The 53,669-nt window shown below is 67.8% G+C and carries 62 protein-coding genes (1 of these 62 running past the window's edge); 20 read left to right on the top strand and 42 right to left on the bottom strand.

Annotated elements, in window-relative coordinates; all coding sequences use genetic code 11:
• The 7 genes from ptsN to AX750_RS10685 all read right to left on the bottom strand — a co-directional run.
• Positions 1–268, bottom strand: partial view of a PTS IIA-like nitrogen regulatory protein PtsN gene (ptsN, locus tag AX750_RS10715; protein ID WP_066721717.1) — the 5' portion only. Its footprint begins 194 nt before the window's first position; 268 of the gene's 462 nt are visible here — the first part of the coding sequence; it begins with the start codon at positions 266–268; its stop codon lies beyond the left edge, outside the window.
• Positions 269–351: 83 nt separating this feature from the next.
• Positions 352–939: a ribosome-associated translation inhibitor RaiA gene (gene raiA, locus AX750_RS10710; RefSeq protein ID WP_066721651.1), complete on the bottom strand. Its 588-nt coding sequence runs from the start codon at positions 937–939 to the stop codon at positions 352–354.
• Positions 940–1,058: 119 nt separating this feature from the next.
• Positions 1,059–2,585: an RNA polymerase factor sigma-54 gene (gene rpoN, locus AX750_RS10705; RefSeq protein WP_066721653.1), complete on the bottom strand. Its 1,527-nt coding sequence runs from the start codon at positions 2,583–2,585 to the stop codon at positions 1,059–1,061.
• Between the two features lie 221 nt (positions 2,586–2,806).
• Entirely contained in the window at positions 2,807–3,658 is an 852-nt protein-coding gene (lptB, locus tag AX750_RS10700) for an LPS export ABC transporter ATP-binding protein (RefSeq protein WP_066721655.1), read from the bottom strand.
• 95 nt (positions 3,659–3,753) lie between these two features.
• Positions 3,754–4,428 carry an LptA/OstA family protein gene (locus tag AX750_RS10695; protein ID WP_066721657.1) on the bottom strand — a complete coding sequence of 225 codons (675 nt, stop codon included), beginning with the start codon at positions 4,426–4,428 and terminating at the stop codon, positions 3,754–3,756.
• Between the two features lie 2 nt (positions 4,429–4,430).
• Positions 4,431–5,207: an LPS export ABC transporter periplasmic protein LptC gene (gene lptC / locus AX750_RS10690; RefSeq protein ID WP_197426640.1), complete on the bottom strand. Its 777-nt coding sequence runs from the start codon at positions 5,205–5,207 to the stop codon at positions 4,431–4,433.
• 114 nt (positions 5,208–5,321) lie between these two features.
• A complete protein-coding gene (locus tag AX750_RS10685; protein ID WP_066721659.1) occupies positions 5,322–5,936 on the bottom strand; it encodes a ribonuclease D in 615 nt (204 codons plus the stop codon).
• Positions 5,937–6,144: 208 nt separating this feature from the next.
• Between AX750_RS10685 and AX750_RS10680 the strand changes: the two genes are divergently transcribed.
• From AX750_RS10680 to AX750_RS10670, 3 genes are read left to right on the top strand one after another with little or no spacing between them, the layout of a single operon-like run.
• On the top strand, positions 6,145–6,624 hold the full coding sequence (locus AX750_RS10680; protein ID WP_066721660.1) for a DUF805 domain-containing protein: 480 nt from the start codon (positions 6,145–6,147) through the stop codon (positions 6,622–6,624).
• Positions 6,567–7,769 (top strand): succinyl-diaminopimelate desuccinylase, encoded by a 1,203-nt coding sequence (gene dapE / locus AX750_RS10675; protein WP_066721662.1) that lies wholly within the window; start codon positions 6,567–6,569, stop codon positions 7,767–7,769. The genes AX750_RS10680 and dapE overlap by 58 nt, the downstream gene beginning before the upstream one ends.
• A 55-nt stretch (positions 7,770–7,824) precedes the next feature.
• The gene (locus AX750_RS10670; RefSeq protein ID WP_066721664.1) at positions 7,825–8,415 is read left to right on the top strand and encodes a hypothetical protein; all 591 of its coding nucleotides are present in this window, start codon (positions 7,825–7,827) and stop codon (positions 8,413–8,415) included.
• Between the two features lie 20 nt (positions 8,416–8,435).
• On the opposite strand, the gene truA is transcribed toward AX750_RS10670, so the two are convergent.
• The 3 genes from truA to def all read right to left on the bottom strand — a co-directional run bounded on the left by truA (position 8,436) and on the right by def (position 10,845).
• Positions 8,436–9,173, bottom strand: a complete 738-nt coding sequence (truA, locus tag AX750_RS10665; RefSeq protein ID WP_066721666.1) for a tRNA pseudouridine(38-40) synthase TruA — start codon at positions 9,171–9,173, stop codon at positions 8,436–8,438.
• Positions 9,173–10,102, bottom strand: a complete 930-nt coding sequence (gene fmt / locus AX750_RS10660) for a methionyl-tRNA formyltransferase (protein WP_066721667.1) — start codon at positions 10,100–10,102, stop codon at positions 9,173–9,175. Before fmt ends, truA begins: the two co-directional genes overlap by 1 nt.
• 155 nt (positions 10,103–10,257) lie before the next feature.
• The gene (def, locus tag AX750_RS10655; protein ID WP_066721669.1) at positions 10,258–10,845 is read right to left on the bottom strand and encodes a peptide deformylase; all 588 of its coding nucleotides are present in this window, start codon (positions 10,843–10,845) and stop codon (positions 10,258–10,260) included.
• Between the two features lie 120 nt (positions 10,846–10,965).
• Here def and rmuC point away from each other — a divergent pair, with 120 nt between their 5' ends.
• Positions 10,966–12,150, top strand: a complete 1,185-nt coding sequence (gene rmuC / locus AX750_RS10650; RefSeq protein WP_066721671.1) for a DNA recombination protein RmuC — start codon at positions 10,966–10,968, stop codon at positions 12,148–12,150.
• A 12-nt stretch (positions 12,151–12,162) separates the two neighbouring features.
• Here rmuC and AX750_RS10645 read toward each other — a convergent pair whose 3' ends face one another.
• From AX750_RS10645 to AX750_RS10630, 4 genes are all read right to left on the bottom strand, one after another.
• Positions 12,163–12,672 (bottom strand): OsmC family protein, encoded by a 510-nt coding sequence (locus tag AX750_RS10645; protein ID WP_066721673.1) that lies wholly within the window; start codon positions 12,670–12,672, stop codon positions 12,163–12,165.
• 95 nt (positions 12,673–12,767) lie between these two features.
• Positions 12,768–13,550, bottom strand: a complete 783-nt coding sequence (locus AX750_RS10640) for an ABC transporter ATP-binding protein (protein WP_066721675.1) — start codon at positions 13,548–13,550, stop codon at positions 12,768–12,770.
• 11 nt (positions 13,551–13,561) lie between these two features.
• Positions 13,562–14,395 (bottom strand): ABC transporter permease, encoded by an 834-nt coding sequence (locus tag AX750_RS10635; protein ID WP_082737554.1) that lies wholly within the window; start codon positions 14,393–14,395, stop codon positions 13,562–13,564.
• A gap of 16 nt (positions 14,396–14,411) precedes the next feature.
• Positions 14,412–15,377 (bottom strand): aliphatic sulfonate ABC transporter substrate-binding protein, encoded by a 966-nt coding sequence (locus AX750_RS10630; RefSeq protein ID WP_066721677.1) that lies wholly within the window; start codon positions 15,375–15,377, stop codon positions 14,412–14,414.
• A 348-nt stretch (positions 15,378–15,725) separates the two neighbouring features.
• Between AX750_RS10630 and AX750_RS10625 the strand changes: the two genes are divergently transcribed.
• From AX750_RS10625 to AX750_RS10615, 3 genes are all read left to right on the top strand, one after another.
• Positions 15,726–18,470: a [protein-PII] uridylyltransferase gene (locus tag AX750_RS10625; protein ID WP_066721721.1), complete on the top strand. Its 2,745-nt coding sequence runs from the start codon at positions 15,726–15,728 to the stop codon at positions 18,468–18,470.
• A gap of 89 nt (positions 18,471–18,559) precedes the next feature.
• Positions 18,560–19,165 carry a nucleotide exchange factor GrpE gene (gene grpE, locus AX750_RS10620; RefSeq protein WP_066721679.1) on the top strand — a complete coding sequence of 202 codons (606 nt, stop codon included), beginning with the start codon at positions 18,560–18,562 and terminating at the stop codon, positions 19,163–19,165.
• A gap of 3 nt (positions 19,166–19,168) precedes the next feature.
• The gene (locus AX750_RS10615) at positions 19,169–19,792 is read left to right on the top strand and encodes a trimeric intracellular cation channel family protein (RefSeq protein ID WP_066721681.1); all 624 of its coding nucleotides are present in this window, start codon (positions 19,169–19,171) and stop codon (positions 19,790–19,792) included.
• Positions 19,793–19,800: 8 nt separating this feature from the next.
• Here the strand turns inward: AX750_RS10615 and AX750_RS10610 are convergent, their stop codons facing one another.
• The 6 genes from AX750_RS10610 to AX750_RS10585 all read right to left on the bottom strand — a co-directional run bounded on the left by AX750_RS10610 (position 19,801) and on the right by AX750_RS10585 (position 24,745).
• Positions 19,801–20,424: an alpha-ketoglutarate-dependent dioxygenase AlkB gene (locus tag AX750_RS10610; protein ID WP_066721683.1), complete on the bottom strand. Its 624-nt coding sequence runs from the start codon at positions 20,422–20,424 to the stop codon at positions 19,801–19,803.
• Positions 20,425–20,436: 12 nt separating this feature from the next.
• Positions 20,437–21,243 carry a 4-hydroxy-tetrahydrodipicolinate reductase gene (dapB, locus tag AX750_RS10605; RefSeq protein ID WP_066721723.1) on the bottom strand — a complete coding sequence of 269 codons (807 nt, stop codon included), beginning with the start codon at positions 21,241–21,243 and terminating at the stop codon, positions 20,437–20,439.
• 165 nt (positions 21,244–21,408) lie between these two features.
• Positions 21,409–22,407 carry a TIM44-like domain-containing protein gene (locus AX750_RS10600; RefSeq protein WP_066721685.1) on the bottom strand — a complete coding sequence of 333 codons (999 nt, stop codon included), beginning with the start codon at positions 22,405–22,407 and terminating at the stop codon, positions 21,409–21,411.
• A 149-nt stretch (positions 22,408–22,556) separates the two neighbouring features.
• Positions 22,557–22,886, bottom strand: a complete 330-nt coding sequence (locus tag AX750_RS25970; protein WP_156446565.1) for a hypothetical protein — start codon at positions 22,884–22,886, stop codon at positions 22,557–22,559.
• 385 nt (positions 22,887–23,271) lie between these two features.
• Complete coding sequence (locus AX750_RS10590; protein ID WP_066721689.1) at positions 23,272–24,516, bottom strand: amidase; 1,245 nt, start codon at positions 24,514–24,516, stop codon at positions 23,272–23,274.
• A gap of 1 nt (position 24,517) precedes the next feature.
• Complete coding sequence (locus AX750_RS10585) at positions 24,518–24,745, bottom strand: DUF2798 domain-containing protein (protein ID WP_066721691.1); 228 nt, start codon at positions 24,743–24,745, stop codon at positions 24,518–24,520.
• Positions 24,746–24,919: 174 nt separating this feature from the next.
• Here AX750_RS10585 and AX750_RS10580 point away from each other — a divergent pair, with 174 nt between their 5' ends.
• Positions 24,920–25,324 carry a DUF2306 domain-containing protein gene (locus tag AX750_RS10580; RefSeq protein ID WP_066721693.1) on the top strand — a complete coding sequence of 135 codons (405 nt, stop codon included), beginning with the start codon at positions 24,920–24,922 and terminating at the stop codon, positions 25,322–25,324.
• 98 nt (positions 25,325–25,422) lie between these two features.
• Positions 25,423–26,559, top strand: coding sequence for an extensin family protein (locus AX750_RS10575; protein ID WP_066721695.1), 1,137 nt, complete (start codon positions 25,423–25,425; stop codon positions 26,557–26,559).
• Positions 26,560–26,566: 7 nt separating this feature from the next.
• On the opposite strand, the gene mepA is transcribed toward AX750_RS10575, so the two are convergent.
• Positions 26,567–27,514, bottom strand: coding sequence for a penicillin-insensitive murein endopeptidase (gene mepA, locus AX750_RS10570; RefSeq protein ID WP_066721697.1), 948 nt, complete (start codon positions 27,512–27,514; stop codon positions 26,567–26,569).
• 140 nt (positions 27,515–27,654) lie between these two features.
• Between mepA and AX750_RS10565 the strand changes: the two genes are divergently transcribed.
• Together AX750_RS10565 and AX750_RS25490 are read left to right on the top strand one after the other, a co-directional pair.
• Complete coding sequence (locus AX750_RS10565) at positions 27,655–28,641, top strand: tripartite tricarboxylate transporter substrate binding protein (protein WP_066721699.1); 987 nt, start codon at positions 27,655–27,657, stop codon at positions 28,639–28,641.
• Between the two features lie 101 nt (positions 28,642–28,742).
• On the top strand, positions 28,743–28,916 hold the full coding sequence (locus AX750_RS25490; RefSeq protein WP_082733039.1) for a DUF3309 family protein: 174 nt from the start codon (positions 28,743–28,745) through the stop codon (positions 28,914–28,916).
• A 20-nt stretch (positions 28,917–28,936) separates the two neighbouring features.
• Here the strand turns inward: AX750_RS25490 and AX750_RS10560 are convergent, their stop codons facing one another.
• From AX750_RS10560 to AX750_RS10525, 8 genes are all read right to left on the bottom strand, one after another.
• Positions 28,937–29,887, bottom strand: a complete 951-nt coding sequence (locus AX750_RS10560; RefSeq protein WP_066721701.1) for an ornithine cyclodeaminase family protein — start codon at positions 29,885–29,887, stop codon at positions 28,937–28,939.
• On the bottom strand, positions 29,887–30,225 hold the full coding sequence (locus AX750_RS10555; RefSeq protein WP_066721703.1) for a LapA family protein: 339 nt from the start codon (positions 30,223–30,225) through the stop codon (positions 29,887–29,889). The genes AX750_RS10560 and AX750_RS10555 overlap by 1 nt, the downstream gene beginning before the upstream one ends.
• A gap of 145 nt (positions 30,226–30,370) precedes the next feature.
• Positions 30,371–30,655 (bottom strand): integration host factor subunit beta, encoded by a 285-nt coding sequence (ihfB, locus tag AX750_RS10550; RefSeq protein WP_066721705.1) that lies wholly within the window; start codon positions 30,653–30,655, stop codon positions 30,371–30,373.
• A 28-nt stretch (positions 30,656–30,683) separates the two neighbouring features.
• Positions 30,684–31,652, bottom strand: a complete 969-nt coding sequence (sppA, locus tag AX750_RS10545; RefSeq protein WP_066721707.1) for a signal peptide peptidase SppA — start codon at positions 31,650–31,652, stop codon at positions 30,684–30,686.
• Positions 31,653–31,783: 131 nt separating this feature from the next.
• Positions 31,784–33,073: an Hsp70 family protein gene (locus AX750_RS10540; RefSeq protein WP_066721709.1), complete on the bottom strand. Its 1,290-nt coding sequence runs from the start codon at positions 33,071–33,073 to the stop codon at positions 31,784–31,786.
• 88 nt (positions 33,074–33,161) lie between these two features.
• Positions 33,162–34,865 (bottom strand): 30S ribosomal protein S1, encoded by a 1,704-nt coding sequence (gene rpsA / locus AX750_RS10535; RefSeq protein WP_066721713.1) that lies wholly within the window; start codon positions 34,863–34,865, stop codon positions 33,162–33,164.
• A gap of 314 nt (positions 34,866–35,179) precedes the next feature.
• Positions 35,180–35,578 (bottom strand): type II toxin-antitoxin system VapC family toxin, encoded by a 399-nt coding sequence (locus tag AX750_RS10530; protein WP_066719682.1) that lies wholly within the window; start codon positions 35,576–35,578, stop codon positions 35,180–35,182.
• Between the two features lie 2 nt (positions 35,579–35,580).
• Positions 35,581–35,814, bottom strand: coding sequence for an AbrB/MazE/SpoVT family DNA-binding domain-containing protein (locus AX750_RS10525; protein ID WP_066719679.1), 234 nt, complete (start codon positions 35,812–35,814; stop codon positions 35,581–35,583).
• 90 nt (positions 35,815–35,904) lie between these two features.
• Here AX750_RS10525 and AX750_RS10520 point away from each other — a divergent pair, with 90 nt between their 5' ends.
• Positions 35,905–36,570, top strand: a complete 666-nt coding sequence (locus AX750_RS10520; protein WP_066719672.1) for a sulfite oxidase-like oxidoreductase — start codon at positions 35,905–35,907, stop codon at positions 36,568–36,570.
• A gap of 21 nt (positions 36,571–36,591) precedes the next feature.
• Here AX750_RS10520 and AX750_RS10515 read toward each other — a convergent pair whose 3' ends face one another.
• Complete coding sequence (locus AX750_RS10515) at positions 36,592–38,430, bottom strand: methyl-accepting chemotaxis protein (RefSeq protein ID WP_066719670.1); 1,839 nt, start codon at positions 38,428–38,430, stop codon at positions 36,592–36,594.
• Positions 38,431–38,640: 210 nt separating this feature from the next.
• Between AX750_RS10515 and AX750_RS10510 the strand changes: the two genes are divergently transcribed.
• Positions 38,641–39,198 carry a LemA family protein gene (locus AX750_RS10510; protein WP_066719668.1) on the top strand — a complete coding sequence of 186 codons (558 nt, stop codon included), beginning with the start codon at positions 38,641–38,643 and terminating at the stop codon, positions 39,196–39,198.
• Positions 39,199–39,232: 34 nt separating this feature from the next.
• Positions 39,233–40,330, top strand: a complete 1,098-nt coding sequence (locus AX750_RS10505; RefSeq protein WP_066719666.1) for a M48 family metallopeptidase — start codon at positions 39,233–39,235, stop codon at positions 40,328–40,330.
• Positions 40,331–40,340: 10 nt separating this feature from the next.
• Here AX750_RS10505 and AX750_RS10500 read toward each other — a convergent pair whose 3' ends face one another.
• Positions 40,341–40,949 (bottom strand): 2-hydroxychromene-2-carboxylate isomerase, encoded by a 609-nt coding sequence (locus AX750_RS10500; protein WP_066719664.1) that lies wholly within the window; start codon positions 40,947–40,949, stop codon positions 40,341–40,343.
• A gap of 252 nt (positions 40,950–41,201) precedes the next feature.
• On the opposite strand from AX750_RS10500, the gene AX750_RS10495 reads away from it, so the two are divergent.
• Positions 41,202–42,434 (top strand): argininosuccinate synthase, encoded by a 1,233-nt coding sequence (locus AX750_RS10495; RefSeq protein WP_197426584.1) that lies wholly within the window; start codon positions 41,202–41,204, stop codon positions 42,432–42,434.
• Positions 42,435–42,476: 42 nt separating this feature from the next.
• Here AX750_RS10495 and AX750_RS10490 read toward each other — a convergent pair whose 3' ends face one another.
• The gene (locus AX750_RS10490) at positions 42,477–42,875 is read right to left on the bottom strand and encodes a helix-turn-helix domain-containing protein (protein WP_066719661.1); all 399 of its coding nucleotides are present in this window, start codon (positions 42,873–42,875) and stop codon (positions 42,477–42,479) included.
• A gap of 103 nt (positions 42,876–42,978) precedes the next feature.
• Here AX750_RS10490 and AX750_RS10485 point away from each other — a divergent pair, with 103 nt between their 5' ends.
• A complete protein-coding gene (locus tag AX750_RS10485; protein WP_066719658.1) occupies positions 42,979–43,845 on the top strand; it encodes an SDR family oxidoreductase in 867 nt (288 codons plus the stop codon).
• Between the two features lie 70 nt (positions 43,846–43,915).
• Positions 43,916–44,269, top strand: coding sequence for a hypothetical protein (locus tag AX750_RS10480; protein ID WP_156446505.1), 354 nt, complete (start codon positions 43,916–43,918; stop codon positions 44,267–44,269).
• An 18-nt stretch (positions 44,270–44,287) separates the two neighbouring features.
• Here the strand turns inward: AX750_RS10480 and AX750_RS10475 are convergent, their stop codons facing one another.
• The 7 genes from AX750_RS10475 to fabA all read right to left on the bottom strand — a co-directional run bounded on the left by AX750_RS10475 (position 44,288) and on the right by fabA (position 48,346).
• Positions 44,288–44,539, bottom strand: coding sequence for a DUF2188 domain-containing protein (locus AX750_RS10475; RefSeq protein ID WP_066719652.1), 252 nt, complete (start codon positions 44,537–44,539; stop codon positions 44,288–44,290).
• 53 nt (positions 44,540–44,592) lie between these two features.
• Positions 44,593–45,420 carry an enoyl-ACP reductase FabI gene (gene fabI, locus AX750_RS10470; protein ID WP_066719647.1) on the bottom strand — a complete coding sequence of 276 codons (828 nt, stop codon included), beginning with the start codon at positions 45,418–45,420 and terminating at the stop codon, positions 44,593–44,595.
• 21 nt (positions 45,421–45,441) lie between these two features.
• On the bottom strand, positions 45,442–45,849 hold the full coding sequence (locus tag AX750_RS10465; protein ID WP_066719645.1) for a type II toxin-antitoxin system VapC family toxin: 408 nt from the start codon (positions 45,847–45,849) through the stop codon (positions 45,442–45,444).
• Between the two features lies 1 nt (position 45,850).
• Positions 45,851–46,090 (bottom strand): type II toxin-antitoxin system VapB family antitoxin, encoded by a 240-nt coding sequence (locus AX750_RS10460; protein ID WP_066719643.1) that lies wholly within the window; start codon positions 46,088–46,090, stop codon positions 45,851–45,853.
• A 54-nt stretch (positions 46,091–46,144) separates the two neighbouring features.
• Entirely contained in the window at positions 46,145–46,417 is a 273-nt protein-coding gene (locus AX750_RS10455; protein WP_066719640.1) for a DUF3303 family protein, read from the bottom strand.
• An 11-nt stretch (positions 46,418–46,428) separates the two neighbouring features.
• Positions 46,429–47,655: a beta-ketoacyl-ACP synthase I gene (gene fabB / locus AX750_RS10450; RefSeq protein ID WP_066719638.1), complete on the bottom strand. Its 1,227-nt coding sequence runs from the start codon at positions 47,653–47,655 to the stop codon at positions 46,429–46,431.
• A gap of 178 nt (positions 47,656–47,833) precedes the next feature.
• Positions 47,834–48,346 carry a 3-hydroxyacyl-[acyl-carrier-protein] dehydratase FabA gene (gene fabA / locus AX750_RS10445; protein ID WP_066719636.1) on the bottom strand — a complete coding sequence of 171 codons (513 nt, stop codon included), beginning with the start codon at positions 48,344–48,346 and terminating at the stop codon, positions 47,834–47,836.
• A 210-nt stretch (positions 48,347–48,556) separates the two neighbouring features.
• Here fabA and irr point away from each other — a divergent pair, with 210 nt between their 5' ends.
• Positions 48,557–49,030, top strand: a complete 474-nt coding sequence (gene irr, locus AX750_RS10440; protein WP_067254039.1) for a Fur family transcriptional regulator Irr — start codon at positions 48,557–48,559, stop codon at positions 49,028–49,030.
• 13 nt (positions 49,031–49,043) lie between these two features.
• Here the strand turns inward: irr and AX750_RS10435 are convergent, their stop codons facing one another.
• On the bottom strand, positions 49,044–49,592 hold the full coding sequence (locus AX750_RS10435; protein ID WP_082735278.1) for an SH3 domain-containing protein: 549 nt from the start codon (positions 49,590–49,592) through the stop codon (positions 49,044–49,046).
• 183 nt (positions 49,593–49,775) lie between these two features.
• Here AX750_RS10435 and AX750_RS10430 point away from each other — a divergent pair, with 183 nt between their 5' ends.
• Positions 49,776–50,771 carry a D-glycerate dehydrogenase gene (locus AX750_RS10430; protein WP_066721219.1) on the top strand — a complete coding sequence of 332 codons (996 nt, stop codon included), beginning with the start codon at positions 49,776–49,778 and terminating at the stop codon, positions 50,769–50,771.
• A gap of 18 nt (positions 50,772–50,789) precedes the next feature.
• Here AX750_RS10430 and AX750_RS10425 read toward each other — a convergent pair whose 3' ends face one another.
• Positions 50,790–51,455 (bottom strand): HAD-IA family hydrolase, encoded by a 666-nt coding sequence (locus AX750_RS10425; RefSeq protein WP_066721218.1) that lies wholly within the window; start codon positions 51,453–51,455, stop codon positions 50,790–50,792.
• A gap of 23 nt (positions 51,456–51,478) precedes the next feature.
• Positions 51,479–52,489 (bottom strand): complex I NDUFA9 subunit family protein, encoded by a 1,011-nt coding sequence (locus AX750_RS10420; protein ID WP_066721215.1) that lies wholly within the window; start codon positions 52,487–52,489, stop codon positions 51,479–51,481.
• Between the two features lie 273 nt (positions 52,490–52,762).
• Here AX750_RS10420 and AX750_RS10415 point away from each other — a divergent pair.
• Positions 52,763–53,669: HAMP domain-containing protein (locus tag AX750_RS10415; RefSeq protein ID WP_197426623.1), on the top strand; the 907-nt coding region annotated here is incomplete at its 3' end.

Genomic DNA, 53,669 nt, shown 5'->3' with positions numbered 1-53,669 from the left:
CATCGAAATCGATCGGCTTCTCCGCCCGGGCGAAGAGGCCGACCAGGCGGTCAATCCCGGCCATCCGGCCATGGGGGATGGCGATGCCGTCACCGATACCGGTGGAGCCGAGGCGCTCGCGCTGCAGCAGCGCCTCGAAGAGATCCCGCTCGGACAGGCCCGTGAGCTGCGCGGCCTGCTGGGCGAGTTCCAGCAGCGCCTGCTTCTTGCCGTTGGCCCGCAACGGCGAGATCACCGCTGCAGGGCTCAGAAGATCGATCAGCGTCATGCGCCAGTCCATGCATGTCCCGTGCCGCGTATCCTGACATGCGACAGGGTCAAGGTTCGGGCCCGCGCGGAACGTCGCCGGACCTATGACAGCGACGCGGGAGGATCGATCCAGCCGATGTTGCCGTCGCGGCGGCGGTATACGACGTTCATCCGGCCATGACCAGCATGGCGGAACATCACGACCGGCGCGCCGGTGAGATCAAGCTCCGCGACGGCGTCGCCGACGGTCATGACATGCAGGGATTTGGTCGATTCCGCCACGATCACGGGGTTGTCGCCGGCGCCCTCGACCTCAACCTCCTCGAAATCCTCATCCGGGGCGGCAATGACATAGCTGGGGATTTCGAGCGCGGGCTCGCGACCATTGGCGCTGGCCGAGCGGTCCTTGAGCCGTCGCTTGTAGCGACGCAGACGCTTCTCGATGCGCTCCGCCATCTTGTCCAGGCTGGCATAGGCATCGTGCGCCGTGCCGGACGCCTCGAGCGTGATGCCGGACGACAGGTGCAGGACGCCGTCCGTCTTGAACGCGGTCCCGTCCTTGCCGACGGTCACATGGCCCTGGTAGCCGCCTTCGTAATACTTGCCGAGAGCGGCGGCGACGCGGGCCTCGGCCTGGCCGCGCAGGGCCTCGCCGACATCGAGGTTCTTGCCGGAGATTCGCAGGCTCATGGAGTGCTTCCCCTTCTTAGCCACGGCCGGGAGATCGACCGTCTTTGGGAGCTAAGAACTCGCTACCGGGTCTGTCAATGATATGGCCCAAAGCCGTCGCAGGCGTGGCGAAGGGGCGCTCAGCGACTGCCCATCGCCATCGCGACCTTTTCGCGGCGGCGCTCCATCGAGGAGGGGATGCGCAGAGATTCGCGATACTTCGCGACGGTGCGGCGGGCGATGTCGATCCCGCCCTCCTTCAGCCGGGCCACGATCGCATCGTCCGAGAGCACATCGGCGGGTGCCTCGTCGTCGATCATCTGCCGGATGCGGAACCGCACGGCCTCGGCCGAATGCGCCTCGCCATAGCCGGTCGCGGCGATGGCGGCGGAGAAGAAGTATTTCATCTCGAAAACGCCGCGTGAGCAGATCAGGTATTTGTTCGAGGTCACGCGCGAGACGGTGGATTCATGCATGCCGATGGCGTCGGCGACGGTCTTCAGGTTGAGCGGGCGCAGATGCTCGACGCCATGGGCGAAGAATCCGTCCTGCTGGCGGACGATCTCGCTCGCCACCTTCAGGATGGTCCTGGCCCGCTGCTCGAGCGAGCGGGTCAGCCAGTTGGCGGTCTGCAGGCATTCGGCGATGAAGGCCTTCTCCTCGTCACTGCGCGCCGCCTTCGAGACCCGCGCGTGATAAGTCTGGTTCACCAGCACGCGGGGCAGCGTATCCGGGTTCAGATCGACGAGCCATGAACCGTCCGGCGCGGCGCGGATGAAGACATCCGGCACCACCGTCTCGGCCGCCGAGCCGCCGAAGCCGCGGCCGGGCTTGGGGTCGAGGCGCCGGATCTCGGCCACCATGTCGGCGATGTCCTCGTCATCGACCCCGCAAAGCCGCTTGAGGGCGGCGAAGTCGCGCTTGGCGACGAGGTGAAGGTTCGCCACCAGGGTCTGCATGGCCGGGTCGAAACGATCGCGGTCCCGCAGCTGGATCGACAGGCACTCGGCCACGTCACGCGCCGCGACGCCGGAGGGATCGAAGCTCTGGACGATCCGCAGCACGCCCTCGACCCGTTCCACCGGGACACCGAGCCGCTCCGCGATCTCGGGCAGAGGCTCGCCCAGATAACCGGAATCGTCGACCGCATCGATCAGATGGCGGCCGATGAGCCGCTCGGCCGGATCATGGACGGCGAGATCGAGCTGCGCGCTGAGATGATCGTGAAGCGAGACATCAGCCGTCAGACCGCTCTCGAACCCGTCCGGCCCTTCCTCAAAGGACCCTCCCGAGCCGCCATAGGCCCCGCCGATGATCGGCAGGCTGTCGGCACCGCTGCTGTCGAGCCGCGCCACGGTGGGCTGTTCGCTCTGGAAAACATTGTCGAGGCCGGTGCCGAGACGCGTCTCCATGCCTTCCTGGCTGTTGAGGCTCTCGGCCCGGTCGTAGCTCTCCTGATCGGCGGCATGGGCGCTGTCTGCGGCCGCCTGCAACGGCCCCTCCGAGACGTCCTCCCGCTCCAGCAGCGGGTTGCGCTCGAGTTCGCCCTCGACGAAGTTCTGGAGTTCGAGATGCGACAATTGCAGAAGCTTGATCGCCTGCAGCAGTTGCGGCGTCATCACCAGGGATTGCCCCTGGCGCAGCTCCATGCGCGGCATCATCGCCATGCGCGTCAGACCTTCCCGACCCAGCGTCCCGAAACGGCACGCTTCTTGCTTTGAAGGTCAGCCTAGCGCTGTGCTCGCCATCCGTCAAAGGCCTTTGGCGGTCTTTGCCGTGCGAAGTTAATGCGGCGCACCATTATCTCGCAAGTGCGATATGACAATCGGCCAGATCGACGGCATTGCCGGTCGCGGGATGGCGTCCGAAGCGGGCGTCCGCGTTCGGCTCAGAGGCGGAAATCTTCGCCCAAATAGACGCGGCGCACATCGGGATTGGCGATGATCTCGGCCGGCGAACCTTCGGTCAGCACCCGGCCCGAATGGATGATATAGGCGCGATCGACCAGACCGAGCGTCTCGCGGACATTGTGGTCGGTGATCAGCACGCCGATGCCGCGGTCGGTGAGCTGCCGGACCAGCGCCTGAATGTCGCCGACCGCGATCGGGTCGATGCCGGCGAAGGGCTCGTCGAGCAGGATGAAGGAGGGCTTGCCGGCGAGCGCGCGCGCAATCTCGCAGCGCCGGCGCTCACCGCCCGACAGCGCGATCGAGGGCGCCTTGCGGAGGCGGGCGATGGTGAACTCCTCCAGCAGCTGGTCGAGCTGCCGCTCGCGCTCACGACGATCGGGCTCGACCACCTCGAGCACCGCCCGGATATTGTCTTCCACGCTCAGCCCGCGGAAGATCGAGGCTTCCTGGGGCAGATAGCCGATGCCGAGCCGCGCCCGCTGGTACATCGGCAGCTGGGTGATGTCGTTTCCTTCCAGCGAGATCGTGCCGAGATCGGCCGCGACCAGCCCGGTGATCATGTAGAAGATCGTCGTCTTGCCGGCGCCGTTGGGGCCGAGCAGGCCGACCGCCTCGCCCTGGCGCAGCGACAGGCTGGCGTCGCTGACGACGGTGCGGCCACCATAGCTCTTGCGCAGACCCGTGACGGACAGGATGCCCGGGCCGCCCAGCGCGGTGACGCCCGCCGAGTCCTCCTCCCGAGCCTCCTTCTCCGACCGGCGGAAGAGCCGTCCGAGCAGGTTCGCCCCGCGCCGGGCGGTCGAAGGCGCCTCGCGCCCGGGTGCGGTCACGCTTTGCGAAATGTCGGAGAGAGTCACGTGGAGGGGTGCGCCTGGACTGGAGAGATCGAGAGGGACGCGCGCCGAGCGCGCGCGGGATCGGCCGCTCAGTTGGTCGGTGGGGTCGCGGGCTTGGCGCCGGGCGTGCCCTTGTTGGCATCGGCTGCGTTCGGCACGAAGAAGCCCTGCACACGACCACCCTTGTTGGTCTCGACATTGGCGATGCCGGTGACGGTGTTGTAGGTCAGCTTCTCGCCGCGCGTGATGTTGGGCCCGTCGTTCAGCGCGACATTGCCGGTCATGATGACGGTATTGGTCGAACGGTCGAACACCGCATTGTCGGAGGTCGCGGCCTGGGTTTTCGACACGACCGTCACCGGCCCCTTGCATTCGATGCGCTTGATCGAGCTGTCGTTGCCCTGCCCCGGCGCAGCCGCCGGCGTGGGCGTTGCCGGCTTGGCGCCGGCGCCCTGGCCGCCCCGCCCCTCATAGAACACGGTCATGACCGTGCAGCGGACCGTGGTCTCGCCCTGGACCGCGACCACATTGCCACTGAAGACCGCACGGTTCTCCTTGTCGAGCACGTCCAGCTTGTCGGCATCGATCTTGATCGGCTCCTTGCTGTCTCCGCCGAGACCGCCGAGCGGCGAGCTGGCATTGCCGCCGCGCGCCTTGGCCTGCGCCATCGCCTGCTGAGGCCCCATAGCGGCCATCAGCAGGGCGAATACGCCGGCCGTGGCGGCAAGGCAGGAGAGCAGGGAGATACGGGCGGAAGTCTGCATGGTCACTGTCCTGTCGCGCGGGAGGGGCCGGCAGCCGCCGATCCCTGCGTGCCCGCTCCTGAGAGACCCGACCGGAGCAGTTCCGGTTGCGGGGTGCTGCCCTCGCGCTCGGGGCCGGCGATGGTGCCGGCCGGAGCATTGGGGATATAGGCGCGCACGCGCCCCTGGAAAACGATCAGCGCGCCGTTGTCCTTCACATCGAGCGAGTCGGCATCGACGGTGGTGGTTCCGAGGCTGACCTTGACGGGCTCCTTCGAGACGACCGTGCCGCCCTTGAAGTCGACATCGGCCGTCTTCATGCGGATGTCATGGCCGTTCTCGGTCCGGACATGGACATCGTCGACCAGCTTCAGCTTTTCCTTCTGGGTGTCGAAGAGGCCGCTCTTGGCGTTGACCGTCACCCAGCCTTCGCGCTCCATCTGGAGCCGCGCGGTAAGTTGCTGGAGTTCGACCTGTGTGGGGTTGCGGATTTCCTGCAAGGCGGCCTCGGCGGTCACCTCATAGGGCCGGTTGTCCTTGCGATAGCCCGACAGGCGCGGCGTATCCATCTTGACCTTGCCGCCGGAGATCCCGACCGCGCCGAGCGAAACGCTGGCCACGCCACTGAGCGGGGTGAAGAACGGCACCACCAGCAGGGAGACGACCGCGATAGCCGCTCCCACGGGAATCGCCTTGCGCAGGAAATGAACGAGCCGCGTGTGCCGGCGTGCCGCGCCGAACGCCGCCTGCCGCCGCGCCGCCGGCCCGTTGGGGCGGGCGGCCCAGTCATTGGTTGTCATCGCCACAGTCATGCCCCGCGGAATGGCAGTCGCAAACGGCTTTTTCGTGTCGTGCGGCGAACGCGCCCCCGTCGGACACCGCGGTCAAACTGACGCAAGAAGGCTTAGAATTTGTCAAGCATGAGCAAAGATGTCGTTTTCGGACCAACCGGCGAGATCCAGCTCCGCCCGGAAGGGCAGGAAGTCGAAGCAGGCCCTGGCGAGATGGGTGCGCCCCTCGCGCGCCAGCATCGCCTCGAGACGCCCATGCAGGGCATGCAGATGCAGCACGTCGGAGGCGGCGTAAGCCAGTTGCGCCTCGCTCAGAGTCTCGGCGCCCCAATCGGAGGATTGCTGCTGCTTGGAGAGTTCGATCCCGAGCAACTCGCGAACCAGATCCTTCAGGCCGTGTCGGTCGGTATAGGTGCGCGTGAGCTTCGAGGCGATCTTGGTGCAGTAGACCGGGCCGGTGACGACGCCGAAGGCATGGCGCAGCACCGCGACGTCGAACCGGGCGAAGTGGAACAACTTGAGCACGGCGGGATCCTGCAGCAGGCGGATCAGGTTCGCGGGCCTTGGACCGTCCTTCAGGACCTGCACCACATCCGCCGTGCCGTCGCCGCGGGAGAGCTGCACCACGCAGAGGCGGTCGCGATGCGGGTTGAGGCCGAGCGTCTCGGTGTCGATGGCGATGCTGGCCCCGGCGTCGAAGCCGTCCGGCAGATCGCCACGGTGGAATCGGATCGTCATCTCGCAACCTCGCTCGGCACCGTCGCGCCGTTGGCATCCGGGTTCGCGCCCGGCGGTGCCGGCACCCTGCGCCGCAGCTAACGGGGCAGCCGGCCCCGTTCAAGCTCTTTCACGAACCGGCGCTGCACGACGGCGTTAACCTTTTATTCACCATATCCTTCCGGGGCGGCCGCAAGCGTGCCACAACGGCATCATCGGAGCCTGATCGATGACCCTTGTCCGCCTGCTCACCGACTTCGACGGCCGTATCGGCCTCGGCCGCTTCTGGCTCGGCAGCGCCGTCGTCGCGGTCGCCCTGTTCGGCCTTCAGCAGGCTGCACCAGGCCTGTTCGGCCATGGATCCGAGCGCGCCGTGGCCTTCGCGCATGCCTTTGCCCTCTTCCCCTGGGCCGCGCTGGCCGCGAAACGCGCGACCGACCGCGGCAGCAGCGGCCTCTACGGCATCATCCTGGTCTGCGCGATCGTGCTGCCGGGTCAGCTCCGACCCCTCCTGCCGATCGCCTGGGCGCCCTCGCTCGATACGATTTCGCTGATCGCCTGGCTCTTCGCGCTGGTCGATCTCGGCCTGATGCCGTCGGCTCGTGACGAGGAGCCGCTTGCGGCCGGCGGGACCGATGCTAAAGCGGGCGCATGGACACACAGCCCCGCGACCTCCTCGCCTTCGATCCCCTCGACCCCGTCGCGCTGACCCAGGCGCTGGTCCGCTGCCCGTCGGTCACTCCGGCGGAGGGCGGGGCGCTCGGCCTCATCGCCGAGCTGCTGGCGGCCGAGGGCTTCACGGTCGAGCGGCCGGTCTTTTCGGCGGCCGGCACGCCCGATGTCGAGAATCTCTATGCCCGGATCGGGCGCGAGGGCCCCGTCTTCGTCATTGCCGGCCATACCGATGTCGTGCCGGTGGGAGACGCCGGCGCCTGGACGCGCGCCCCCTTCGGCGGGACGATCAGCGACGGCATGCTGCATGGCCGCGGAGCTTGCGACATGAAGGGCGGCCTCGCCGCGATGATCGCGGCGGCGCTCCGTTTCCGCCGCGAGAACCCCGACGCTCCAGGCTCGATCGCGTTTCTCATTACGGGCGACGAGGAGGGACCGGCTGTGAACGGCACCGTCAAGCTGCTCGAATGGGCGCATGCGCGGGGCGAGCGCTTCGACCATTGCCTGCTCGGCGAGCCGACCAATCCGGCGACCATGAGCGACATGATCAAGATCGGCCGACGCGGCTCGCTGACCGGGCGCCTGACCGTCCATGGCAAGCAGGGCCATGTCGGCTATCCGCATCTCGCGGAGAACCCGATCCGCGGGATGGTGCGGCTGCTCGCGGCGCTGGAAGCCACCGCACTCGATAAGGGCACCGCACATTTCGATCCGAGCAATCTGGAAGTCACGACGCTCGACGTCGGCAATCCGGCGACGAATGTCGTGCCCGCGCAGGCCAGGGCCGTCTTCAACATCCGCTTCAACGATGTCTGGACGCCGGAGACTCTCGCGGCCGAGATCGAGCGGCGCCTGCGCGAGGCCGCCGGCAACAGCGTTCGCTACGAAATCGTCTTCGAGCCGACCAATGCGGTCGCGTTCCTGACCGAACCCGGCCCCTTCGTGGCGATGGTCGCCGATGCGGTCGAGGCCGAGACCGGGCGGCGGCCGGCCCTGTCGACAACCGGCGGCACGTCGGATGCGCGCTTCATCAAGAGTTACTGCCCTGTGGTCGAGTACGGCGTGGTCGGCCAGACCATGCATCAGGTCGACGAGCGCGTCGCCGTGGCGGATCTTCTGACCCTCGAGGCGATCACGCATCGCCTGCTGACGAGCTATTTCGCCGCTGCCGGAGCCGATTGACGAGCTTCAGGCGCTGACCCATAGTCATCTTAGACGAAAGTCTAAGGATGGTGGGATGAAGCTCGCGGCCGATGACGTGACGCGCTCGCTGCGCGCCTCCTGGCAGCTGATGGGGCGCGGCGCCGAGGCGCTGGAGGATCTGGAACTGACACGCGGCGGATTCTGGCGCTCTTTCGTCGCCCTGCTGCCGCTGACGCTGCCCGCCGCGATCGCCCTGCTCGCGGCGCTGAGAATTCATGCCGGCCTGCCCAATTCGGCGGGGCTGTTCACCGCTCCGGGCCTGGCGCTGGCGGTTTTCGGGGCGACGCTCGCGAGCATTCTGGCCGTGCCGGCGCTGCTGTTCGCGCTCGCTCCGCATCTCGCGCAAACACCGCGTTTCACCGCCTTCGTCATCGCCTGGAACTGGGCGGGAATCCTGGCGGCCGGTTTGGTCGCCGTTCCGGCTACGGTGTTCGCGATCGGATGGTCCACACCGGGCCTCGCGCTGCTCCAGACGCTCGCCTTCGCCGCCATCGTGCTGCGGCTGCGCTATTGTGTGGCGCGTGCAGCCTTCGGGGCCGGGAGCGGGGTCGCCACGCCCGTGCTGCTGGCCAGCATCGTGGCGGATTACGCGATCCTCCGCTCCTTCGGCTTCATCATCTTCTGAGGCGGCGAGCCCCGACGGGCTTAGTAGTCTACCCCCGCCAGATAGAGCCCGCAGGGCGGCGCCAGCGCCGCGCACTGCGAACGATCCCGCGCCGCCAGCACTTGGCCCAGCTTTTTCTCGGGCCAGCGTCCGGCGCCGACCATCTTCAGGCAGCCGACGATCGAGCGGACCTGATGGTGCAGGAAGGAGCGGGCATGGGCATAGACGACGATCTCCTCGCCCTCGCGGCGGACGTCGAGCCGGTCCAGGGTGCGCATCGGGCTGTTGGCCTGGCACTCGGCGGCGCGGAAGGTGGTGAAGTCGTGATGACCGAGCAGGGCCTTGGCCGAGCGGTCCATCGCTTCGTGATCGAGCTTTACCGGGACATGCCAGAGCCGGTCGCGGTCGAGCGCCGGCTGGGCGCGCCGGTCGAGGATGCGGTAGATGTAGTAGCGGCGCTTGGCCGAGATCCGGGCGTCGAAATCGTCAGGCACGGCCTCGGCGCAGCAGACCGCGACCGGCAGGCGCTTGAGGCGGGCGTTGCTGGCATCGCGCACGACATCGGTGCGCCATTCCTTCTCCAGATCGACATGGGCGACCTGATGAGTGGCGTGGACGCCGGCATCGGTGCGGCCTGCGCAGTGCAGCCTGACCGGATGGTTGCAGAACGCTTGAATCGCTTCCTCGACGCTCTGCTGTACGGACGGGCCATTGAGCTGCCGCTGCCAGCCCGAGAAGGGCGTGCCGTCATATTCGATGACGAGCTTGTAGCGCGGCATCAGAGCTTCTGGCCGGCGGAGAGCCGCGCCCCGCGCAGGAACTCGGCGCCGCTGACCGGCCGCCCGCCGGCCCGCTGGACCTGAAGCAGCTTCACCGCCCCTTCCGCGCAGGCGACGGTGCCTTCGTCGTCGAGCAACATGCCGGGCTCGGCCGCGCCGCCGGCGAGTGCCGTGCGCAAGACCTTGAGCCGCTCGGGGCCCTTGCCGAGATCGATCTCGGCAAAGGCGCCCGGAAAGGGCGCGAGCCCTCGGACGAGATCGTGGACCTGCCGGGCCGGGCGGGCCCAGTTCAGCTTCGCCTCGGCATTGGCGATCTTGGCGGCGTAGGTCACGCCCTCTTCCGGTTGCGGCGTGAACTGCAGGCCGCCGCGCCCGAGCGCGGCGAGCGCACGGACCATCAGATCGGCGCCCAGCGGCGCCAGCCGGTCGTGGAGTTCGCCGGAGGTCATGTCGGGGCCGATCTCCAGCCGCTCGACCATGCCGACGGGGCCGGTGTCGAGGCCCGCCTCCATCTTCATCACACAGACGCCGCTCTCGGCATCGCCGGCCATAACCGCACGCTGGATCGGCGCGGCGCCACGCCAGCGCGGCAGCAGCGAGGCATGCAGGTTGAGGCAGCCGAGCTCCGGAATGTCGAGGATCGCCTGTGGCAGGATCATGCCATAGGCGACGACGACCGCGACATCGGCCTGATGGGAGGCGATCTGCTCGGCCACCTCGGGCGTCTTCAGGGTCGAGGGCGTGAAGACGGGGATGCCGAAGCGCTCGGCCGCCCTGTGCACCGGCGAGGGTTTCAGTTCGAGGCCCCGTCCCGCCTGCGCCGGGGCGCGGGTGTAGCAGCTGACGACCTCGTGCCCCTGGCCGATGATTTCGGTCAGCGTCGGCACCGCGAAATCGGGCGTGCCCATGAAGATGACGCGCAAACTCATACGCTGGATGTTACCTCAATCGCGCCCGCCATTCCGGGCGTAGCAAAGCGAGGACCCGGAATCCATCATAGGATGCCTGAGCCCTCCGATGGATTCCGGATCGGCGCCGCTGGCGCGGCTCGTCCGGATGACGGCGGCTTGCTCTCGCTGTCCCGTCACCCCTCGCGTCGCGCCTGCTTGGCGAAGCGCTTGGTGACGCGCTCGCGCTTGAGGCGCGAGAGATGGTCGATGAACAGCACGCCGTTCAGATGGTCGATCTCATGCTGGATGCAGGTGGCGAGCAGGCCGTCGGCCTCGATCTCCTGCCGCTGTCCGTCGAGATCGGTGTAGGCGACCCTGACCGAAGCCGGCCTCTCGACCTCCTCATAATATTCCGGGATCGAGAGGCAGCCTTCCTCGTAGACGCTGCGCTCCTCCGAGGACCAGGTGATCTCCGGGTTGATGAAGGCCATCGGATTGCGCGGCTGCCGGTCGCGCTTCTCCTGGCTGTCGGCTGCGTCGGAAGTTTCGTCCTCGCCAGCAGCGGCGTCCTCCGGCTCAGGCGCGCGCTTGGCCACGTCGAGCGTCACCACGCGCTTGGGTACGCCGATCTGGATGGCGGCCAGCCCAATCCCGGGCGCGTCGTACATCGTCTCGAACATGTCGGCGACGAGGGTGCGGATCTCGGGCGTGATCTCGGCCACGGGGGCGGACACCAACCGAAGCTGGGAGTCTGGCAGGATGACGAGCGGGCGGATGGCCATGGGGCTGTGTCTGCGCGGTTTCTCGGGTGGTGGACGGGCCACATAAGCGCTCGCGCATCGCGGGTCAAACCGTTCCGCTTTCGTTCGAATTGATTCACCCGAATCGGCTATCCTGCCGCGATGACAGAGATCGCTTTCACCCTCCTCGACCGGCCCGTGACCTGGGCGCAGGCCGCGCTCGGCTTCGGCGTCTCGACGCTCGGGCTGCTCCTGCTGCTAGCGCTGTCGGCCTGGCGCGGCAGCCGCAGACGGGCGCTGGAGGCGCTGATCGCCGCCGAGCGCGCCCGCGAGACCGACGACAAGGTCGCCGAGATGAACCGGCTCCAGGCGGAGTTGACCGGCCGGATGCAGACCATGGCCGAGATCCTCTCGACGCGGCAGGGCGATCTCGCACGCCTCGTCGCCGATCGCATGGAGGGGCTGCGCCATCAGGTCGGCCAGGGTCTGGAGCAGAATGTCCGCCAGACCACCGAAAGCCTGGGCAAGCTGCAGGAGCGGCTCGCGGTAATCGACAGCGCTCAGAAGAACCTGACCAGCCTCACCTCCGAAGTGGTGACGCTGCGCGACGTGCTCTCCAACAAGCAGGCGCGCGGCGCCTACGGCCAGGGTCGCATGGAGGCGATCATCCGGGACGGGCTGCCCGGCGCCTTCTTCGCCTTCCAGCCGCAGCTCTCCAACGGCAACCGGCCGGACTGCCTGGTGACGCTGCCCGGCGACGGGCGCGGGCTCGTCATCGACGCCAAGTTCCCGCTGGAGAGCTTCACGCAATTGCGGGAGGCCCGTGGCGAGGAGGCGCGAAAGGCCGCCTCCGCACGCGTCCGCAACGATGTCGGCGTGCACGTGAAGGACATCGCCGAGCGCTATTTCCTGCCCGGCGAGACCCAGGACCTCGCCCTGCTCTTCGTGCCGTCAGAATCGATCTATGCCGATTTGCACGAGCATTTCGACGATGTGATCCAGAAGGCGCATCGCGCGCGGATCATGATCGTCTCGCCCTCGCTGCTGGCGCTCGCGATCCAGCTCATGCAGTCGCTGGTGCGCGATGCGCGGATGCGGGAAGAGGCGCAGGTGATCCAGAGCGAGGTCGGCAAGCTGCTGGCCGATGTCCGGCGGCTGGCCGAGCGGGCGGAGAAGCTCGATCAGCATTTCCGCCAGGCGCAGGACGATGTGGCCGGGCTGCGCACCTCGGCCGGCAAGATCGCCAGCCGCGGCGAGCGCATCGTGGCGCTCGATTTCGACGAGGCGAAGGGCGAGCCGACGCTGCCCTTCGCCGAGGGTTTGACCCTGAAGAAGGCCGCGGAGTGAGCGGCCGGGCGATCAGGCGACCGAAAGGGTCGCGCTGATCTCGGGCTTCACATTGAGCGTCTGGAAGACGACGCAGTAGCGCTCGGTCAGCTTCAGCAGCGTGTCGAGCTTCTCCTGCGGCGCGTCGGTCTCGACCTCGAAGGACAGCCGGATCGCCTTGAAGCCGACCGCGGCGTCCTTGGCGACGCCGAGCGTGCCGCGGAAGTCGAGATCGCCCTCGGCATGGACGACGCCCTTCTTCAGCTCGATCTCGAGCGCGGTCGCCACCGCCTTCAGGGTGACGCCGGCGCAGGCGACGAGGGCCTCCAGCAGCATGTCGCCCGAGCAGAGTTCGGCGCCTGAGCCGCCAGTGGCCGGGTGCAGCCCCGCCAGCGCGATCGCACGGCCGGTCTCGACCTTACAGGCGATATGCTGGTCGTCGAGTTCGCCCTTGGCCTTCAGGGTGACGACGGCCGCATTGGGGTCCGAACGGTAGGCGTCCTTGAGCGGGGCCTGCAGGGCGCGAAGAGCGGTGACGTCCATGGTGTCAGAACCTCAAGTCGAATGAACCTGTGGGATGCGCTGATAGAGGCTCGAGCGGTCACAGGCCACCGGAAAGCGATGCCCCGTGACGCGACTCACCACCACATCCCGGCCGTCTCCGCGGCCTTCTGCTGGTGCGGGGCCTCGTCACGCAGCGAACGATCCAGGCTGCGCAGCACCTCGCGCTTGGCGGCCTCGAACGCCGGCGAGAGCCGGTCGCGCGGGCGGGCGAGCGGGTTGTCGAATTCGTCGAAGATGCGGCCGGGCTTGGGCTGCATCACCACGATCCGGTCCGCCAGCGTCACCGCCTCCTCGACGTCATGGGTGACCATGACCACCGTCGGCCGGCTTTCGACCCACAGGGCGAGCAGGTGGCCATGGAGGCTGGCGCGGGTGGTGGCGTCGAGCGCGGAGAAGGGCTCGTCCATCAAGAGCAGCTTGGGGCGCGTGACGAGGGCGCGCGCGATGGCGACGCGCTGCTGCTGACCGCCCGAAAGCTCGCGCGGCCAGCGCCGGTCATAACCGCCAAGGCCCACCCGCACGAGCGCGTTGGTGACCAGTCCCTCCCGCTCGAAGGCCGAGAGATGCGAGAGACCGAAGCCGACATTCTCCGCAACCGAGAGCCAGGGAAAGAGTCGCGGCTCCTGGAAGATCACGCCGACATCGGCGCGCGGCTCGGCGATCGTGTCGCCGTCGAGCAGGATGCGCCCGGCGCTCGGCCGGTCGAGGCCGGCGATCAGCCGCAGCAAGGTGGTCTTGCCGCAGCCCGAGCCGCCGACGAGCGCGAGAATCTCCCCCTGCGCGACGTCGAGCGTGATGGCCGACAGCGCCTGCGTGCCGTCGGCATAGGTTTTCGACAGGGTCTCGAAGCTCAGCATCGAGGGCTCACTCAGAGTTTGTCGCGGGCCGTGTCCTGCCAGGCGAGAACCGGCCGCGTGAGGGCGACGAGCAGGCCATCGGCCAGCTTTCCGAGGACGGCGAAGCTGATGATGGCCGCAATGATGGTGTCGGGCCGGCCGAGCTGCTGGCCATCGACGAGGAGGTAGCCGAGCCCTTCGCTGGCGCCCATGATCTCGGCCGCGACCACGAACATGAAGCCCAGCCCCAGCCCCGAGCGCAGCGCGGTGATCCAGGCCGGCAGGATTGCCGGCAGCAGAACCCGTCGCGCCATCGCCAGCCGGCCGAGCCGGAAGACACGGCCGACCTCGACGATCTTGCGGTCGATGCCCTGGATCGCCGCAGCGACCCCGAGATAGACCGGGAAGAACACGCCGACCGCGATCAGCGCGACCTTCGACGCCTCGAAGATGCCGAGCCAGAGGATGAAGAGCGGCACCCAGGCGATCGAGGGGATGGCGCGCAGGGCCTGAAGCGTCGGGTCGATCAGGCCGCGCGCCACCGGAAGCGCACCGGTGATGGCGCCGAGCAGGGTGCCCGCCGCCGCACCGAGAGCAAACCCGGCCGCAACCCGCCAGAGCGTCGCCGCGGCATGGGTGAAGAGTTCGCCCGAAGCCGCGAGAGACCACAGGGTGGCCCCGACCACGCTCGGCGGCGGCATCAGCCGGCCATTGGCGAAGCCGGATCTGACGGCGACCTCCCACAGCACGGCCAGAACGACCGGCAGCGCAAACCCCGCCAGCGCCAGGCCGGGACGACGGGGCCGAGGCCGGGCTGGATCGCCCTGCTCGCCCAGCCCTGCCGTCTCGATCCCGAGCGCGCTCATCCGATCCCAGCGTGGGTCAGTTGGTGACGGCGAAGCTGCGGTCGAGCAGATCGTCGACCACGGCCTTCACATCGGTCTTGGCGGGCACGACGCCCGCCTCCTGCAGCGCGAGGCCGGCCGCGATGATGGTCTCGGCCTGCGCTGACCCGATGCTGGAATGCGTGAGTTCGGTCCGGGTGAGCTGTCGCTCGATCACGGCGTCCGACAGCTTGGTATAGGCGACCAGGGTCTTCTTCAGCTCGGCCGGATTGGCGAGGGCATAGGTCCGCGCCTGCTCATAGGCGGCCAGCACCTTGCGGACGAGGGCCGGATTGTCCTTGGCGAAGGCCTCCCGGACATTGAGAATACCCCAGGTGTTGTCGGCGGCCTTGCGATGGAAGAGCTTCGCGCCGCTCTCGACCTCGGCCGCGGCCATCAGCGGGTCGAGACCGGCCCAGGCGTCGACGTCGCCGCGCTCGAGCGCAAGGCGCCCGTCGGCATGCTGCAGCAGGACGAGCCTGACATCCTTCTCGGTCAGCTTGGCCTCGGCCAGCGCCCGGACCAGGAAGATGTGCGGATCGGTGCCGCGCGTGACCGCGACGCGCTTGCCCTTGAGGTCGGCGACTTTGGTGATCTCGCTCTTGGCCCCGGTGACGAGTGCCGTCCATTCAGGCCGCGAGTAGACGTAGATCGACTTGATCGGGTTGCCGTTGATCTTGCCGATCAGCGCGGCGGCGCCGGCGGTCGAGCCGAAATCGAGCGAGCCCGCGTTCAGGAACTCCAGCGCCTTGTTCGATCCGGCGGACTGGACCCAGCGCACGGTGATGCCGTCGGCGGCCAGCGCCTTTTCGAGGATGCCGCTGTCCTTCAGCACGAGGCTGACGGGATTGTAGGTCGCGAAGTCGATGCGGATTTCCTTCGGCGCCTGGGCAAAAGCCTGTCCGGCAGACAGAACGAGCGAGGCGGCGAGTCCGGCGATAGCGAGACGGCGGGAAATGGTCATTCGTGGTCCCTTTCGATGCGCGAAGGGACCGAGCGACAGGTTGGCGCCCATGCCCCACGCTTTAGCTGCACTTGTTTCGCGCCCGCAAGCTGGTGGCTCAAATCGGCGCGTATCCGCCTTGTAGGTCCATTCGTTCTGTATGTCAAACAGGACATGTCGGGATGTTGTTTGTCATATTTCACGTCAATTATCTGCTATTTAAACTTCTTTGCGAATCTCCTCCCCATGCTAACCAGCAGAAGGGTCCCGCGCCGGGCATTCCAGCAAGCGAGGTCAGGGCTGGTGTCATCCTCTGCCGATCAGCCGGCTCTCGAACTCGACGCCGTTCTCGCCAATCCGCGCCGTGCCATGGCTCCGCTGCTGGCCGACGTGGCGGCTGCACCCACGCCCCAGGCGCGTCCCGCCCTCGTCGCGGCGCTGCGAAGCGTCCTCGATCAGGGGCTCGACTCCGCAAAGAGCCTTCTGAAGCGGCCGCGCCATGGTCTGGTCTGCGCACAGCACCTGTCCGCCGTGATGGACGCCATCGTCGGTTGCCTGCATGTGGCGGCGACCGAGCTGTTCTATCCCGCGCAGAATCCCTCCCAGTCCGAGCGCATCGCCGTGGTGGCGGTCGGGGGCTATGGCCGCGGCACGTTGGCGCCGGGCTCGGATGTCGATCTGCTCTTCCTGTTCCCGCACAAGCAGACGGCCTGGGGCGAGAGCGTCGTCGAGGCGATGCTGTACCCTCTCTGGGACCTGAAACTGAAGGTCGGCCACTCCGTCCGTTCACTCGACGACTGCGTGCGCGAGGCGCGTGCGGACATGACGATCCGCACGGCAATGCTGGAAGCGCGCTTCGTCGCGGGCGACGTGATGCTGTTCCATGATCTCGTCAGGCGCTTCGGTGCGGAGGTCGTGGAGGGAACCGCCCCGGCCTTCACCGAGGCCAAGCTGCAGGAGCGCGAGACCCGCGTGCGCCGCGCCGGAACCTCACGCTATCTGGTCGAGCCCAACGTCAAGGACGGCAAGGGCGGCCTGCGCGATCTCAACACGCTGTTCTGGATCGCCAAATACGCCTACCGCGTCAACGACGCGCGCGAGCTCGTCGCGGCCGGGCTGTTCGACCGCAAGGAACTGCTGATGTTCCAGCGTTCGGAGGAATTTCTCTGGCGCGTCCGCTGCTGGATGCATTTCATCACCGGCCGGGCCGAGGAGCGGCTGTCCTTCGACCTGCAGCGTCAGGTCGCGGCAGCCATCGGCTATGCCGGGCGCAGCGGCCAGGCGCCGGTCGAGCGCTTCATGAAGGCCTATTTCCTCGTCGCCAAGGATGTCGGCGACCTGACGGCGATCGTCTGCGCCGCGCTGGAAGCGCGTCAGCAGAAGCCGCGCGCCTCACTCTCCCGGCTGCTCGGCTCCTTCGCTAAGCGCAAGCGCGTGCGCGCGCTCGGCCATCCTGATTTCACGCTGAAGAGCCAGCGGCTCAACGTCGTCGATCCCGACGCCTTCCGGCGCGACCCGGTCAATCTGCTGCGGCTCTACGAGATCGCCAGCCGCGACGATCTCGCGATCCATCCCGAGGCCAGCCGGCTGGTGACACAGTCCCTGCGACTGGTGACGCCGCAGCTGCGCAACGATCCCGAGGCGAACCGCATCTTCCTGGAGATCCTCACGGCACGGCGCTCGCCCGAAGCGGTGCTGCGGCGGATGAACGAGTCCGGGCTGCTCGGCAAGTTCGTGCCGGATTTCGGCCGCGTCGTCGCGATGATGCAGTTCAACATGTATCATCACTATACGGTCGACGAGCATCTGATCCGCAGCATCGGCGTTCTCGCCGAGATCGATGCGGGCGTGCTCGAATCCGAGCATCCCCTCGCCAACGGCATCATGCCGACGATCACCAACCGGCGGGCGCTCTACGTCGCCCTGTTCCTGCACGACGTCGCCAAGGGCCGCATCGAGGATCATTCGATCGCCGGCGCCCGTATCGCCCGCAAGCTCGGGCCGCGGCTCGGCCTGACCGAAGGCCAGACCGAGACCGTGGCCTGGCTGGTCGAACACCATCTCGACATGTCGACGGTGGCGCAGAGCCGGGATCTCGGTGACCCCAAGACGATCGAAAGCTTCGCCGCGACGGTGCAGACGCTGGAGCGGCTGAAGCTCCTGCTCGTGCTGACGGTGGCCGACATCAAGGCTGTCGGCCCCGGCGTCTGGAACGGCTGGAAGGGCCAGCTCCTGCGCACGCTCTATTACGAGACCGAGATCATGCTCGCCGGCGGACATTCCGCGATCGAGCGCAAGGCGCGGGTTGAGAAGAAGCAGGATGCCCTCAAGGAGCGGCTCTCGGACTGGGGCGACGCCGCCCGCGACGCCTATCTTGCCCGCCACTACCCGGCCTACTGGATCAAGACCGATGTCGGCCGGCAGGAGAAGCATGCCCGCTTCATGGCCCGCGCCGAGGCCGAAGGGCGCACCACCGCGACGCTGGTCGAGACCGACCAGTTCCGCGGTGTGACCGAGCTCACCATCCTCGCGCCCGACCATCCGCGCCTGCTCGCCATCGTCACCGGCGCCTGCGCGGCCTCGGGCGGCAATATCGTCGACGCCCAGATCTTCACCACCACCGACGGGCTCGTGCTCGATACGATCTCGGTCTCGCGCGCCTTCGACCGTGACGACGACGAGTTGCGCCGCGCCGAGCGGATCGCGGCGGCGATCGAGCGGGCGCTGAAGGGGGAGATCAAGATCGCCGATCTCGTCGCCCAGCGCCGGGCGCCGCCGCCGCGCGGCCAGACCTTCCAGGTCGCGCCCGAGGTCATCATCGACAATGTGCTCTCGGCCCGCCACACGGTGCTGGAGATCGCCGGGCTCGACCGGCCCGGCCTGCTCTACGATCTGACCACCGCGATCGGGAAGCTCAACCTCAACATCGCATCCGCCCATATCGCCACTTTCGGCGAGAAGGCGGTCGACGTGTTCTATGTCACCGACCTGACGAATGCGAAGATCGTCTCGACCGCGCGGCAGCTCGCCATCCGCAAGGCCTTGCTCGAGGTGTTCGAGCCGGAGGGAGAGAAGGCGGCCGCGACCCGGGCGCGAGCGCCGGCCCGCGCTTGATTTAACGCCCGACAAGCCCGATATCGGCCACGAACGCCGCCCGCCGTTCGCGCCTCGGCGGCCCTGATTTGCGAGAGTTGGAACACGCCATGACGCAGAACCCTGCGACGGACAATCCGAACGCCGAGCCCGCCGTCGAGGAGGCCACCGCGCAGTCTCCCGAGGACATCATCCAGGCGAATTTCGCCCGGATCGAGGCCGAGCGCGACGATCTGAAGGACAAGCTGCTGCGCACGCTGGCGGACATGGAGAATCTCCGCCGCCGCACCGAGCGTGAGATCGCCGACGCCAAGGCCTATGCCGTAACGAGCTTCGCCCGCGACATGCTGGGCGCGGCCGACAATCTGCGCCGCGCGCTGGAAAGCCTGCCCGAGACCGCCCGCACGACCGAGGAGCCTGCCCTCAAGGGTCTGATCGAGGGCGTCGATCTGACCGAGCGCGACCTGCTGAAGACGCTCGAGCGCCATGGCGTCCGCAAGATCGATCCGCTGGGCGAGAAATTCGATCCGAACCTGCATCAGGCGATGTTCGAGGCGCCCGACGCCGAGATCGCCAAGGGCCTGGTGTCCAAGGTCGTCCAGTCCGGCTACAAGATCGGCGAGCGCGTGCTGCGGCCGGCGCTGGTCGGCGTGTCGGCCGGTGCGCCGAAGCCGCAGGCGGCCGAGGGCGGCGACAGCACTCCGACCACGCACTGATCCGTGCTCGAGGCCGCCGGCGTCGCCGTCTTCGCGTTGACCGGCGCCCTCGTCGCCGCCCGCAAGGGCATGGATCCGTTCGGCTTCATCCTGCTCGCGACCGTCACCGGCGTCGGTGGCGGCACGCTGCGCGATCTCTTGCTCGGCCGACCGGTCGCCTGGGTCGAGGCGCCGCTGAGCGTCATCATCTGCACGGCGGTGGCTCTCTCGGCCTGGTCCATCGCCTATTTCCGCCCGGGCCGCATGGATAGCTGGAGCGCCAAGCGTCTGCTGATCTGGGCCGACGCGGCGGGGCTCGCCCTCTTTGCGGTCTCGGGAACGCAGAAAGCTCTGGCGGCAGGCGTTCCGCCGCTCTCGGCCGTGGCGCTGGGGGCGGTCACCGCCTCCTTCGGCGGTATCCTGCGCGACATTCTGGCGGGCGACCGCGCCATGGTGCTGTGGAGCCGCGACTTCTATGTCACCGCCGCCGCGGCGGGCGCCGGGGCGACCGCTGTTCTCACCACGACGGGCTTCAGCGCACCCCTCGTCATGCTCGGCGGGCTGGCGGCCGGGTTCGGCCTGCGCGCGGGCTCGATCCTGCTCGGCTGGTCGTTTCCGAACCTGCCCGGGTCGGACGGCTCGCGCTGAGCCCGCGCTCAGGCTGGCGGCTTCGTCACGCGGCGCAAGGTCAGATTGATCCGCCCCCCTTGCGGCAGCAGCGCCGAAGAGCCGGCGAGGATGCGGTCGATGCCGTGATAGGCGAGCCGCGCCTCGCCGCCGAAGAGCAGCGCATCGCCCGAGGCCAGCTTCAGCGAGACCGTCTTGCCGCCGCGCTGTGTCCCGCCGATGCGGAAGACCGCCGTGTCGCCGAGCGAGAGCGAGAGCACGGGGGCGTCGAATTCCTGCTCGTCGCGGTCCTGATGCAGGCCCATCCGCGCGTCGGCCGCATAGAAATTGACGAGGCAGGCCTCGGGCTCGTGCGGATAGGAGGCGAGATCGCGCCAGGCTTGCGTCAGGACGTCCGGCATCGGCGGCCAGGGCTCGCCGGTCACGGGATGGAGCGGCTGGTAGCGGTATCCCGTCTCGTCCGAGACCCAGCCGAGCGTGCCGCAATTCGTCATGCGGACCGAGAAGGGCTTGCCGGTCTTCGGCATGCGCGGCTGGAAGAAAGGCGCCTGCGCCGCGACCGCGCGCAGATCCGCCACCAATGCAGCCTGCGCCTCCGGCCCGAGATAGCCAGGCCAGTGGACGACGCCGGGCGCGACGGCGAGGCGCGTCATCGCAGCCGCCGCTCAGAGGCTGTCGAGCCCGAGGACATCGGCCATGGAATAGAGCCCCGGCGCCCGCCCGCGGCCCCACAGCGCCGCCTTGACCGCCCCCTGCGCGAAGAGCCCGCGATCCTCGGCGAGATGGGCGAGTTCGAGCCGCTCGCCCGCGCCCGCGAAGATGACCTTGTGCTCGCCCACGACAGTGCCGCCGCGCAGGGTCGCAAATCCGATCGTGCCGGGCACGCGGGCACCGGTCTGCCCGTCACGAACCGCCACGCGCTCCTGCGCCAGATCAACCTCCCGGCCCGCCGCAGCCGCCTCGCCGAGCAGCACCGCGGTGCCGGAGGGCGCATCGACCTTCATGCGGTGATGCATCTCGACGATCTCGATGTCCCAATCCGTCCCCAGCGTCGCGGCGACCTTGCGCACCAGCGCGGCGAGCAGATTGACGCCCAGGCTCATATTGCCGGAGCGGACGATGGCGGTGTCGCGCGCCGCCTCGGCGAGCCTCGCCAGATGGGACGGTTCGAGCCCGGTCGTGCCGACGATGTGTGCAATGCGGGTCCGCGCCGCCAGCGCCGCGAAGGCAATGGTCGCGTCCGGCGTGGTGAAATCCAGCACGCCGTCGGCTGCGGCGAAGGCAGCCGCCGCATCGTCCGTGACCGGAATGCCGTTGGCCGGCAGCCCTGCGAGCAGCCCTGAGTCCTGCCCGAGATGGGGCGAGCCCGGCCGCTCGACCGCCGCCGACAGCGTACAGCCCGGGGCGTCGTGGATGGCCCGCAACAGCATGCGGCCCATCCGGCCGGCGGCTCCGACGACGACGAGGCGCATGTCCGACATCAGGCGAATCTCCAAAGCGTGTCGTTCCAAGGCAGCACAGACCGCCCGATCGCAGGAGTCCGCCTATAGGCTGGATCGGGCGGGCGCGACACCCGAAACCGCACAACGAAAAACGGCCGGGTCGCCCCGGCCGTTCGGATGTCGTGTTCGAGAGGCTCAGGCGGCCTGCTGGATCGCCGAGAGCTTCCACGGGCCGCCGCGCCTGCGCACGAAGGTCCAATACTCCGAGACTTCCTGAGGCACCGTGGCGCTGCCGTCCACGACCTTGCCGCTGGAGCGCTCGTAGAGCGCGTTGATCAGGCTGAAGCGCATCGCGACGGTGGCATAATCGAAGCCCTCCTCGGTCCAGGCTTCCGAGAGGTCGCCCTGGAGCAGCTTCACGTCGGAGACGCGGTCGACCACACCCTTGCGCACATTGGCGGTCAGGTCGTCGTCGAAATAGCCGAACATCTCGTCGGTCACACGCTCGCGCAGACCCTTCTCGTCCTCGTTCGAATAAGCGGCGTTGATTTCGCCCAGGAGCCGCTCGAAGTCGTTGAAGTCCTGTCCCACCAGTTCGATCGGCGTCGTCTGGGCCGCAGCGGGAGCAGCCGCGGCGGCGCCGAGGCCACCCGCCATGGCGCCGACCGGAGCGGACGGACGCGGCTGGGGCTGCATCGCCTCACGCGACAGCGGCGCGCCTGCGGTGGCGAGCTGTGGCTCGGAGCGACGGCGGAAGAAGCGCACGGCCAGCCAGATCACGCCACCGATCAGGGCGAGCTGGAGCAGGAAGCCGACGATGCCGGCCAGCGAAGCGAGGCCGCTGAAGAAGCCGGAGCCGGACAGCAGGCCGAACAGGCCGGCGCCGAGCAGGCCGGCGCCGAGGCCCATCATCAGGCTGCGGGCCATCGAGGGGCGCGCGGCCTGGGCGGCAGCGGCCGCCGCGCCCGCGGCCGGAGCGGCCTGCGCCGGCGAAGGCTGCGCGCTGCGCTGGAAGGGCTGGGCGCCGTTGGGCGTCGTGTCGGTGCGCATGGGCGCCGCTTCGGTCCGGGAGCCGCGGCTCCCGACACCTCCCTTGCCGCCCGGGCGCGCTTCGGCCAGCACGGGCACGAGGAGCAGAGCACCAGCGAGTACGGCGACGACACGACCACGACGGGCGAGCGAGATCAGAGACATGGTTCCTCCCAGAGCCCCCCTTGGGCTCTCTACGTGGGAATATGGGGCATGCGTTCTGGTTCTGCAAGACGCACGCGACTAAGCGCCTGCGAGTACACAATAATATGAAAATATAAGATTTCTGGGATGCGGTGGCCGAACATGTTAGACTAGCCGCAATGGCGCTGCAGACGACCTTTCGTTTCGCAGGAGCGAGATATGACTGCTTTCAATGCCGCGGTCGCCGCGACAACACGCAGATCGCGAAGAATTTTCCCGACGTCGCACGTGTTTTTCATGACCTTGGCGATGATCGGCTTGCCCTTCTCGGGCTTGGCCGCCGAACCGGCCATCCCGCTCGATCCCCCCCGGCAGGCCCAGGCGCCCGAACCGCTCTGCTTCTGCTGGAATGACGGGCGCAAGATCGCCGAGGGCAGCACCGCCTGCATCCGCACCACCCAGGGGCGCCGCATGGCGCTGTGCGGACGGGTGATCAACATGATGTCCTGGCAGGTGACGGAGAACCCCTGTCCCGAGAGCTGAGCAGGCCTGCGACGACAAGAGAGCACGGCTCCAAAACGGCAGCACCGCCGGGACGAGATCCCGGCGGTGCGCCTTTAGCCCAATGGTCTTAGCGACTCGAGACTGACGTGGTCAGAACGCACCCAGCACGATGAGGATCATGAAGGCGAAGGCCGCACCCATGATCAATCGGTCGAGACGTAGCGTGAGGCTCATCACACCCTCCTGTGTCATTGACCTGACACGACGCTAGCAGAACTGGCGAAGGCCGCAAGAGGGCGACAGCGTGGCGGCATGGCGGCACAGCCAAGAGTATGACTAAAAATCGCTTAAAGCACTGAATAGTCTTGGGGATAATCTCTGCTAACCAGCGCGCGCGACAAGGTTTTCAATCGCCTTGGCGACTGCGATGGCCTGCTCGTCGCGCCCGAAGCCGGTGATGACCTGGACACCTGTGGGCAGACCGCGCGGGCCGCGGGCGACCGGAACGGTGGCGCAGGGCACGCCGAGCAGGGTCCACAGCCGGTTGAAGCGCGAGTCACCGGTCGAGTCGCGGCTGTCCGGCGCCTCGCCCGGCGCCGCGAAGGTCGCCACCACGTCCACTTCGGCGAAGAAGGCGCGGGCCGCGTCCCGGCCGCGGCGGGATCGGCGACGGGCTTCGTCGTACTGCGCCGGCGTCACGGCCTGGGCCGTGTCCAGATAGGCCTGGAGCTTCGGCGGCAGCGCCTCCCGGTGATGGGCATATTCCCACGCCAAGGCCTGCGTCGCCTCATAGTCCTGCAGTGGCCCATGCGCGTGGAAGGCCTCCGCCAGGGCGGCGGGCCCGTCATGCGGGACCAGAACCGCGCCCGCGTCCGTTGCCAGCTCGCGGAATCGCTCCAGCGCCGTCGCCGATGCGGGCTCGGGAGCGCCGGCGTAATCCTGGAGGTGGAGGCCGATGCGCAGGCCTTTGAGCGATGCGGCCGGCGCGTCGAGTTCCGGGCGTCCGGCGATGGCGGCCAGGGCCAGCCCCGCGTCGTCGGCGGTCGCCGCCATCAGGCCGAGCGTGTCAAGCGACCAGGAAAAGGGCTTCACTCCGACCGTCGGCAGCAGCGCATAGGAGGGCTTGATCGCAGCGACGCCACAATACGAGGCCGGCCGGATCACCGAGCCACCCGTCTGCGTGCCGATCGCGAGCGGGATCATGCCGGCCGCGACGGCGGCGGCGGAGCCAGCCGAAGATCCACCGGGGCTTGCGGCGGGATCATGCGGGTTGAAGGTCGGAGCGGGGTCGAGAAAGGCGAAGGCGGTGGTGTGTGTCTTGCCCGCGACGGTGGCGCCGGCCGCCTTCAGCGCCATGACGATCGGCGCATCGGCCCGCGGCCGCCACCCGGCATAGATCGGCGAGCCCATCATCGTCGGCAGATCGGCCGTGTCGATGATGTCCTTCACGCCGCAGGCGACGCCGGCGAGCGGGCCCTCGCCGGGCTGCAGCGTGTCCGGACGGCTGGCGAAGGCCTGGATCCGAGGCTCAAGCGCGGCGATGCGCGCCTGGCTGACGGCGAGCGCCCCGGCCGGCGTGGTCTCGCCACGGGCGATACGGGCGAGGATGTCGCGCAGGCTCTGCATGTCACTCTCCGATGACGCGGATGATGAGGCCGGTCGCGCGGCGCGCGACCGGAATGGCGATGAAGGCGGTGACCGCGGCGCAGGGCCACGCGACCGCGAAGGCGGCGAGCCAGTGGCGGACGAAGTCGGCGGGCAGGCCGAGATTGAGCCAGGTCACGAGGGCGGTCATCAGGAAAGCTATGATGCCGGCCATCAGAACCGGAAAGATGAAGCGCGCCTTGCCCGTCATCGGCCGATCTCCCTGGACGGCGAGGATCGGGCTGTGTCGCATGCGCCCGGCATGCAGGCCAGAGGCGTGACGACATGAGGGCTTGCCCCTCCGGCATTGCCGGCCCTGTCCGTGCCGCTTGACGCTGCAGGAGCCCCCCGTCATGTTAATTCAATTAACATTGAGACCTCCGCAATGCCGTCCCTCGTTCCTCTCGCCACCGCTTCGCCCGTGATCCAGCTCCATGTTGCCGGAGCGATCGCGGCTCTCGCCTCCGGTGTGGCGGTGGCCCTGCTGCCCAAGGGGACGCCGTTGCACCGGCGTCTGGGTTGGGTTTTCGTGCCGGCGATGGCGGTGGCTGCGGTCAGTTCGCTCGCGATCGCCCGCAGCGGCCATTACAGCGCGATCCACCTGCTGACGCTGCTGACTCTCATCAGCCTGCCCTATGCCGTGCTCGCGCGCCGGCGCGGCAACATCGCGGCGCATCGCTCCGCGATGATCGGCCTGCTGCTGGGCCTCGTCATCGCCGGCGCCTTCACGCTGCTCCCGGGCCGGCTGATGCATGCGGTCGCTTTCGGCGCTGCGGCGACGGCGCATTAGGGAACGGTTAACCGCCCCTGCAAAGTTCATGAGGCTGTGTCCCGCCGGGCTCACCCGGTTGAGAAACCGTTCACGAAACGGGTCGCAATTGATGGGTCATGCGACGCGTTCACCTCGCCCTCATCGCTCTCGGACTGCTCGGAACCGGGCTTGCCGGCTGCGGCAAGTTCCAGAAGCCGCAGCGCGCGGCCTGGCGCGACCAGGCCGAGGCCGCCTGCCTGGCCTCCCGCCAGGTGCAGCTCTCCGCCTATGTCAGCCTGCGCGAGAAGCCGATCGACGGGCCCGGAACCTGCGGCATGGAAAGGCCGCTCAGGGTCGCGGCTTTCGCCAATGGCGGCATCGGACTGACCAGCAAGGCGACGCTGGCCTGCCCCGTGGTCGCGACCACCGACAAATGGCTCGCGGAAGTGGTGCAGCCGGCGGCGCAGAACGTGCTCGGCGCGCAGGTGATCGAGATGCGGGCGGGCTCCTATTCCTGCCGAGCCATGAACAACGGCACCGGGACCAGCCGCACCTCCGAACATGCCTATGGCAACGCCGTGGACGTGTTCGCCTTCCGGCTCAATGACGGCCGCACGGTCACAGTGAAGGATGGCTGGCGCGGCTCGCCCGAGGAGCAGAACTTCCTGCGCGAGATCTTCGTCGGCGCCTGCGAGCGTTTCTCGACCGTGCTCGGCCCGGGCGCGGACATGTTCCACTACGATCACTTCCACATCGACCTGGCGCGCCATTCGAAGGGCCGCCACATCTGCAAGCCGGTGATCAAATACACGCCGAACCACAACCTGCCGCCGCCCGATCCGGCCCGGCCCTACTCCTCGGCGCAGCCGAGCCTGCGCGACGGCGCGCCGGCCATGGTCGCGGGCGGGTCGTTGCTGCGACAGCCCCAGGGCGGCCTGCGGCCGCCGGGGGCGGTGTCGACGGGCGGCTATCCGGTCGCGAACCATCAGGGACAGGGGCTCGACGCCCAGCGCCGCTTCCTCGAGGAGTACGACAATCGGCCGCTCAATCCGCCGCGTTACAACCGGCCGGGCGACGTCCAGAACCTGCCGGGCGAGCAGCGCGGGCCGCTGACGCTGCCGGGCTCGGTGCCGCCGACGGAGGAAGTCGTCATCGGCGACGACGAGGGCACGGGCGTCATCGATCAGGAGGGCTACGACCAGGCCCAGCCGCTGATCACGCCCCAGCGCGACCCCTTCGCCTACAGCTCCGGGCGGACGACACCCCGCCGCTGAGCCGGGCTCAGCGTGAGACCAGGACCTGCCGGCATTCGGCCGGCAGCTCGTCCAGCGCCATAGGCGGCTTGGGCTTGGGCGCCGGCCCGGTGCGGGGCGGCTTGGGCGGCGCGAAAATCGCAGCGCGCTGCCGCTCGATCCAGTCGGTCAGTTCCTGGCCGCAGCCATCGCCGAAATTCGGCGGCTCCTGGCCGCTGCAGCTCGCCATGCCGGCCGGACAGCTCATCCGGATATGGAAATGGTAGTTGTGGCCCCAGATCGGCCGGACCTTGTTGAGCCAGGTGCGGTCGGCTCCGGCCTCGCGGCAGAGCGCGACCTTGATCGCGGGATTGACGAAGATCCGCTCGACCCGCGGTTCGCTGGCGGCGGCCCTGATCAGGCGGGTATGGGCCGGCGTCCAGTGCCTGGGATCGACATCGCGCCAGTCGGCACGGGCCATGTTGACCGCCGGCATGTTCTCGCGCGCCTCGCGGTCGAGCCGTCCGCGCGGCATCGGCGTCAGCCAGAGATCGGCGTCGAGGCCGATCTGGTGGGAGGCATGGCCGGTCAGCATCGGGCCGCCCCGCGGCTGAGAGATGTCGCCGACGAGCAGGCCAGGCCAGCCCGTGATCCGCGGGACCTCGCGAGCGAGATCCTCGAGGTATTCGATCAGGACGGGGTGGCCCCAGTAGCGGTTGCGGTTCAGCCGCATCACCTGCCAGCTCGGTCCGTCCACGGGCAGCGCCGTCGCGCCGGCGAGGCAGCCGCGCGCATAAGAGCCGATCGCGCGGGCCTGCATATTGGCTGGCGCCGTCTTCTGGCCGAAGAGCGCGCGCGCGGCATCCGGGAAGGCGGCGATGTTGGCGGCGCGGCGCTTGGCCTCCTCCTCCGCGGTCGACTGTGCGCCGGCGGCCGCGGGCAGGAGGGCTGCGGCCAGCAGGCAGGCGGCAGCGATTCGGCGATGAAAACGGGGCATGAGCCAGATTCGTCCAGCTCCGCTGGGCGGGTCAAGCCACCGACGATTTGGCGATGGACAACCCTGCCCCTAGACGGCAGCTTCTGGTGCAATCAGTGGCGGACCGGATGGAAGCCGCCAGCTTGGGGGAAGGATTACCGATGAATTCATTCTCGATCGACCGTCGCAGCCTGCTCGCCGCGCTCGGCGCCGGCGCGATCGCTGCACCGGGCAGCGCCTTCGCGCAGGCGGCGTGGCCGCAGGGCCGCACCATCAAGCTCGTGGTGCCGTTTCCCCCGGCCGGCGCCACCGACGTGCTCGGCCGCCTCGTCGCCGACAAGCTCGGCCAGAGCTGGGGCATCAATTTCGTGGTCGAGAACCGCGCCGGCGCAGGCGGCAATATCGGCACGGATGCCGTCGCCAAGGCCGAGCCCAATGGTGATACGCTTCTGATCGTCTCGGTCGGCATGGCGACGAACCAGTATCTCTACCCGAAGCTGAACTACGACCCGGTCAAGGATCTGGCGCCGATCACGATGGTCGCGCTGGTGCCGAACCTGCTCGTCGTGAACAAGGACCTGCCGGTGAAGTCCGTCGCGGATCTGATCGCCTATGCCAAGGCGAATCCGGGCAAGCTCAGCTACGGCTCCTCCGGCATCGGCACCTCGGTGCATCTCTCGGGCGAGTATTTCCAGAAGCTGACCGGGACGAAGATGGTGCATGTCCCCTATCGCGGCACGGCTCAGGCGACGCAGGATCTGATCGGCGGGCGCATCGACCTGATCTTCGACAACATCACCCAGGCGTTGCCGCATGTGCGGGCCGGCTCGATCCGCGGGCTCGGCATCACCACCGCCAAGCGCTCGGCGGCCGCCCCGGAATTCGCGCCCATCGCCGAGACGGTGCCGGGCTTCGACGTGTCCTCCTGGTTTGCGCTCTTCGCGCCCGCCAAGACGCCGCAAGCCATCATCGACAAGATCCAGGCCGATACCAAAGCCGGCCTCGCCGATCCGGCGCTGCGCGCCAAGATGGATCAGCTGGCTGCCGAACCGGTGGGCGGCACCCCGGCCGAGCTCGCCGCCTTCCTGCAAGGCGAGATGACGAAATGGGGCGGCCTGATCAAGGAGATCGGCATCAAGGTCGAGTGAGTCTGCGGCGCGCACCCTGAAGGGAACCCGCCTTCGGCGGCGGCGTTGCCCCGGCATCCAGTCGCATCGCCGTCGCGATGCGCCGTCGAAGGGTTGCCGCCATGTCCACGCTCGTCATCGTCCTGATAGTCGTCCTGCTGCTCGGTGGCGGCGGGTATTACGGACATCGCTCATATGGCACCGCGGGGCTCGGCGGCGTGCTCGGCCTCGCTCTGGTGGTGCTGCTGGTTCTCTGGCTCCTGGGCGCGCTCGGGGGCGCGCCGGTGCGCGTCTGACGGTTGATGGCCGCGCGCCCTCAAAGGGGCGTGCGGTTCTCCCAGACGGCAATCGCGGCGGCGAGATCTTCCAGCGACATACCGACCGATTTGAACAGGGTGATCTCACCGCCCTCGGCATGACCAGGGACACGGCCGTGGCAGATGTCCGTCAGCGTGCCGGCGACACGCTCCGCCGCATAATCGCCTTCGTCGATCCCGATCGCGACATCGCCGCCCTCGTCGATGGCCTTCTCCGAGTCGACGATGACGCGCGCCCGGTGCAGCGCCTCGGCATCGGCCTCCCGCATCTGCATGGTGAAGGCGCCGACGAGATCGAGATGGGCGTCGCGCTTGAGCCAGCGCCCGTGGATCAGCGGCTCGGTCGCGTTGGTGGCGCAGGAGATGATGTCGGAGGTACGCGCCTCGCCTTCGAGATCGGTCACGGCACGGACCGCGATGCCCTCGGCCGTGAGCTGAGCCGCAACGGCCTCCGCGGCCTCGGGTCGCCGCGCCCAGATCGCGATGTCGGTCAGCGGCCGCACCGAGCGATGCGCCTTGATCAGGAAGGGGGCAAGGCCGCCTGCGCCCACCATGAGCATCTTGCTGGCGGCGGGATTGGCGAGATGGCGCGAGGCCAGGGCTGAAGCCGCCGCCGTCCGCCAGAGCGTCAGCCGGGTTCCGTCCATCACCGCCAGCGGTTCGCCCGTGCGCCCGTCCATCAGGAGGTAGGCGCCCATCACCCCCGGCAGGTTGCGCGTGCCATTGGCGAAGAAGACGGAGACGATCTTGGTGCCGATGTAGGGGTGCGCGGCCTCAGCTGCGCTCCAGGCCGGCATAATCAGCAGCACGGCCTCCTCGCCGGGCCGCTCGATGCGGTGATGCGCCCGCGGAGGCACCACGGCTTCGCCGCGGAACGCCTCGGCCAGCGTATCGATCAGCCCGGGGAAGCTCAGCGCCGCGTCGATCTCGGCCTGTCCGAACAGCCGCATCAGACGCGCCCGTTGGTCAGGGCCGGCAGGGCGGAGTCCGGCACGGCGGATCGCAGCATCTGCGTCTCGGCGCGCAGCGCCTCGGCCTCACGGCGGTTGCGACGCGCGGCCTTGCGGTGTTTCCCCTGCGCCAGCCAGGCCGCGAAACCACCGATTAGCACACCGACCGCCAGCGCCGCCAGGACGACGGCGAAGAGCGGAACATCGAAGGCGAACTGGGGCGCATCGCGGCTGACGGGGTCGAAAGAGACCCGCACCGGCGCCCGGTTGGCGACGGCGAAGAGCACGACCGCCAGCGCGATCGGGACCAGGATCAGGGCCTTGAAGAAGGATTTCATCGCACTTCCTTTGCAAGGTCGCCGCATCGGCACCCAAGGGCCGCGCGGTGGGACGGCGCCGGGCGCCGTCGACGGGATCGCGAGAGAATGCGGGCGCCCCGCCCTCGCGGATCTTGGTTGGCCGGCCTCGAGCGCTCCGGCCGGCTCAGGCCTTGCCGTTCAGCCGCAGGCGCAGCTCCTTGCCGGTCTTGAAGACGGGCACGAACTTCTCCTCGACCTCGACCGCATCGCCGGTCCGCGGGTTGCGGCCGACGCGGGCGGAGCGGGCCTTGCGGGAGAAGGCGCCAAAGCCGCGCAGTTCCACCCGGTCGCCCCGCGACAGCGCCTTGACGATCTCGTCGAGGATCGCCGTCACGATGTTCTCGATGTCGCGCTGATACAGATGACCATTGCGCTCGGCGATGCGTTGGACGAGTTCTGATTTGATCATCGCTGCAATATAACCGCTTGTATCAACATCACTTTTCGACGGCAGGCTGCCAGAGCGCCAGAGGCGCGTCAAGCCGCAAACCGAGCGGCTGGTCGGCAGCGCGCGCCAGCACGGCGGCGAGCGTGTCGAGACCGGCAGCGCGGGCGAGCGCCTCGCTCAGGCTCCACAGCCCCATCGAAGAGGACTCGCTGGTGCGGCGCCAGTCGCGGACGCGCAGCCCCTTCGCGACGCCCTTGTCCCTTTCGAGCCAGGCGATGGCTTCCGGCTCGCCGCCGATTTCGTCCACGAGCTTGAGTGCCGCTGCCTGCCGGCCGCTATGGACACGCCCGTCCGACACCACGGCCACCTCGGGATCGGCCAGCTTGCGCCGATCGCGGACCATGCGTTTGAACCAGTCGTAATTGTCGTCGACCACGCGCTGGAGCGCGGCACGCGCCTCCGGCGACGTCGGCTCATAACCGCTCGGAGCCGCCTTGAGCGGGCTGGACTTGATGGATTCGACCTTGACGCCGATCGTGTCGAGCAACTGTCCGACATTGGGGACCTGGAACAGCACGCCGATCGAACCGACCAGCGAGGTCTGGCGCGCCACGATCCGGTCCGAGCCGAGCGCGGCGATGTAGCCACCGGAGGCGGCGAGCCCGTCGACCACCGCGACCGTCGGCTTCTTCGCGGCCAGCCGCCGCAGGGATTCGTAGAGGGCTTCCGACCCGCTGACCGTGCCCCCGGGGCTGTCGATGCGCAGGATCACCGCCGCGGCGCGGCTCTCTTCCAGCGACTTGATCAGCTCCAGCGTGCGGCGGTCGCCGGAAATGAAACCCGAGATCGTGACGCGGGCGATGTGTTCCTGCGACAGCGAACCCGGCGTGCGGCCCGTCCAGGCGAGGCCCGCCACGACGGCCGCGCCGAGCACGCCGACGACCGCGAGAAGGCGCCACAGCGTCACCTTGCGGCGCAGGCTGCGACGGTCGGCGAGCAGATCGGCATCGGACGACATCAGGGCACTCCTGGCGGGTTTCAGACCGGGACGGCTCGGCTGCCGCGACGCCGCTTTCGGCGCCGGGCATCATGCTCCGGCGCCCGTGATGTAGCCCCGCCCCCCTGCCGGGGCAAGGCGACAGCGGCCGTTCAGGCCGCGACCGAGGCGCGCGCGCGGTCGAGCGCAAGCAGCGCGAGCCCGCTGGCGACCGAGCGGAAGGCGTCGCCGACATGGATGCGCTCCCGGCCGAAGCGTCGATCGAACAGCGCCCGCACCGCCGGCACATGCGAGGTCCCGCCGGTCATGAAAACGGCCTCGATCGCCTCTGCGGCGACACCGGCCTCGACGAGCGCCCGGTCGAGTGCCGCCTCGATGGCCGCGACGTCCTGCGCGATCCAGCTCTCGAAATCGTTTCGCGTGATGCGACGCTCGATCGAGATGCCGGTCTGCTCGAAGCGCAGCACCGTATCGTCGGCGCCCGACAGCGCGATCTTCGCCGCGGAGACTGCACGGTAAAGCTCGTAGCCGAGATCGTATTCGATCACGGTGAGCAGGTCCTCGAGCCGGTCGGGTTCGACCGCATCGCGGATCAGCGCCTTGAGCTCGGCCATGGTCTCGCGGCTCTTCATCAGCGAGAGCCGGTGCCATTGCGCGAAGGCGGCGTGGTAATGCGCCGGGATCGGCAGGAGCTTGCCGAAGGAACGGTACTGCGTGCCCTTGCCGAGCCGCGGCGAGATCGCATGTTCGATGATGCGATAGTCGAAGGTGTCGCCGGCGACGCCAACACCGGCATGCGACAGCGGCGTCGCCTCCAGCCGGCCGGCCGCGCCGGGCTCGAAGCGCATCACCGAGAAGTCGCTGGTGCCGCCGCCGAAATCCGCGACGAGCATGGTCTGCGGCCGGGTCAGCTCGCGGGCGTACCAGTAGGCGGCGCCGAGCGGCTCGTAGGCGAAATCGACCTGGCTCATGCCGGCCTCGGCATAGGAGGTCCGCAGGCGGCCCAGCGCGAGGTCCTCGTCCGGGCGCTCGCCGGCGAAGACCACGGGGCGCCCCGAAACGAGCGGCGTCCCGGCCAAGCCATCGAGCCCGGCGACGAGGTCGGCGAGGAAGACGCCGATCAGGTCCTCGAGCCGGAACAGCTTGCCGAAGAGCCGCGTCTCCTGGAAGGCGCGGCTGGAGAGATGCGTCTTGAGCGACTGCAGGAAGCGATGTTCGGTGGTCATGCCCAGCGCCATGTCGAGCGCGTCGGGCCCGCTGACATGGGCGATGCGGGTCGCGGGCGGGCGTCCCTCGCGCCAGAACATCAGCGCCGAGCGATAGGCGTCCACGGCCCCCTGCTTCGTCGCGAAGGAGCGTGTCACGACGCTCCCGTCGGCGCCGGCGAGCGCGACGACGCTGTTGGTAGTGCCGAAGTCGATGCCGATGGCGGCGGGGGTCATGGTCCGATCCTCGATCCGAAACAAAAGCCCGCGCGGATTGCTCCGCGCGGGCCGGTTGGACGATCCGGCTGCCGAAGCAGCCGAGCGATCACTTCTTCTCGGTCGTCGCCTTCTTGAGGGCGGCGCCCAGGATGTCGCCGAGCGAAGCGCCGGAGTCGGCGGAGCCGTACTGCGCCATCGCCTCCTTCTCCTCGGCCATCTCCAGAGCCTTGATCGAGACCTGGATCTTGCGAGCCTTCTTGTCGAAGAGGACGACGCGGGCGTCGACCTTCTCGCCGGCGGCGAAGCGCTCGGGGCGCTGCTCCTGGCGATCGCGGGCGATCTCGGCGCGCTTGATGAAGGTGGTCATGTCGGTGCCGGCGATCTTGACGTCGAGACCGCCTTCCTTGACCTCGATCACCTCACAGGTGACGACCTGACCCTTCTTGAACTCGCCGGCATCCACGAAGGGATCGCCGCCGAGCTGCTTCAGGCCGAGCGAGATGCGCTCCTTCTCGACGTCCACATCGAGAACGACAGCCTGCAGCATGTCGCCCTTCTTGTATTCCTCGATGACCTGCTCGCCCGGACGGTTCCAGTCGAGATCGGAGAGGTGGATCATGCCGTCGATGTCGCCTTCGAGACCCAGGAACAGGCCGAACTCGGTCTTGTTCTTGACCTCGCCCTCGACCACCGAACCGCTCGGATGCTGCTCGGCGAAAACCTCCCACGGGTTGCGCAGGGTCTGCTTGAGGCCGAGCGAGATGCGGCGCTTGACCTGATCGACCTCGAGGATCGCGACGTCGACTTCCTGCGAGGTCGAGACGATCTTGCCGGGGTGGACGTTCTTCTTGGTCCAGGACATCTCGGAGACGTGGATGAGGCCTTCGATGCCCGGCTCCACTTCGACGAAGGCGCCGTAGTCCGTGATGTTGGTGACGCGGCCCTTGAGGCGCGCACCGACCGGGTAACGCGCCGCGATGCCATCCCACGGGTCGGCGAGCAGCTGCTTGATGCCGAGCGAGATGCGGTGCGTGTCCTGGTTGATCTTGATGATCTTGACCTTGACCGTCTGGCCGATGGTCACGACCTCGGACGGATGGTTGACGCGACGCCAGGCCATGTCGGTGACATGGAGCAGGCCGTCGATGCCGCCCAGATCCACGAAGGCACCGTATTCGGTGATGTTCTTGACGACGCCGTCGATGACCTGGCCCTCTTCGAGCGAGGCGACCAGCTCGGAACGAGCCTCGGCGCGGGTCTCTTCGAGGACGGTGCGGCGCGACACAACGATGTTGCCGCGGCGGCGATCCATCTTGAGGATCTCGAAGGGCTGCGGCTGGCCCATCAGCGGGCCGACGTCGCGGATCGGACGGATGTCGACCTGCGAGCGCGGCAGGAAGGCCACGGCGCCGTCGAGATCGACGGTGTAGCCGCCCTTGACGGTGTTGAAGATGACGCCCGAAACCTTCTCGCGGGCCTCGAAGGCCTTCTCGAGCTTGACCCAGCTCTCCTCGCGGCGCGCCTTGTCGCGCGAGATGACGGCCTCGCCGAGGGCGTTCTCGATCCGGTCCAGATAGACCTCGACCTCGTCGCCGACCTTGATGTCCTGGTCACGGCCGGGGCCGTTGAATTCCTTGAGCGCGACGCGCCCTTCCGTCTTCAGGCCGACGTCGATGATCGCCATATCCTTCTCGATGGCGACGACCTTGCCCTTGATGACGGAACCTTCGAGGGCCTCGTTACGGTTGAACGATTCCTCGAGAAGGGCGGCGAAATCCTCGCGGCCCGAAAAGCTTTCTACGGCTGACATGTATGCTCCTGACGCCGGCCGCGTCTCCCGCGGATGTCCGGCAAGCGCCCGTTTGGGTTGGTGTTGCGGGCCGGATGCTCCCGTCGGCGCCTCGTCGAGAGGCTCGCCGCCAGGCCCGCGCACGAGGCGCCGGGCCGGCGGACGGCGCCAAACCGCCGGTTCCGCATCCGCATCCGAACGGTCCGCCCCAAACACGAAACGGGAGCCGGCCGGAAAGGCCGCCCCCGGCTGTGATCGATCACGGCCCTTCGGACAGGCGCGATGTAGTGGAAATCTGGTGACGGGGCAAGGGCGGACGCCGCCAAGAGGGTCCGTCAGGCTTCCGCCAGCCAATTCTCGACCGCGAGACCGGGAATGTCGCGGAAGTCGCGCTGGTTGTTGGTAACGAGGGTGGCGCCGAGGCTGATGGCATGCCCGGCGATCATGCGATCGAAGTCGCGGCCCCGGACCCAACCTTGCACCGACAGTACCGCGCCATACGCCTCGGCCTGAGCCTTGCCGAAAGCCACGACGGGCAGGTTTGCCAGTAGCTTCTCCAGCCGCGCGCGGCGGCCCAGCGCATCGGGATCGGTCGATCTGAGCCCTCTCTGGAGCTCGGCGACGCTCAGAGCCGACACCAGCACGGCGCCCTCGTGCTCCATCATTTTCCTCAGAACGGACCTCACGCCGTCGCGGGCATCGATAACGACGTTGGTGTCGAGGAGAAAGGCCACGCTCAATATCGCTTCCGCTCGGGAAGCTCGATCCGTTCAAGCGGCCCGGAAGGCGGGAGCGGCGGGGCCGCGAGAAGTTCTTCCAGAACCTGGCGGAGGCCTTCGCTCTTCGGCAAGATCGTCAACACGTCGCCATGCCGGGTGATCGTCAGTTCCTGACCATCCTCGAACGCCATTTCGGCAGGAATGCGCACAGCCTGGCTATTGCCGGATTTGAAGGCGCGGGTCGTGGCCATCGGCTTCCTCCTGCAAGAAGATCATGCTCTGATTGAAGACGTGGCCAGCACGCTCCGCCATGTCAATCCTCGTATATACATCAGATGGCCATGCCCGACGATCCCGAAACGCCCCCGGCAACGAAGCTGACCCGGACCAAGCAGGCCTGGGCGCAGACGGGCAAGTTCATCACCGGCCGCGTCGCGCGGCCTGAAAACGAGCGGTTGCCGCCCGGCCAGCATCTGGTGAAGGACTGGCCCGTGCTCGATCTCGGCCTGCAGCCCGCGATCGCCCTTTCCAGCTGGACGCTCGACATCGACGGGCTGGTCGACCACTCCCTGCACTGGCGCTGGGATGATCTCATGGCTCAACCGCAGGCGACGGAGGTCTCCGACATCCACTGCGTCACGACCTGGTCGCGCTACGACAACCGCTGGGACGGGGTTGCGACGCGCACCGTCCTCGATCTCGCGCACCCCAGGCCCGAGGCCGGCTTCGTCGTGCTGCACAGCTATGACGGCTACACCACCAATCTGACGCTGGCCGATTTTGCCAGCGAGGACGCCATCCTCGCCCATTCCTGGGAGGGCAAACCGATCTCCGCCGAGCATGGCGGGCCGCTTCGCCTCGTGCTTCCGAAGCTCTACTTCTGGAAGAGCGCCAAATGGCTGAAGCGGATCGAGTTCACGGCCGAGAATCGCCCCGGCTTCTGGGAGGTGCGCGGCTATCACGATCGTGGCGATCCGTGGACCGAGCAGCGCTATAGCGACGACTGAGGCATCGTCGACCGGAGGGCGTCAGAACTCCGACCAGCCCGTCTCTGCGGCACGGCGCGTGGTCGCAGCAGCAGCGGGCAGCCTTGGGGGCGCGGCCCGGGTGGCTGCAGCCCGCACAGGCGCCATGTGAGGAGCCATCTCGCGCAGTTCGGCGCGAATGCTCGCGTCGAGGGTGCGGCTGGGCGCACCACCGATCGAAAAGCGCTCGACCATCCTGCGCAGCTCGTTGGTTGCCTGTTGTAGCTCGCGTGCGACGCCGGCGCTCTGCTCGGCCATGGAGGAATTGCGCTGGGTCATGTCGTCCATCTGGGCGACCACCTTCGCGACCTCCCCGATGCCATTGGCCTGCTCGGTCGAGGCGCTGGAGATATCGGCCAGTGCCGCGGCGACACTGGTCGAGGACTCGACGATTTCGGCCAGCGCCGCGCCGGCGTCCTTGACCAGGCGCACACCGGTGGCGACCTGCTGCGTCGAGTTCGAGATCAGAGCCTTGATATCGTTGGCGGCGTCGCTGGAGCGTTGCGCCAAGGCCCGCACCTCGGAAGCGACCACCGCGAAGCCCTTGCCGGCATCGCCCGCCCGGGCCGCCTCGACCGCCGCATTGAGCGCGAGCAGATTGGTCTGGAATGCGATGTTGTCGATGACCGTGATGATCTCGGCGATGTCGCCCGAGGCTTTCTCGATGCGCTCCATCGCGCCAACCGCCTCGCCGACGATGCCACCGCCGCGATTGGCGATGCCGTTGGCCGCTTCGCCGAGGCTGGTGGCCTCGCGGGCGCGACCGGCGCTGCGCTTGACCGAGGCCGAGAGCGTGTCGGTCGTCGCCGCTGCTTCCTGGAGGCAGTCGGCCTGGGCCTCGGCCTGCTGCGCGAGTTCGCGGCTCCCATGGCCGATCCGGTCCGCCCCGACGATGATGTCCTGAGAAATGGTCGTGACGGTCCCGATAATCTGGGCAACCGCATCCACCAGTTCGTTCACGCCCCCGCAGAGTTCGGCGATCTCGCCCGTCATGCCCGCTAGCGAAATCCGGCGCGTCAGATTTCCCGCCATCGCAGCCTGAACCACGCCACGCGTATCGGCCACGGCGGCACGCAGGGCCAGCTGAACCTGCTTGTTGGCCGTGATGTCGGTCGCGAATTTCACGATCTTGCAGGGCTGGCCCATGGCATCGAAGATCGGGTTGTACGTCGCCTGGAGCCAGATCTCCCGGCCGCCCCGGCCGAGCCGGCGATACTGCCCTTCGTCAAATTCGCCGCGTCCTAGCTTCTCCCAGAAGCAGCGATAGGCCTCGCTGCCCTGCTCGGCAGGATCGACGAAGAGGCGGTGATGCTTGCCTTTGATCTCGGCCAGGCTGTAGCCGACAGCCGAGAGGAAGTTGTCGTTCGCATCGAGAATATGGCCGGAGAGGTCGAATTCGATCACGGCCTGCGACTTGCGGATGGCGGCGATCTGGCCTTCGAGATTGGCCATCGCCTCGCGCCGCGCGGTGATGTCGCTGGCGAATTTGACGACCTTCACCGGCTTTCCACTGCCGTCTAGGATTGGCGTGTAGTTCGCCAGCAGCCAGATCCGGCGCCCCCCCTTCGCGATGCGCAGGCACGGGATCTCGATGCACTCGCCTCGATTCAGCCGGTCCCAGAAGGCCGCGTAATCTCTCGATTCCCGCTCGACCTCGTCGACGAACATGCGGTGATGCTGACCGACCACCTCGTCCCTGGAGTAGCCCACGGCCTTCAGGAAGTTCTCGTTGGCGTCCAGAATCGTACCGTCGAGCCGGAACTCGATCACGGCTTGCGAGCGCCGAATGGCGGCCCATTCACCTGCCTGGGTCCCGGTGCGGCGAAAAAAGGGGATTGTCATGGCTTGGATCACGCAGAAGGTAAGACGAGTTGACAGCCTTCCTGTCAGCTTGACGCAACGACAGTTAAGAAGCCTTTACAATCCACATCAGGGTTCTGGATTTTTATCCGCCGCATGGTCGTCAGCGGTGCGGTTCCCGTCTGGCCGCTTTCCCGCCAGCCGCCTTCGTGTCACGCTGCGGCGGTCTCGCCTGCGCTTGAGGAGCACGCCATGGGCTGGGTTGTCTTGGGGCTGATCGCCGCGATCGCCGTCTACCTGATCATGACCTATAACGGCCTCGTGGCGATGCGGCAGCGCGTCAACCAGGCTTTCGCCGACATCGATGTGCAGCTGAAACAGCGCCACGACCTGATCCCCAATCTCGTCGAGACGGTGAAGGGCTACGCCACTCACGAGAAGACGACGCTCGATGCGGTGATTTCCGCGCGCAACGCCGCGCAGGGCGCGACGAGCGTCCATGACAAGGCGGCGGCCGAGCAGCAATTGTCCGGCGCGGTCGGGCGGCTGCTGGCGCTGGGCGAGGCCTATCCCGATCTCAAGGCGAGCGCGAACTTCCAGCAACTCCAGGTCGATCTCGGCAATGTCGAGGACAAGCTCGCCGCGGCGCGGCGCTTCTTCAACAACGCCGTCAGCGAGTTTAACGCCGCGATCCAGGCCTTCCCGGCCGTGCTGTTCGCGCCGCAGATGGGGTTCAGCCAGCGCGAATTCTTCGATGTCGGCGAAACCACGCGCGCTCAGATCGAGGTGGCGCCGAGCGTGAAGTTCTGAAGCGGCGCCGCAGGCGGCGAACGGGGCGGCTGCGATGCTGGGCCAGGCCTTCGGGCTCTACAGCCACATGCGCAACAACCGGATCAGGTCCGGCTTCCTGATCGCCGGGCTGTTCGCCCTCGTCTATGTCACGGTCTGGGGCCTGCTGCTGGTGGGCTATGGCTATGGCGGTGTGCCGCGCGGAACCACCGCCTATGCCGAGGCCGGGCGGACCTTCTGGCGGTGGCTGCCCTTCACCACGCTCGCGGCCGGGGCCTGGGTCTTTATCGGCTTTCGCATCAATGTCGGGCTGATCGGCGCGATGGCGGGAGCCAAGGGGCTGACGCGGGACGACAACCCCAAGCTCTACCGGATGCTGGAGAACCTCTGCATCTCGCGCGGGCTGACCGTCCCCAAGCTCGCCATCGTCGAGAGCGAGGCGCTGAACGCCTTCGCGAGCGGCGTCAACGACAAGCAGTTCACGGTCACGGTGACGAGCGGCCTGCTGGCGCAGCTCAACGATGCCGAGGTCGAGGCCGTGCTGGCGCATGAGCTGACCCATATCCGCAATGGCGACGTCCGCCTGATGATCATCGCCGTCGTGATCGCGGGTGTCATCTCGCTGGTCGGGGAAATCGTCTTCCGCGGGCTGTCGCGCAGCCGCATCCGGATGTCGTCCGACGATGCGAAGAAGGGCAGCGGCGTCGCGATCCTGATCGGCTTCGCGGTGATCGCGCTGTCCTGGTTCCTGGCCGTGGTGATCCGGCTCTCGCTCTCGCGCTCGCGCGAGTATCTCGCCGATGCGGGGGCGGTCGAGTTGACCAAGAACCCGGATGCGATGATCTCGGCCCTGCTCAAGATCGCCGGCCGCGCCGATATCGAGGGCGTGCCGTCCGGCGTGATGGACATGTGTTTCGAGAACGATCCCGACGATTTCGCCGACCTGTTCTCGACCCATCCCTCGGTGACGAAGCGTGTTCAGGCGCTGATCCAGACCGCCGGAGGGCGCATGCCGGCGATGCCGCCGCAGCCGCCGCGCGTGGCGGAGCGCCAAGATCTGCCGACGATGGTCGCGGAATCGGCCGCAGGTGTCGATCCGGCCGCCCGGGGTCCCTGGGCGCGGCCGCCCGGAGGCGGAAGCGCCAGTCCCTGAGTCAAGGGCCTCAGCGGCCGTGGCGCGACCAGTCCAGCGCCTCCTCCAGACGATCGTCGCCCCAGAAGATCTCACCATCCTCCGTGACAAAAGTCGGCGCGCCGAAGATGCCGAGCGATTTGGCGTATTCGATCTCGGCCCGCAGGCGGCCCTTGACCTCCTCGCTGCGGGACGCGGCGTAGGCAGTGCCCGGATCGGCCCCGGCCTCCTTCAGCGCCGCATTCAGAACCGCCTCCTCCGCGATGTTGCGGCCTTCACCGAAGCCGGCGCGGAACAGCGCTTTCGAGAAGGCGGGCAGCCAACCCGCCTCGCGACCGGCCAAGGCGAGCCGGGCGGCGATCAGAGAGTTCTGCGGAAACGTCTCGGGCCTGACGAGGGGAAGCCCGATCCGGCCGGCCCGGCGCTCCACGTCCCGCCACATATAGCGGCCCTTGCTCGGATAGAGCGCGAAGGGCGAGGTCGACCAGCCCTGGGCGGCGAAGATCGGCCCAAGCAAGAAGGGGCGCCAGCGGAGACTGACGCCGGCAGCCTCCGCCAGCGGCTCGATCCTCAACGCGCTTAGAAAGGAATAGGGCGATGCGAACTCATACCAGAAGTCCAGAACAGGACGGTTCGGCATTCGGCCTCCGGAGCAGTCAGTTCGGTGTGGCGTCGCGCCTCGGCAAGGTGAGCCTCCGGCGGCGCGACTGCAAGACAAGGCGCGATGCCCAAGCGTCATCCACCCGAGTCATCAACACCCATCCATCAGGCGAGGACGCGCGACCGATCAAAAGGTTCCGATTGCGTCGCCCCCGACGCTGGGATAGTGCGCCATTGCGTTCGAAAAGCGGCTTCCACGCCGCCAAGCCGCAGCAGCAGGATGATGACCCAGATGACCGAGAAAAGCGTGAAAAAGGTCGTGCTCGCCTATTCCGGGGGGCTCGACACCTCGATCATCCTGAAATGGCTGCAGACGACCTATGGCTGCGAGGTCATCACCTTCACCGCCGATCTCGGCCAGGGCGAAGAGCTCGGCCCGGCGCGCGACAAGGCGCTGCTGCTCGGGATCAAGCCGGAAAACATCTTCATCGAGGACCTGCGCGAGGAATTCGTCCGCGACTACGTCTTCCCGATGTTTCGCGCCAATGCGGCCTATGAGGGCGTCTATCTGCTCGGCACCTCGATCGCGCGGCCGCTGATCGGCAAGAAGCTCATCGAGATCGCCGAGCGGCTCGGTGCCGACGCCATCTCCCATGGCGCCACCGGCAAGGGCAACGACCAAGTCCGCTTCGAGCTGACGGCCTATGCGCTCAAACCCGACGTCGTCGTGATCGCGCCCTGGCGCGAATGGGACCTGCGCTCCCGCGAGCAGCTGATCGCCTTCGCCGAGCAGCACCAGATCCCGATCGCCAAGGACAAGCGCGGCGAGGCGCCGTTCTCGGTCGACGCCAACCTGCTGCACGCCTCCTCCGAGGGCAAGGTGCTGGAAGATCCCGCGCAGGAAGTGCCCGATTACGTCTATTCCCGCACGGTCTCGCCCGAGGACGCGCCCGACCGGCCGACCATCGTCAGCATCGACTTCGAGACCGGCGACGCCTGCGCGATCGACGGCGTGAAGATGTCGCCGGCGACGCTGCTTGCCAAGCTGAACGAACTCGGCCGCGACAACGGCATCGGCCGGCTCGACCTGGTCGAGAACCGCTTCGTCGGCATGAAGTCGCGCGGCATGTACGAGACGCCCGGCGGCACGATCCTGGCTGTCGCGCATCGCGCCATCGAGTCGATCACGCTCGACCGCGGCGCGGCCCATCTCAAGGACCAGATCATGCCGCAATATGCGGAGCTGATCTATAACGGCTTCTGGTTCTCGCCGGAGCGCGAGATGCTGCAGGCACTGATCGACAAGAGCCAGGAGTTCGTCACCGGCCAGGTCCGCCTCAAGCTCTACAAGGGCGGTGTCCACGTCATCGGCCGCTCCAGCCCGTATTCGCTCTACGACCAGGACCTCGTCACTTTCGAGGAAGGCGCCGTCGCCTATGATCACCGCGACGCGGCCGGCTTCATCAAGCTGAACGCGCTGCGCCTGCGCACGCTCGGCCAGCGCAAGAAGAAGCTCGGCCTCTGAGCCGGGCGACCGGACCTCGACACTGCGATCACGGGCCGCCTTTCAGGCGGCCCGTTTCGTTTCCGCCCGCGTTTCCAGCACGGCCGGGTAATGCGTCTCCGCCCATTCCACGAGGCCGAGCAGCGGGCCGGCGAAGCTGCGCCCGAGCGGTGTCAACGAGTAGGTCACGCTGGGCGGGACGGTGGGTTGCACGTCGCGATGGACGAGGCCGTCCGCTTCCAGGGTTCGCAGGGTCTGCGTCAGCATCCGCTTGGAGATGTCCGGAATCTGGCGGTGCAGCGCGCTGAAGCGTTTCGGCCCGGCCGCGAGGCTGCAGATCAGAAGCGTCGACCAGCGGTCGCCCAGCTTGTCCAGCAGCCCCCTCACCGGACAGCCTTCCGGATCGAGCTGCAGGGTCCGCCAGAGTTCGAACTTGGCGCCCAGCGCCGCGCAAGCATCCATCGGGTTCCTCCACGGTAACCTGGTGACGCGAAAGTGCCGTCTTTCGCCGGCCCCACCAAGTCTCTATCTGAGACCGAGTTACCACATGAGACCGGAGTATTCCATGTCCAATCCCCGTTATGCCGTCACCGGCGCCAGCGGCCAGCTCGGCCGCCTCGTCGTCGCGGCGCTGGTCGCGCGGGTCGGCGCGGCCTTTGTCGCAGCCATCGTCCGCGATCCCGCCAAGGCGGCCGGGCTGTTCCCCGAGGGCGTCAGCGTCCGCAGGGGCGACTATGACAAACCGCAGGAGCTGGCCTCAGCCTTCGCCGGCATTGAGCGCGTCCTGCTGATCTCGTCGAACGCCGTTGGCCAGCGCATCCCGCAGCATCGTAACGCGATCGCCGCAGCCAAGGAGGCCGGCGTGTCGCGGATCGCCTATACCAGCGTCCTGCGAGCAGACACGTCCCCGCTGGGCCTTGCCGCGGAGCATCGCGAGACCGAGACGGTCATCGCCGCATCCGGCCTGCCGCACAGCCTGCTGCGCAATGGCTGGTACACCGAGAATTACACCGCCTCGATCCCACCGGCTCTCGCGCATGGCGCCTTCATCGGCAGCGCGGGAGCCGGCCGGATCGCGAGCGCGGCACGGAGCGATTATGCGGAAGCGGCAGCCGTCGCGCTCGTCTCCGACGATGCGCCGCGCATCGTGCACGAATTGGCTGGCGACAGCTCCTATTCGCTGGCCGAATTCGCCGCTGAACTCTCCCGCCAGGCGGGCAAGACCATTCCCTATGTCGATATGCCGGAGGCCCAGTATCGAGGCGCGCTTCTGGGCGCCGGACTGCCCGAGCCTCTGGCGGCGCTGATCGCCGATTCCGATGCGGCGGCGGCCAAGGGCGCTCTCGACGACGGCACGCGGACGCTTTCGCGGCTCATCGGCAGACCAACAACGCCTTTCGCCACGACGATCGCGGATGCGCTACGCGGCTGAAGCCGAACCAAACGGTCTCTCGGGCGTTGGAAGCGACCTGCTCCCGAGAGGCCCTGTCATGATCCGCCTGATGCCCACCACCCTCCTCGCCGCTGCCCTGCTCGCCGCGACGGCGCAAGCCCAGACCGCGGGACCGACCTCGGGCGCGCCGGCCGAAAAGCCGGCCTCGCCCGCGGTCGCACTCTGCAAGAATGCGGCACTCCACACGCTTTCGGCGCGAGAGCCCGAGATCAAGGACATCTATGTCGACGAGGATGGCGCGACGATCGCCGTCTCGGAGACGAAGGTCGAAGATACTCCTGTCACGCGCATCATCATGGCCGAGGCCTATCTGCGGACCGACCGGTCCGACAAGCCCCGGCGCTTCCTCTGCCTGCTCGGCGAGAAGGACAAGGTGCTGCTGACCTTCTTCACCGCCCGCTGAGGGCGGCGGCCCTCCGCATCAGGCGGAGGGCTCGTCGACTACGCGCGTCGCCGGCCGGTCACGCCCGTCCGCGACCTCCTCGTGCCAGCGGCCCTGCTCGTCCTGATAGACGATGCCGTCCGTCGTGCCGGCGAGGGTCTGGCGCGCGGCCGCGTCATTCGCCGCCTTCAGCGCGGCTTCGTGGGATGGATAGGTTTCCGAGAGCACATCCTGGACCTTGTAGGCCCAGCCGCCGTCATGCTCGACGATTTCATATCTGACCGTGACCATCGCAGCTCTCCTGATTGCGGGAGAGCAACCCGACGGAGCCGGCGCGGGTTCCCTCAATCGCCCTGATCGGCAGCGCGCAGCCCGTCGAGCACCGGCATCGAGGTGATGTGGTAGCCGGCATCAACATGATGGACGTCGCCGGTCACCCCACCCGAGAGGTCGGACAGGTAATACAGCGCCGAGCCGCCGATCTCCTCCAGCGAGACCGACTTCCGCAGCGGCGAGTTCGCCCGCTGCCAGGAATACATCGCACGCGCGTCCGAGATGCCCGCCCCGGCGAGTGTCCGCACCGGCCCGGGCGAGAGCGCGTTCACGCGGATGCCGCGCGGGCCGTAGTCGCCGGCGAGATAGCGCACGCTGGCCTCCAGCGCCGCCTTGGCCACGCCCATCACGTTGTAGTTCGGCATGATCCGGGTCGAGCCGCCATAGGTCAGCGTGATCATGCTGCCGCCCTTCGGCATGCGCTCGGCGGCCCGCTTCGCCACCTCGGTGAAGGAGAAGCAGGAGATCACCATGGTCCGCGAGAAATTCTCGCGGCTGGTGTCGGCATAGAGCCCCTTGAGCTCGTTCTTGTCGGAGAAGCCGATGGCGTGGACGATGAAGTCGAGCGTGTTGCGCTCGGGATCGCCGCCCCAGGCTTCGTCGATCGCGGCGAAGGTCGCGTCCACCGTCGCGATGTCCTCGACATCGCAGGGCAGGACGAGGGTCGAGCCGACGCTGTCGGCTAGTGGCTTCACGCGCTTGCCGAGCGCTTCGCCCTGATAGGTGAAAGCCATCTCGGCGCCGTGGGCCTTCAGGGTGCGCGCGATGCCCCAGGCGATCGAATTCTGGTTGGCGACGCCCATGACGAGGCCGCGCTTGTTGTGCATCAGGGGGAGCATGGGGACCGTTCGGTTATGGCGTCAGGAGCAAGGGAGAGCGGAAGGCAGGTCGGTCTGGCTGAAGTCGTTACCTTTGAAGAGGATCGATGCTCCGGCGAGTTGCGCCGCGGCATAGGCGAAGCAATCGCCCATGTTGAGCGCAGCCGGGTGCCGGCCTTTGCCGAAGCGGTCGAACGCAGCGAGTGCGCCATCGGCATGCGCAGCTTCGTGAGGCGCGACACTGATCGCGCCTCGTGCCAGAAACTCCAGCACCGTCGCCTTGGCCAGATCGAATGCAATGCCGCGCACCCGCACCAGGGCGACGGTCGCCTCATAGATCGCCAGCGGCGAGGTGAAACGCCGATCCGGGCCTGTCAACGGCGTCCCGAACTGTTCGAAACCAGCCTCTTCGAGAAGTACGGCGACAATGACCGAGGCATCGACATACATGCTAAATGTCGCCCGACAGCTCGTCGTAGAACGCCTTATCAGCCTTCAATCCGGTTTTGGGGTAAGCCGCGACGCGCTGCTGCAAATCCCGTATCCGCTCCAGAAACGGAACGCTCTGGTCCATTTGACGAAGCTCGTTCTGGACGGCCTGCTTCACCGCGTCAGTCAGGCTGACGCCTTTACGCGCCGCCAGTTCCCGCACGGCACGGTCGGCCTCTGGATCGCGAATGTGAAAAGCCATCCCGGCGCCTCCGTCTAGACGAGGCTTATAACCGTCTAGACACAACCCGTCACGCTACAAGTGCTTCTTCACCGCCGCGGCCGTGTCCTTGGACGAGGCCAGCGGCACGATCTCGAAGCGGGCGAGATCGCCCCAGGCCAGCACCCATTCCTGCAGCTTGGTGACGTCGTCGCACTGCATCACCTGGAAGCAGCGCGCGAAATCGGCGGAGATCCAGCTGTCGACATAGGTCAGGCCGTCCGGCATCATCCGGCCCTTCTCATGGAAGCGGGCATAGATCTCCTTCACCCGCGCCTGGTCGAAATGCTCGATCACCATAAAGAGCATGATCGGTTCCCTCAGGCTTCGAGCTTCTTCATCACGATGGTGGCGTTGGTGCCGCCGAAGCCGAAGGAGTTCGAGAGCACGCAGCCGAGCCCGGCATTGTCGATGCGCTTGCGCACGATCGGCATGTCGGCGAAGGCCGGGTCGAGCTCGTCGATATGGGCGCTCTCGCAGATGAAGTCGTTGTTGAGCATCAGCAGCGAGTAGATCGCCTCCTGCACGCCGGTGGCGCCGAGCGAATGACCGGTCAGCGACTTGGTCGCGGAGATCGGCGGGCTCTTCTCGCCGGCGCCGAAGACCTCGCGGATCGCCTCGATCTCCTTGGCGTCGCCGACCGGGGTCGAGGTGCCGTGGGGGTTGATGTAGTCGACCTTCGCGTTGACGCCCTGCAGCGCCATCTTCATGCAGCGCACGGCGCCCTCGCCCGACGGAGCGACCATGTCGTAGCCGTCCGAGGTCGCGCCGTAGCCGACGATCTCGCCATAGATCCTCGCGCCGCGCGCCTTGGCGTGCTCGAGCTCTTCCAGCACGACGACGCCGGCGCCGCCCGCGATGACGAAGCCGTCGCGGTTGAGGTCATAGGCGCGCGAGGCGCGCGAGGCGGTGTCGTTATAGTCGGTCGACATGGCGCCCATCGCGTCGAACAGGACGGAGAGCGTCCAGTCCAGCTCCTCGCAGCCGCCGGCGAAGACGACGTCCTGCTTGCCCCACTGGATCAGCTCATAAGCGTTGCCAATGCAGTGGTTCGAGGTCGCGCAGGCCGAGGAGATCGAATAATTGACGCCCTTGATCTTGAACCAGGTCGCCAGCGTGGCAGAGGCGGTCGAGGACATGCCCTTGGGCACGGCGAAGGGACCGACCTTCTTCGATGAGCCGCTCTCGCGGGCCTTGTCATAGGCGTCGATCAGGGCGCGGGTCGAGGGACCGCCGGAGCCCATGACGATGCCCGTGCGCTCGTGGCTGATCTCTTTCTCCTCGAGACCGGCGTCGGCGATGGCCTGCTCCATCGCGACCTGGTTCCAGGCCGAACCGCCGCCGTGGAAGCGCATGGCGCGGCGGTCGAGGACGGTCGAGGGGTCGAGAGTCGGCACGCCGGCGACGCGGCTGCGGAAACCATGCTCCGCGAAATCCGGCATGAAGGAGATGCCGGATTTCGCCTCGTGCAGCGAGGCCAGCACTTCCTGCGTATTGTTGCCGATGGACGAGACGATGCCCATCCCGGTGACCACCACGCGTCTCATGCTCTCTATCTCCGGCTTTATCGCGCCTGTGCCGGACGGATCGGGGCCCGGCGCGCATTCGTCGATCCCGCGCACATGGACCGCGCGGCTGGCGCGCGCAAGGTCGCGGCGCGCTTTTCCCCCAAAGACGCTCCCGTCAATCACCGCGCCGGCGGGGTGACCCGCGCGATCGGGAAGTTCAGGCCGCCTCGGGCTTGAACAGGCCGACGCGCATGTCGCTGACCGTGTAGATGCGCTTGCCGTCGGCCTCCAGCCAGCCATCGGCGATGCCGAGCACGAGCTTGGACTTGAACACGCGCTTGAAATCGACGCCGTAGACGACCTGCTTGACGGATGGCAGAACCTGGTCGGCGAACTTGACCTCGCCGACGCCGAGCGCCCGCCCGCGGCCGGGCAGACCGAGCCAGCCGAGGAAGAAGCCCGTAAGCTGCCAGAGCGCGTCGAGGCCGAGGCAGCCCGGCATCACCGGATCGCCCTTGAAATGGCAATCGAAGAACCAGAGGTCCGGCTTGATGTCGAACTCGGCCCGGACGAGGCCCTTGCCGTGCTCGCCGCCTTCTTCCGAGATCTGGGTGATGCGGTCGAACATCAGCATGGGCGGCAGCGGCAGTTGCGCATTGCCCGGCCCGAACAGCTCCCCACGGCCACAGGCGAGGATCTCCTCGTAGCTGAAAGACGATTGCCGCTGCATATCCCGTGTCGCTCCATACCGGCCGCCTCCGGGCGACCCTCCGTCCGTGCCTAACACGCCGTCGCGCCCAAACGAAAGGGCGGATGGATCGCGCGCCCCAGCCGCCCCTCCGGCGTGGAGTGCTTGCGAGCCCGGCCGCGAAAGATTACATCCGTTCTCAACAAGCAGGTGGACATGCGTTCCATCTTCGAGGGAGCTTCGCCGGCGGCAATGAGCGATCTGATTTCCCAGGATGCGGGCTATGGATCGAGCGTTCGCAAGGGCTGCCCGTTTCATGACATCCGACAGCGGCTGCGCCGTGTCGGCCTGCGGCCGACGCGGCAGCGCGTTTCGCTGGGCTGGGTCCTGTTCGCCCGGGGCGATCGGCACATCAGTGCCGAGATGCTCTACGAAGAGGCGATGAAGGAGAAGATCCCGGTCTCGCTGGCGACGATCTACAACACGCTGCACCAGTTCACCCAGGCCGGACTCCTGCGCGAACTCGCGATCGACGGGGCCAAGACCTTCTTCGACACCGACAGCAGCGAGCATCATCACTTCGTCGTGGACGGCGAGAACACCGTCATCGACATCCCGGCCGAGGCGGTCGACGTCGCGGCCCTGCCGGAGCCGCCGGCGGGCTACGAGATCGCGCGTGTCGACGTGGTCGTGCGCCTGCGCAAGATCGAGGCGGCCGAGGGCTGAGGCGCCCCGCCGCTCAGTCGACCTTTTCGTTGGGATAGACGCCCCAGAGACGGTCCTGGCGCAGGAAACCCTGCGTGTCGCCGACGCTGATCCGGCACCAGCTGCCCGCGCAGGACAGGACGTTGGCGATCACGCCCGATTCCAGCCGCGCCACCACCGCCGCATTCTCCTCGGCCTCGCGCCGCAGCGGGAAGGTTTCGCCCTTGGTCTTGGACCATGGCGCGACGAGGGCCGTGCGGCGGCCCGAGAGCAGGCTGTGCAGCACCCAGCCTTCCGAGCCATCCGCATCGCGCACGCGCCGCCAGGTCTCGAATTCCGCGACGATCTCGACCGGCAGCCCGGCACGCTGATAGACCCAGCGGGTGCGGTGTTCCTTCGAGGGGCCCTCACGGAGATTGACCCGGTCGGTCTTGAGGCTGACATAGCGCGGCACCGGCAGGCCCGTGACCGACCCCGCCTGCATGTCCTGGGCGTTCGCCAGAGGGGCGGCCGCCATTGCCGCCAGCAAGACCAGCCCCGCCAGAACGCTCCGCCTCGCCGCCGCCATCCGTCCTGTCTCCATCCATTCGCCGGGCCCTGGGCCGGGGGACCCCCGGCGAAGGGTCATGTTGTCATCCGCCGTCACGCCACTTAGAGAACGGGCGAAGCCGAGCGTTCCGCCGCCTCATTCCTGAAGCCCCGCGGTTAATGGGGGGTTGAGGCCAAAAGGCGGCGGGAGACTGCGGCAGCGGAGGAGGAGGCGTCCATGTCGAAGAAGAAGCCGCTCGTCGTCGTCACCCGCAAGCTGCCCGCCGTGGTGGAAACGCGGATGCGCGAACTCTTCGACGCGCGCCTCAACATCGACGACACGCCGATGTCGCAGGCCGCCCTGGTCGAGGCGGTGAAGACGGCCGATGTTCTCGTGCCGACCGTGACCGACCGGATCGATGCGAAGGTGATCGCGCAGGCCGGTGACCAGTTGCGGCTGATCGCGAACTTCGGCAACGGCGTCGACAATATCGACGTCGCCAGCGCGGTCCAGCGCGGCATCACCGTGACGAACACGCCCGGCGTCCTGACCGACGACACCGCCGACATGACGATCGCCCTGATCCTCGCCGTCGCGCGGCGCATCGCCGAGGGTGCGCGCGTCATCCCCGACGACGACTGGGCCGGCTGGTCGCCGACTTGGATGCTGGGGCGGCGCATCACGGGTAAGCGGCTCGGCATCGTCGGCATGGGCCGGATCGGCCAGGCCGTCGCGCGGCGCGCGGCCGCCTTCGGGCTCTCGATCCATTACCACAACCGCCGGAGGCTGGATTCCCGCATCGAGGAGAAGCTCGACGCGACCTATTGGGATTCGCTCGACCAGATGCTGGCGCGCATGGACATCGTCTCGGTGAACTGCCCGCATACGCCGGCGACCTATCACCTGCTGTCGGCCCGCCGGCTCAAGCTGCTGAAGCCGGACGCGATCCTGGTCAACACGGCCCGCGGCGAGATCGTCGACGAGACGGCGCTGGCGCGGATGCTGGAGGCGGGCGAACTGGCCGGGGCCGGTCTCGACGTCTATGAGAGCGAGCCGGCCGTCAATCCGCGGCTGCTGAAGCTCGCCCGCCAGCACCGCGTCGTGGTGCTGCCGCATATGGGCTCCGCGACCCATGAGGGCCGCGCCGATATGGGCGAGAAGGTCATCGTCAACATCAAGACCTTCATGGACGGTCACAAGCCGCCGGACCGCGTGCTGCCCAGCATGCTCTGACGGCGGCAGCCGGGCTGCTCAGGCGCGCAGCCCCGCCACCAGCCGAGGCCATTGCGCGAAATCGTCGATCACCGCGAAAGCGCCGGCTTCGGCCAGGCGCCGGGCGCTGCGCGCCTTGTCATGGGCGACGCCGGTGAAGCCAACGACGCGCATGCCCGCCGCCAGCGCGGCCCGCACGCCCGGCACCGAATCCTCGATCACCAGACAGGCCTCCGGCGCCGCCGCCATGCTCGCCGCGGCGTGCAGGAACACGTCGGGATGCGGCTTGCCGCGTGCCACCTGCGAGGCCGAGAAGATGTGCGGATCGAACAGTTCGATCAGCCCGGTGATGGCGAGGTTGCGCCGCAGCGGCGCGAGACTGGTCGAGGAGGCGACGCAGCGACGGCCGCCGATGGCCGTCACGGCCTCGCGCACGCCGGGCAGCGCGCGCAGTTCGCTCTCGAGACGCAGCGCCACCGCATCCTCGATCGTCTGTTCGAAGTCACCGGGCAGCGGGCGACCATGCGCCGCCTCGATGATCTTGATGCCCTCGGACCAGGGGATGCCGACGATGCTGTCGACATAGTGGTCGAGCGTCCAGCTGGTCAGGCCGAGCGCATGGCAGGCGGCGAGACTGACCTCCCCATAGAGCGTCTCGGTGTCGATCAGCGTGCCGTCGCAGTCGTAGATGACGAGATCGGGCATGCCGGCCGGCCGTCCGGCAGTGCTCACTCAGCCCGCGCCGTGTCGAACTGCCCGGTCTTGCGGAAGCGCCAGAGATAGGAGGGAACGATCGCCTCGACCGAGACGGGAGCGATGCCGAGCCCTTCGAAGCTGCGCCCCTCGGCGACGGCAGCCGCCGAGACGACATTGTCGCTCTCCAGCAGCGTCACCTGATCGCGAGTCAGCTTGATCGCATCCGGAAGCAGGCCGAGCGTCAGCGTGTCGAGGATTTCGAAGACGCCCGCCTGGATGCGGGCCAATGGGAAGGGCAGCGGCAGCAGCAGGCGCTTGCGGTCGATAACCTCGCAAATATAGGCGAGGAGTTCGCGGAAGCTCTTCACCTCCGCCCCCCCGAGTTCGTAGATCCGACCACCGGTCACGACACCATCAACGCCGCGCGCCACAGCCTCTGCGACGTCGCCGACGAAGACGGGCTGGAAGCGGGTGTCGCCGCCGCCGACGAGGGGCAGCGCCGGGAGCATCCGGGCCAGCGCGGCGAAGCGATTGAAGAACCCGTCTTCCGGACCGAAGACGATCGAGGGCCGCAGGATCACGGCGCCCGGCACCGCCGCCAGCACCGCGGCCTCGCCTTCGGCCTTGCTGCGGGCATAGAGCGACTTGGAGCCCGCGTCAGCGCCAATGGCCGAGATATGAACCAGCCGGGCGATGCCGGCCGCCGCGCAGGCCTGCGCGATCACCCGGGCGCCGTTCGCCTGGACCGCGGCGAAGTTCTGGCGGCCGCCTTCCTGAAGGATGCCGACGAGATTGACGACGGCGGATGCCCCCTTCACCGCTGCGGCGACGGAGTCGGGATAGCGCAGATTGGCCTGGACCGCGTGAATCTGACCGACCATGCCGAGCGGCTGCAGGAATCCCGCGAGATCCGGCCGCCGCACCGCGACGCGGACGCGATAGCCGCGCTTGACCAGCGCGCGCACGACATGGCGGCCGACGAAGCCGGAGCCCCCGAAGACCGTCACGAGTTGCTGGCTCGGAAGGGATAGATCGTTCGCCATCGTCGGCTGGCCTCATGCGCGCGGAGTTGCATGGCTCCTAATGCATTTCACCCCCGTCTGGAAAGGTGCTTGCGCGGCGGACCGGTGTCGTCGGGGAAGATGGCGAATTGCCGCCGGATCAGGCAGCGACGCCCGCAATTGAGGCATTCACGCCCGCGACAACAGCCCGTTAAGACTGATGTTCTTGCGAAGTTTTGCCTGTACTTAACCTGCCCTTCAATTTTCAGCCGTAAACTGCGCGACATCTTCCCAAACGTCAGGTCGAGGTTGGTCGTGGCATCCATTCGCAACAAGATTCTCGGTCTGATCGGCATCGTCGCAGCCGGCGCCGCCATCGCCCTCGTCTTCGCGCTGGTCGCGCTGTCCGGCATCGAAGGCATGGGGCAGCGGGTTTCACGCCAGAACGACGTCGCGCTCGCGACCGAGCGGCTCAATGTCGCGGTCAACCAGCTCAGCGAGGATTCGCGTCTGGCTTACATGTCGCGCAACCCCAACGAAGCGAAGAACGCCGCCGCTGCGATCGAGAAGGGACTCACCCAGCTCAACGAGCGGCTGCGGCTGTTCACCGCGATCGTCCCCGCCGATGAAAAGGGGCGGGCCGACAAGATCGCGCAGCTGGTCGCCGAATTCGCCGGGATCCGCGCCGAGACGGCCAAGCTCGCGCAGGAGGTTTCGGGCCGGGCCGCCGATGCCTGGGGCAACAGCGAGGCGAGCCGTCGCAATCGAACGGCCCTGATCGAGGAACTCGCCGGTTTCAGCCGGCTGAACGAGCAGGCCGGCGATGCCATCGAGGCGGAATCCTCCGCCTATGGCGCCCGCATGCGGGTTCTGATCCCGCTGACGCTGCTGGTCCTTCTGGGCATTTCGGTCGCGGCGGCCATCGCCTTGTCGCGACGCGCCATCGTCAAGCCGCTGCTCGATCTTGGCGCCGTGATGGATCGGCTGATCGCGGGCGACACCGCCATCGACGTTCCGCATGCGCAGCGGCGCGACGAGATCGGCGCCATGGCGCGCTCAGTCTCCGTGCTGCGCGAAACCAGCGAGAAGGTCGCAGTCCTGCAGCAGCAGGAGCAAGCCGCAGCCGCGGCACGTCTGGCGCGGGCGCAGTCGATGGAAGCGGTGGTGTCCGATGTCGGCGAGGTGGTCGCCGCTGCGGCCGCCGGCGATTTCTCGGCGCGGC

The sequence above is a fragment of the Methylobacterium sp. CCH7-A2 genome (genome assembly GCF_001557075.1).
Classification (GTDB): Bacteria; Pseudomonadota; Alphaproteobacteria; order Rhizobiales; family Beijerinckiaceae; genus Allobosea; species Allobosea massiliensis.
This window is presented reverse-complemented; position numbering and strand designations above follow the sequence as displayed.

Bases quoted from the DNA above. Each gene is read 5' to 3' on its own strand.
- raiA (WP_066721651.1), bottom strand. From the start codon at position 939: ATGAGCCTGCGAATCTCCGGCAAGAACCTCGATGTCGGCGAGGCCCTG.
- rpoN (WP_066721653.1), bottom strand. From the start codon at position 2,585: ATGGCGATGATGCCGCGCATGGAGCTGCGCCAGGGGCAATCCCTGGTG.
- AX750_RS10695 (WP_066721657.1), bottom strand. From the start codon at position 4,428: ATGCAGACTTCCGCCCGTATCTCCCTGCTCTCCTGCCTTGCCGCCACG.
- lptC (WP_197426640.1), bottom strand. From the start codon at position 5,207: ATGACAACCAATGACTGGGCCGCCCGCCCCAACGGGCCGGCGGCGCGG.
- AX750_RS10685 (WP_066721659.1), bottom strand. From the start codon at position 5,936: ATGACGATCCGATTCCACCGTGGCGATCTGCCGGACGGCTTCGACGCC.
- AX750_RS10680 (WP_066721660.1), top strand. From the start codon at position 6,145: ATGACCCTTGTCCGCCTGCTCACCGACTTCGACGGCCGTATCGGCCTC.
- dapE (WP_066721662.1), top strand. From the start codon at position 6,567: ATGGACACACAGCCCCGCGACCTCCTCGCCTTCGATCCCCTCGACCCC.
- AX750_RS10670 (WP_066721664.1), top strand. From the start codon at position 7,825: ATGAAGCTCGCGGCCGATGACGTGACGCGCTCGCTGCGCGCCTCCTGG.
- truA (WP_066721666.1), bottom strand. From the start codon at position 9,173: ATGCCGCGCTACAAGCTCGTCATCGAATATGACGGCACGCCCTTCTCG.
- fmt (WP_066721667.1), bottom strand. From the start codon at position 10,102: ATGAGTTTGCGCGTCATCTTCATGGGCACGCCCGATTTCGCGGTGCCG.
- def (WP_066721669.1), bottom strand. From the start codon at position 10,845: ATGGCCATCCGCCCGCTCGTCATCCTGCCAGACTCCCAGCTTCGGTTG.
- rmuC (WP_066721671.1), top strand. From the start codon at position 10,966: ATGACAGAGATCGCTTTCACCCTCCTCGACCGGCCCGTGACCTGGGCG.
- AX750_RS10645 (WP_066721673.1), bottom strand. From the start codon at position 12,672: ATGGACGTCACCGCTCTTCGCGCCCTGCAGGCCCCGCTCAAGGACGCC.
- AX750_RS10640 (WP_066721675.1), bottom strand. From the start codon at position 13,550: ATGCTGAGCTTCGAGACCCTGTCGAAAACCTATGCCGACGGCACGCAG.
- AX750_RS10635 (WP_082737554.1), bottom strand. From the start codon at position 14,395: ATGAGCGCGCTCGGGATCGAGACGGCAGGGCTGGGCGAGCAGGGCGAT.
- AX750_RS10630 (WP_066721677.1), bottom strand. From the start codon at position 15,377: ATGACCATTTCCCGCCGTCTCGCTATCGCCGGACTCGCCGCCTCGCTC.
- AX750_RS10625 (WP_066721721.1), top strand. From the start codon at position 15,726: ATGGCTCCGCTGCTGGCCGACGTGGCGGCTGCACCCACGCCCCAGGCG.
- grpE (WP_066721679.1), top strand. From the start codon at position 18,560: ATGACGCAGAACCCTGCGACGGACAATCCGAACGCCGAGCCCGCCGTC.
- AX750_RS10610 (WP_066721683.1), bottom strand. From the start codon at position 20,424: ATGACGCGCCTCGCCGTCGCGCCCGGCGTCGTCCACTGGCCTGGCTAT.
- dapB (WP_066721723.1), bottom strand. From the start codon at position 21,243: ATGCGCCTCGTCGTCGTCGGAGCCGCCGGCCGGATGGGCCGCATGCTG.
- AX750_RS10600 (WP_066721685.1), bottom strand. From the start codon at position 22,407: ATGTCTCTGATCTCGCTCGCCCGTCGTGGTCGTGTCGTCGCCGTACTC.
- AX750_RS25970 (WP_156446565.1), bottom strand. From the start codon at position 22,886: ATGTTGATCACCCGTCCGCACAGCGCCATGCGGCGCCCCTGGGTGGTG.
- AX750_RS10590 (WP_066721689.1), bottom strand. From the start codon at position 24,516: ATGCAGAGCCTGCGCGACATCCTCGCCCGTATCGCCCGTGGCGAGACC.
- AX750_RS10585 (WP_066721691.1), bottom strand. From the start codon at position 24,745: ATGACGGGCAAGGCGCGCTTCATCTTTCCGGTTCTGATGGCCGGCATC.
- AX750_RS10580 (WP_066721693.1), top strand. From the start codon at position 24,920: ATGCCGTCCCTCGTTCCTCTCGCCACCGCTTCGCCCGTGATCCAGCTC.
- AX750_RS10575 (WP_066721695.1), top strand. From the start codon at position 25,423: ATGCGACGCGTTCACCTCGCCCTCATCGCTCTCGGACTGCTCGGAACC.
- mepA (WP_066721697.1), bottom strand. From the start codon at position 27,514: ATGCCCCGTTTTCATCGCCGAATCGCTGCCGCCTGCCTGCTGGCCGCA.
- AX750_RS10565 (WP_066721699.1), top strand. From the start codon at position 27,655: ATGAATTCATTCTCGATCGACCGTCGCAGCCTGCTCGCCGCGCTCGGC.
- AX750_RS25490 (WP_082733039.1), top strand. From the start codon at position 28,743: ATGTCCACGCTCGTCATCGTCCTGATAGTCGTCCTGCTGCTCGGTGGC.
- AX750_RS10560 (WP_066721701.1), bottom strand. From the start codon at position 29,887: ATGCGGCTGTTCGGACAGGCCGAGATCGACGCGGCGCTGAGCTTCCCC.
- AX750_RS10555 (WP_066721703.1), bottom strand. From the start codon at position 30,225: ATGAAATCCTTCTTCAAGGCCCTGATCCTGGTCCCGATCGCGCTGGCG.
- ihfB (WP_066721705.1), bottom strand. From the start codon at position 30,655: ATGATCAAATCAGAACTCGTCCAACGCATCGCCGAGCGCAATGGTCAT.
- sppA (WP_066721707.1), bottom strand. From the start codon at position 31,652: ATGTCGTCCGATGCCGATCTGCTCGCCGACCGTCGCAGCCTGCGCCGC.
- AX750_RS10540 (WP_066721709.1), bottom strand. From the start codon at position 33,073: ATGACCCCCGCCGCCATCGGCATCGACTTCGGCACTACCAACAGCGTC.
- rpsA (WP_066721713.1), bottom strand. From the start codon at position 34,865: ATGTCAGCCGTAGAAAGCTTTTCGGGCCGCGAGGATTTCGCCGCCCTT.
- AX750_RS10525 (WP_066719679.1), bottom strand. From the start codon at position 35,814: ATGGCCACGACCCGCGCCTTCAAATCCGGCAATAGCCAGGCTGTGCGC.
- AX750_RS10520 (WP_066719672.1), top strand. From the start codon at position 35,905: ATGCCCGACGATCCCGAAACGCCCCCGGCAACGAAGCTGACCCGGACC.
- AX750_RS10515 (WP_066719670.1), bottom strand. From the start codon at position 38,430: ATGACAATCCCCTTTTTTCGCCGCACCGGGACCCAGGCAGGTGAATGG.
- AX750_RS10510 (WP_066719668.1), top strand. From the start codon at position 38,641: ATGGGCTGGGTTGTCTTGGGGCTGATCGCCGCGATCGCCGTCTACCTG.
- AX750_RS10505 (WP_066719666.1), top strand. From the start codon at position 39,233: ATGCTGGGCCAGGCCTTCGGGCTCTACAGCCACATGCGCAACAACCGG.
- AX750_RS10500 (WP_066719664.1), bottom strand. From the start codon at position 40,949: ATGCCGAACCGTCCTGTTCTGGACTTCTGGTATGAGTTCGCATCGCCC.
- AX750_RS10495 (WP_197426584.1), top strand. From the start codon at position 41,202: ATGACCGAGAAAAGCGTGAAAAAGGTCGTGCTCGCCTATTCCGGGGGG.
- AX750_RS10490 (WP_066719661.1), bottom strand. From the start codon at position 42,875: ATGGATGCTTGCGCGGCGCTGGGCGCCAAGTTCGAACTCTGGCGGACC.
- AX750_RS10485 (WP_066719658.1), top strand. From the start codon at position 42,979: ATGTCCAATCCCCGTTATGCCGTCACCGGCGCCAGCGGCCAGCTCGGC.
- AX750_RS10480 (WP_156446505.1), top strand. From the start codon at position 43,916: ATGCCCACCACCCTCCTCGCCGCTGCCCTGCTCGCCGCGACGGCGCAA.
- AX750_RS10475 (WP_066719652.1), bottom strand. From the start codon at position 44,539: ATGGTCACGGTCAGATATGAAATCGTCGAGCATGACGGCGGCTGGGCC.
- fabI (WP_066719647.1), bottom strand. From the start codon at position 45,420: ATGCTCCCCCTGATGCACAACAAGCGCGGCCTCGTCATGGGCGTCGCC.
- AX750_RS10465 (WP_066719645.1), bottom strand. From the start codon at position 45,849: ATGTATGTCGATGCCTCGGTCATTGTCGCCGTACTTCTCGAAGAGGCT.
- AX750_RS10460 (WP_066719643.1), bottom strand. From the start codon at position 46,090: ATGGCTTTTCACATTCGCGATCCAGAGGCCGACCGTGCCGTGCGGGAA.
- AX750_RS10455 (WP_066719640.1), bottom strand. From the start codon at position 46,417: ATGCTCTTTATGGTGATCGAGCATTTCGACCAGGCGCGGGTGAAGGAG.
- fabB (WP_066719638.1), bottom strand. From the start codon at position 47,655: ATGAGACGCGTGGTGGTCACCGGGATGGGCATCGTCTCGTCCATCGGC.
- fabA (WP_066719636.1), bottom strand. From the start codon at position 48,346: ATGCAGCGGCAATCGTCTTTCAGCTACGAGGAGATCCTCGCCTGTGGC.
- irr (WP_067254039.1), top strand. From the start codon at position 48,557: ATGAGCGATCTGATTTCCCAGGATGCGGGCTATGGATCGAGCGTTCGC.
- AX750_RS10435 (WP_082735278.1), bottom strand. From the start codon at position 49,592: ATGGAGACAGGACGGATGGCGGCGGCGAGGCGGAGCGTTCTGGCGGGG.
- AX750_RS10430 (WP_066721219.1), top strand. From the start codon at position 49,776: ATGTCGAAGAAGAAGCCGCTCGTCGTCGTCACCCGCAAGCTGCCCGCC.
- AX750_RS10425 (WP_066721218.1), bottom strand. From the start codon at position 51,455: ATGCCCGATCTCGTCATCTACGACTGCGACGGCACGCTGATCGACACC.
- AX750_RS10420 (WP_066721215.1), bottom strand. From the start codon at position 52,489: ATGGCGAACGATCTATCCCTTCCGAGCCAGCAACTCGTGACGGTCTTC.